The organism is Sulfurospirillum barnesii SES-3 (assembly GCF_000265295.1).
Classification (GTDB): domain Bacteria; phylum Campylobacterota; class Campylobacteria; order Campylobacterales; family Sulfurospirillaceae; genus Sulfurospirillum; species Sulfurospirillum barnesii.
This window is the reverse complement of sequence record NC_018002.1, coordinates 1,901,163-1,958,833: the sequence shown is the minus strand read 5'-3', so window position 1 is coordinate 1,958,833 and position 57,671 is coordinate 1,901,163. Positions and strand designations below refer to the sequence as shown.

Annotated in this window: 49 protein-coding genes, 1 tRNA gene and 1 pseudogene (2 of these 51 cut by a window edge); 23 read left to right on the top strand and 28 right to left on the bottom strand. The window is 39.5% G+C overall.

Annotated elements, in window-relative coordinates:
- The 3 genes in view from SULBA_RS09770 to SULBA_RS09760 are tightly spaced (at most 45 nt apart) and all read left to right on the top strand, a layout consistent with a single transcriptional unit that may run on beyond the window.
- Window positions 1-978: the 3' portion of a putative 2-aminoethylphosphonate ABC transporter substrate-binding protein gene (locus SULBA_RS09770; RefSeq protein WP_014770130.1), read on the top strand. 39 nt of this gene lie to the left of the window's left edge; the window shows 978 of its 1,017 coding nt (coding positions 40-1,017); the start codon falls outside the window, past its left edge; the stop codon is at window positions 976-978.
- 45 nt (window positions 979-1,023) lie between these two features.
- Complete coding sequence (locus SULBA_RS09765; RefSeq protein WP_014770129.1) at window positions 1,024-2,118, top strand: putative 2-aminoethylphosphonate ABC transporter ATP-binding protein; 1,095 nt, start codon at window positions 1,024-1,026, stop codon at window positions 2,116-2,118.
- Window positions 2,111-3,781, top strand: coding sequence for a putative 2-aminoethylphosphonate ABC transporter permease subunit (locus SULBA_RS09760; protein WP_014770128.1), 1,671 nt, complete (start codon window positions 2,111-2,113; stop codon window positions 3,779-3,781). Before SULBA_RS09765 ends, SULBA_RS09760 begins: the two co-directional genes overlap by 8 nt.
- A gap of 14 nt (window positions 3,782-3,795) precedes the next feature.
- Here SULBA_RS09760 and SULBA_RS09755 read toward each other — a convergent pair whose 3' ends face one another.
- Both SULBA_RS09755 and SULBA_RS09750 read right to left on the bottom strand, forming a co-directional pair.
- The gene (locus SULBA_RS09755; protein WP_014770127.1) at window positions 3,796-4,218 is read right to left on the bottom strand and encodes an arsenate reductase ArsC; all 423 of its coding nucleotides are present in this window, start codon (window positions 4,216-4,218) and stop codon (window positions 3,796-3,798) included.
- A gap of 117 nt (window positions 4,219-4,335) precedes the next feature.
- Window positions 4,336-4,914 (bottom strand): DJ-1/PfpI family protein, encoded by a 579-nt coding sequence (locus SULBA_RS09750; protein WP_014770126.1) that lies wholly within the window; start codon window positions 4,912-4,914, stop codon window positions 4,336-4,338.
- Window positions 4,915-5,263: 349 nt separating this feature from the next.
- Between SULBA_RS09750 and SULBA_RS09745 the strand changes: the two genes are divergently transcribed.
- Complete coding sequence (locus tag SULBA_RS09745) at window positions 5,264-6,982, top strand: sensor histidine kinase (RefSeq protein ID WP_014770125.1); 1,719 nt, start codon at window positions 5,264-5,266, stop codon at window positions 6,980-6,982.
- A 57-nt stretch (window positions 6,983-7,039) separates the two neighbouring features.
- On the opposite strand, the gene SULBA_RS09740 is transcribed toward SULBA_RS09745, so the two are convergent.
- From SULBA_RS09740 to SULBA_RS09730, 3 genes are all read right to left on the bottom strand, one after another.
- Complete coding sequence (locus SULBA_RS09740) at window positions 7,040-8,440, bottom strand: sensor histidine kinase (RefSeq protein ID WP_014770124.1); 1,401 nt, start codon at window positions 8,438-8,440, stop codon at window positions 7,040-7,042.
- Complete coding sequence (locus SULBA_RS09735; protein ID WP_014770123.1) at window positions 8,434-9,105, bottom strand: response regulator transcription factor; 672 nt, start codon at window positions 9,103-9,105, stop codon at window positions 8,434-8,436. Before SULBA_RS09735 ends, SULBA_RS09740 begins: the two co-directional genes overlap by 7 nt.
- Window positions 9,106-9,222: 117 nt before the next feature.
- The gene (locus SULBA_RS09730; protein WP_014770122.1) at window positions 9,223-9,891 is read right to left on the bottom strand and encodes a phosphate signaling complex PhoU family protein; all 669 of its coding nucleotides are present in this window, start codon (window positions 9,889-9,891) and stop codon (window positions 9,223-9,225) included.
- 142 nt (window positions 9,892-10,033) lie between these two features.
- Here SULBA_RS09730 and olsF point away from each other — a divergent pair, with 142 nt between their 5' ends.
- Window positions 10,034-11,758 (top strand): bifunctional ornithine lipid synthase OlsF, encoded by a 1,725-nt coding sequence (gene olsF, locus SULBA_RS09725; RefSeq protein ID WP_014770121.1) that lies wholly within the window; start codon window positions 10,034-10,036, stop codon window positions 11,756-11,758.
- 12 nt (window positions 11,759-11,770) lie between these two features.
- Here the strand turns inward: olsF and SULBA_RS09720 are convergent, their stop codons facing one another.
- From SULBA_RS09720 to SULBA_RS09670, 11 genes are all read right to left on the bottom strand, one after another.
- Window positions 11,771-12,217, bottom strand: coding sequence for a hydrogenase 3 maturation endopeptidase HyCI (locus tag SULBA_RS09720; RefSeq protein ID WP_014770120.1), 447 nt, complete (start codon window positions 12,215-12,217; stop codon window positions 11,771-11,773).
- Window positions 12,214-12,561 carry a formate hydrogenlyase maturation HycH family protein gene (locus SULBA_RS09715; protein WP_014770119.1) on the bottom strand — a complete coding sequence of 116 codons (348 nt, stop codon included), beginning with the start codon at window positions 12,559-12,561 and terminating at the stop codon, window positions 12,214-12,216. The genes SULBA_RS09720 and SULBA_RS09715 overlap by 4 nt, the downstream gene beginning before the upstream one ends.
- Window positions 12,558-13,382, bottom strand: coding sequence for an NADH-quinone oxidoreductase subunit B family protein (locus tag SULBA_RS09710; protein WP_014770118.1), 825 nt, complete (start codon window positions 13,380-13,382; stop codon window positions 12,558-12,560). Before SULBA_RS09710 ends, SULBA_RS09715 begins: the two co-directional genes overlap by 4 nt.
- Window positions 13,379-13,918, bottom strand: coding sequence for a formate hydrogenlyase complex iron-sulfur subunit (locus SULBA_RS09705; RefSeq protein WP_014770117.1), 540 nt, complete (start codon window positions 13,916-13,918; stop codon window positions 13,379-13,381). The genes SULBA_RS09710 and SULBA_RS09705 overlap by 4 nt, the downstream gene beginning before the upstream one ends.
- Complete coding sequence (locus SULBA_RS09700; protein ID WP_014770116.1) at window positions 13,915-15,654, bottom strand: hydrogenase large subunit; 1,740 nt, start codon at window positions 15,652-15,654, stop codon at window positions 13,915-13,917. Before SULBA_RS09700 ends, SULBA_RS09705 begins: the two co-directional genes overlap by 4 nt.
- An 8-nt stretch (window positions 15,655-15,662) precedes the next feature.
- Window positions 15,663-17,132, bottom strand: coding sequence for a hydrogenase 4 subunit F (locus SULBA_RS09695; protein ID WP_014770115.1), 1,470 nt, complete (start codon window positions 17,130-17,132; stop codon window positions 15,663-15,665).
- Between the two features lies 1 nt (window position 17,133).
- Window positions 17,134-17,787, bottom strand: a complete 654-nt coding sequence (gene hyfE, locus SULBA_RS09690) for a hydrogenase 4 membrane subunit (protein ID WP_014770114.1) — start codon at window positions 17,785-17,787, stop codon at window positions 17,134-17,136.
- A 2-nt stretch (window positions 17,788-17,789) separates the two neighbouring features.
- A complete protein-coding gene (locus SULBA_RS09685) occupies window positions 17,790-18,713 on the bottom strand; it encodes a respiratory chain complex I subunit 1 family protein (protein ID WP_014770113.1) in 924 nt (307 codons plus the stop codon).
- A 13-nt stretch (window positions 18,714-18,726) separates the two neighbouring features.
- The gene (locus tag SULBA_RS09680) at window positions 18,727-20,667 is read right to left on the bottom strand and encodes a proton-conducting transporter transmembrane domain-containing protein (RefSeq protein ID WP_014770112.1); all 1,941 of its coding nucleotides are present in this window, start codon (window positions 20,665-20,667) and stop codon (window positions 18,727-18,729) included.
- Window positions 20,667-21,317 (bottom strand): 4Fe-4S dicluster domain-containing protein, encoded by a 651-nt coding sequence (locus SULBA_RS09675; protein ID WP_014770111.1) that lies wholly within the window; start codon window positions 21,315-21,317, stop codon window positions 20,667-20,669. The genes SULBA_RS09680 and SULBA_RS09675 overlap by 1 nt, the downstream gene beginning before the upstream one ends.
- 327 nt (window positions 21,318-21,644) lie before the next feature.
- Complete coding sequence (locus SULBA_RS09670) at window positions 21,645-23,246, bottom strand: methyl-accepting chemotaxis protein (RefSeq protein ID WP_014770110.1); 1,602 nt, start codon at window positions 23,244-23,246, stop codon at window positions 21,645-21,647.
- Window positions 23,247-23,454: 208 nt separating this feature from the next.
- On the opposite strand from SULBA_RS09670, the gene SULBA_RS09665 reads away from it, so the two are divergent.
- The 5 genes and pseudogenes from SULBA_RS09665 to pstB all read left to right on the top strand — a co-directional run bounded on the left by SULBA_RS09665 (window position 23,455) and on the right by pstB (window position 27,814).
- On the top strand, window positions 23,455-24,480 hold the full coding sequence (locus SULBA_RS09665; protein ID WP_425353013.1) for a PstS family phosphate ABC transporter substrate-binding protein: 1,026 nt from the start codon (window positions 23,455-23,457) through the stop codon (window positions 24,478-24,480).
- Window positions 24,481-24,601: 121 nt separating this feature from the next.
- Window positions 24,602-24,721, top strand: a pseudogene (locus SULBA_RS13260) (phosphate ABC transporter permease family protein); the annotation flags it as partial.
- 153 nt (window positions 24,722-24,874) lie between these two features.
- Window positions 24,875-25,807, top strand: coding sequence for a phosphate ABC transporter permease subunit PstC (pstC, locus tag SULBA_RS09660; protein WP_280938021.1), 933 nt, complete (start codon window positions 24,875-24,877; stop codon window positions 25,805-25,807).
- A gap of 11 nt (window positions 25,808-25,818) precedes the next feature.
- A complete protein-coding gene (gene pstA, locus SULBA_RS09655) occupies window positions 25,819-26,991 on the top strand; it encodes a phosphate ABC transporter permease PstA (protein WP_014770107.1) in 1,173 nt (390 codons plus the stop codon).
- A 70-nt stretch (window positions 26,992-27,061) separates the two neighbouring features.
- Complete coding sequence (gene pstB, locus SULBA_RS09650; protein ID WP_425353012.1) at window positions 27,062-27,814, top strand: phosphate ABC transporter ATP-binding protein PstB; 753 nt, start codon at window positions 27,062-27,064, stop codon at window positions 27,812-27,814.
- Between the two features lie 70 nt (window positions 27,815-27,884).
- Here pstB and SULBA_RS09645 read toward each other — a convergent pair whose 3' ends face one another.
- Window positions 27,885-29,495 (bottom strand): methyl-accepting chemotaxis protein, encoded by a 1,611-nt coding sequence (locus SULBA_RS09645; RefSeq protein ID WP_014770105.1) that lies wholly within the window; start codon window positions 29,493-29,495, stop codon window positions 27,885-27,887.
- 415 nt (window positions 29,496-29,910) lie between these two features.
- Here SULBA_RS09645 and SULBA_RS09635 point away from each other — a divergent pair, with 415 nt between their 5' ends.
- Window positions 29,911-30,540, top strand: a complete 630-nt coding sequence (locus SULBA_RS09635; RefSeq protein WP_014770103.1) for a YkgJ family cysteine cluster protein — start codon at window positions 29,911-29,913, stop codon at window positions 30,538-30,540.
- A 1-nt stretch (window position 30,541) separates the two neighbouring features.
- On the opposite strand, the gene SULBA_RS09630 is transcribed toward SULBA_RS09635, so the two are convergent.
- The 5 genes from SULBA_RS09630 to SULBA_RS09610 form a co-directional block, all read right to left on the bottom strand.
- A complete protein-coding gene (locus tag SULBA_RS09630) occupies window positions 30,542-30,988 on the bottom strand; it encodes a YaiI/YqxD family protein (RefSeq protein ID WP_014770102.1) in 447 nt (148 codons plus the stop codon).
- Window positions 30,985-32,238, bottom strand: coding sequence for a DEAD/DEAH box helicase (locus SULBA_RS09625; RefSeq protein WP_014770101.1), 1,254 nt, complete (start codon window positions 32,236-32,238; stop codon window positions 30,985-30,987). Before SULBA_RS09625 ends, SULBA_RS09630 begins: the two co-directional genes overlap by 4 nt.
- 128 nt (window positions 32,239-32,366) lie before the next feature.
- Entirely contained in the window at window positions 32,367-33,974 is a 1,608-nt protein-coding gene (locus SULBA_RS09620) for an inorganic phosphate transporter (protein ID WP_014770100.1), read from the bottom strand.
- 78 nt (window positions 33,975-34,052) lie between these two features.
- Window positions 34,053-35,183, bottom strand: a complete 1,131-nt coding sequence (locus SULBA_RS09615) for a hypothetical protein (protein ID WP_014770099.1) — start codon at window positions 35,181-35,183, stop codon at window positions 34,053-34,055.
- 13 nt (window positions 35,184-35,196) lie between these two features.
- The gene (locus SULBA_RS09610; protein WP_014770098.1) at window positions 35,197-36,471 is read right to left on the bottom strand and encodes an O-acetylhomoserine aminocarboxypropyltransferase/cysteine synthase family protein; all 1,275 of its coding nucleotides are present in this window, start codon (window positions 36,469-36,471) and stop codon (window positions 35,197-35,199) included.
- A gap of 78 nt (window positions 36,472-36,549) precedes the next feature.
- Here SULBA_RS09610 and ciaB point away from each other — a divergent pair, with 78 nt between their 5' ends.
- The 7 genes from ciaB to SULBA_RS09575 all read left to right on the top strand — a co-directional run bounded on the left by ciaB (window position 36,550) and on the right by SULBA_RS09575 (window position 46,826).
- Window positions 36,550-38,409 carry an invasion protein CiaB gene (gene ciaB / locus SULBA_RS09605; RefSeq protein ID WP_014770097.1) on the top strand — a complete coding sequence of 620 codons (1,860 nt, stop codon included), beginning with the start codon at window positions 36,550-36,552 and terminating at the stop codon, window positions 38,407-38,409.
- Window positions 38,406-39,095, top strand: coding sequence for an ABC transporter permease (locus SULBA_RS09600; protein ID WP_014770096.1), 690 nt, complete (start codon window positions 38,406-38,408; stop codon window positions 39,093-39,095). Before ciaB ends, SULBA_RS09600 begins: the two co-directional genes overlap by 4 nt.
- 75 nt (window positions 39,096-39,170) lie before the next feature.
- Window positions 39,171-39,767 (top strand): hypothetical protein, encoded by a 597-nt coding sequence (locus SULBA_RS09595; RefSeq protein ID WP_014770095.1) that lies wholly within the window; start codon window positions 39,171-39,173, stop codon window positions 39,765-39,767.
- Between the two features lie 75 nt (window positions 39,768-39,842).
- Window positions 39,843-41,615 (top strand): GGDEF domain-containing protein, encoded by a 1,773-nt coding sequence (locus tag SULBA_RS09590; protein ID WP_014770094.1) that lies wholly within the window; start codon window positions 39,843-39,845, stop codon window positions 41,613-41,615.
- A 45-nt stretch (window positions 41,616-41,660) separates the two neighbouring features.
- Entirely contained in the window at window positions 41,661-44,081 is a 2,421-nt protein-coding gene (locus tag SULBA_RS09585) for an AAA family ATPase (protein WP_014770093.1), read from the top strand.
- Between the two features lie 175 nt (window positions 44,082-44,256).
- Window positions 44,257-45,504: a tyrosine-type recombinase/integrase gene (locus SULBA_RS09580; protein WP_014770092.1), complete on the top strand. Its 1,248-nt coding sequence runs from the start codon at window positions 44,257-44,259 to the stop codon at window positions 45,502-45,504.
- Window positions 45,501-46,826, top strand: a complete 1,326-nt coding sequence (locus tag SULBA_RS09575) for a hypothetical protein (RefSeq protein ID WP_014770091.1) — start codon at window positions 45,501-45,503, stop codon at window positions 46,824-46,826. Before SULBA_RS09580 ends, SULBA_RS09575 begins: the two co-directional genes overlap by 4 nt.
- 54 nt (window positions 46,827-46,880) lie before the next feature.
- Here SULBA_RS09575 and SULBA_RS09570 read toward each other — a convergent pair whose 3' ends face one another.
- The 4 genes from SULBA_RS09570 to mraY all read right to left on the bottom strand — a co-directional run bounded on the left by SULBA_RS09570 (window position 46,881) and on the right by mraY (window position 50,772).
- A complete protein-coding gene (locus tag SULBA_RS09570; RefSeq protein WP_014768976.1) occupies window positions 46,881-48,083 on the bottom strand; it encodes an IS256 family transposase in 1,203 nt (400 codons plus the stop codon).
- Between the two features lie 305 nt (window positions 48,084-48,388).
- Window positions 48,389-48,464 (bottom strand) — tRNA-Phe (locus SULBA_RS09565).
- Between the two features lie 53 nt (window positions 48,465-48,517).
- Window positions 48,518-49,711: a UDP-N-acetylmuramoyl-L-alanine--D-glutamate ligase gene (murD, locus tag SULBA_RS09560; protein WP_014770090.1), complete on the bottom strand. Its 1,194-nt coding sequence runs from the start codon at window positions 49,709-49,711 to the stop codon at window positions 48,518-48,520.
- The gene (gene mraY, locus SULBA_RS09555) at window positions 49,708-50,772 is read right to left on the bottom strand and encodes a phospho-N-acetylmuramoyl-pentapeptide-transferase (RefSeq protein ID WP_014770089.1); all 1,065 of its coding nucleotides are present in this window, start codon (window positions 50,770-50,772) and stop codon (window positions 49,708-49,710) included. The genes murD and mraY overlap by 4 nt, the downstream gene beginning before the upstream one ends.
- Window positions 50,773-50,851: 79 nt before the next feature.
- On the opposite strand from mraY, the gene gpmI reads away from it, so the two are divergent.
- From gpmI to accA, 5 genes are all read left to right on the top strand, one after another.
- Complete coding sequence (gene gpmI / locus SULBA_RS09550) at window positions 50,852-52,351, top strand: 2,3-bisphosphoglycerate-independent phosphoglycerate mutase (RefSeq protein WP_014770088.1); 1,500 nt, start codon at window positions 50,852-50,854, stop codon at window positions 52,349-52,351.
- Window positions 52,352-52,440: 89 nt separating this feature from the next.
- A complete protein-coding gene (gene fabG, locus SULBA_RS09545; RefSeq protein ID WP_014770087.1) occupies window positions 52,441-53,184 on the top strand; it encodes a 3-oxoacyl-ACP reductase FabG in 744 nt (247 codons plus the stop codon).
- A 78-nt stretch (window positions 53,185-53,262) separates the two neighbouring features.
- The gene (gene acpP, locus SULBA_RS09540; RefSeq protein ID WP_014770086.1) at window positions 53,263-53,493 is read left to right on the top strand and encodes an acyl carrier protein; all 231 of its coding nucleotides are present in this window, start codon (window positions 53,263-53,265) and stop codon (window positions 53,491-53,493) included.
- Between the two features lie 75 nt (window positions 53,494-53,568).
- Entirely contained in the window at window positions 53,569-54,777 is a 1,209-nt protein-coding gene (locus SULBA_RS09535; protein WP_014770085.1) for a beta-ketoacyl-ACP synthase II, read from the top strand.
- A 9-nt stretch (window positions 54,778-54,786) separates the two neighbouring features.
- The gene (gene accA / locus SULBA_RS09530; RefSeq protein ID WP_014770084.1) at window positions 54,787-55,725 is read left to right on the top strand and encodes an acetyl-CoA carboxylase carboxyl transferase subunit alpha; all 939 of its coding nucleotides are present in this window, start codon (window positions 54,787-54,789) and stop codon (window positions 55,723-55,725) included.
- A 101-nt stretch (window positions 55,726-55,826) separates the two neighbouring features.
- Here the strand turns inward: accA and SULBA_RS09525 are convergent, their stop codons facing one another.
- Window positions 55,827-56,693 (bottom strand): c-type cytochrome, encoded by an 867-nt coding sequence (locus SULBA_RS09525; protein ID WP_014770083.1) that lies wholly within the window; start codon window positions 56,691-56,693, stop codon window positions 55,827-55,829.
- Window positions 56,690-57,671 carry the 3' portion of a cytochrome b gene (locus tag SULBA_RS09520; RefSeq protein ID WP_014770082.1) on the bottom strand. The gene runs 275 nt beyond the window's last position, so only the last 982 of its 1,257 coding nucleotides appear in the window; its start codon lies beyond the right edge, outside the window; its stop codon occupies window positions 56,690-56,692. The genes SULBA_RS09525 and SULBA_RS09520 overlap by 4 nt, the downstream gene beginning before the upstream one ends.

Below are 57,671 nucleotides of genomic sequence, written 5' to 3'. Positions count from 1 at the left end.
CTTGCTGGAAGTGCGTTAATAGCAAAAGAGAGTTTAACAGTTTATACAGCATTGGAATCTGATCAGGTCAAACCTTATTTGGAGTCTTTTCAAAAAGCACAACCTGACATTGATGTCAAAATTGTACGGGATTCTACAGGGGTTATTACGGCAAAACTTTTAGCTGAAAAAGCCAATCCACAAGCCGATGTGGTTTGGGGAACAGCCGCTACGAGCTTGGTTCTTTTAGAGCAAAACGATATGCTCCATCCTTACGCACCTACTTCTTTGGAAAAAATTGACGCCAAATACCGTGATAGTAAAAACCCTCCTATGTGGGTTGGCAATGATATTTGGGGCAGTGCTATTTGTTTTAACGAAGTAGAAGCTAAAAAACAAAACCTCCCGTTGCCTACCAGTTGGGAAGACCTTACAAAGCCTATTTACAAGGGTAAAATCGTTATGCCAAATCCTGCTAGCTCAGGTACAGGGTTTTTAGATGTCACTGCGTGGTTGAAAATTTTTGGTGAGAAAAAAGGGTGGGAATACATGGACAAGCTCCATGAAAACATTGGTCAGTACACCCATTCTGGCTCAAAGCCGTGCAAAATGGCAGCCGCTGGCGAATTTCTTATCGGGATCAGTTTTGAGTACCGTGCGGCAAAGTCTAAAAAAGAGGGTGCACCCATTGCCATTGTCTATCCTAAAGAGGGACTTGGATGGGATTTGGAAGCGACGGCGATTGTGAAGGGAAGTAAAAATTTAGAAACCGCTAAAAAGTTTGTTAACTGGGCAACGGGTGAAGAAGCAAGTAAATTGTATGCGCAAAATTTTGCGGTGGTTGCGTACAAAGGACTTTCACAAAACATTGAGCACATCCCAGCGAACTATGAGTCCATGCTGGTTGAAAATGATTTTGCATGGTCGGCTAAAAACAGAGAAGCTATTTTAAAAGAGTGGTCAAAGCGCTACGAGTCAAAGTCTGAACCAAAAAAATAAATACGTTAGTGGGGAAATATCCCCACTTCATACAAGGGAATGTTTGTGTCTCACAGTGCTATTACGATTAACAATGTTACCAAACGCTTTGATGATTTTATTGCGTTAAAGAAGATTTGTCTTGAAGTGAAAAAAGGTGAACTTGTCTGTTTTTTGGGCCCATCAGGATGTGGAAAGACGACGTTACTTCGCATTATTGCAGGTTTAGAAGAGTGTGATGACGGAGAGATTATTCAGCATGGAAAGGTCATAACCCATTTGCCACCTTCAAAAAGAGATTATGGCATTGTGTTTCAAAGTTATGCCCTTTTTCCGAATTTAACTGTAGCCAAAAATATTGCGTACGGTCTTAAAAAGAAAGACTTTGAAAAAAAAGAGGCAAAAAAAAGAGTTAAAGAACTGTTAGCACTTGTGGGCTTGAGTGGAAGTGAAGAAAAATACCCTAGTGAGCTCAGCGGTGGACAGCAACAACGTGTAGCATTTGCAAGAGCTATTGCGACAAATCCTGCCTTACTTCTTTTGGATGAACCTCTCTCAGCCCTTGATGCAAGGGTAAGAGAGCGTCTGCGACAAGAGATACGTGAACTTCAAAAAAATCTCGGTATTACAACCATTATGGTTACCCATGATCAAGAAGAGGCGTTAAGTATCGCTGATAAAATTGTGGTGATGAATCAGGGTGTGATTGAACAAGTGGGTACACCTTTGGAAATTTATCATCAGCCAAAGAGTTTATTTGTGGCTGATTTTGTAGGAAAAATAAATCTTTTAAAAGCATTTTATAGTAGAAATGGGTACTTTCAAGTAGGTCAACTGCGCTTTAAAGTAGCACTTCAGGCAAAGAATGAACCTCAAGCAGAAGAAGCTATCAAACTTTTGATTCGCCCTGAGGATATTAAACTTTACGATGATACAAGAAACGATGAGGGGAATATCCTTGAAGGGGATGTTTTAAAAGTCACATTTTTAGGCAGTTTTTGCAGAGTTTTAATGCGTATAAGAGGGCTTTTGGAAGATACATTGCTTTTGGATTTACCGCATAAAGCTTTGGTAAAAGGAGTCATACAAGAGGGGAGTTTCCTTAAACTTTGTATTGCTTCTGGTGATATTTTCTATTTTAGGGATGAGGAAAATGCATAGCCTTTGGCACGACTCTAATAAAATCATTCTGACTGCTTTGAGCCTTTTTTTAGTGCTAAGCCTAGGTATTATCATTTTTTTGCCCTTGGTAGAAATTTTACAACAAAGCTTTTACGATAGGGTGGGAAGTTTTGTTTTTTTAGATAATTTTGTGCACTACATGCAAGAGCCAAAATCGCTTAGATTGCTTCAAAATTCTCTTTTTATTGCGTGTGTAAGTACCCTGATAGTTCTTCCTGTTGCTTTTATATTTGCGTATGCATTGATGCGCTCATCCATGCCACTTAAACCTCTGTTTCGTTATTTAGCCTTGATTCCTCTTTTGGCACCGTCTTTGTTACCTGCTATTTCGTTTGTTTATTTATTTGGCAATCAAGGCTTTTTAAAATCATGGATGGGGGATTCTTCTATTTATGGGGTGTGGGGCATTGTTATGGGTGAGTGTTTTTATGTTTTTCCGCATGTTCTGATGATTCTTCTCAGTGCGCTCTCTTTATGCGATGCAAGGCTTTATGAAGCGGCTCAAAGTATGGGCGCGAATAGTATGAAAAAGTTTATGAGCATTACCTTACCCAGCGCAAAGTATGGGCTTATCTCCGCTGCTTTAGTGAGTTTTACTCTGGTCATCACCGATTTTGGTGTTCCAAAAGTCATTGGTGGGGATTATGCAGTTTTGGCAACAGAGATTTATAAGCAAGTGATTGGTCAACAAAATTTTTCTTTGGGCGCTACTATAGGGGTTTTATTGTTGATACCCTCTGTTATCACATTTGGTGTTGATGCCTTGATGCAAAAGAAACAAACATCTATTTTAAGCGCAAAATTTGTTGTGTATAAACCCAAAAAAGCACTTTTCTTCGATACGACCATGTTTCTCTTTTCGTTAGGTGTGATTGGATTACTGGTTATTATTTTGAGTGTTTCTGTGTGTGCATCGTTTATAAAATTTTGGCCATACGATTTGAGTTTTGTATTGAAACATTATGATTTTAACGCTATGGATGGGGGCGGTTGGGATTCGTATTTTAACAGTTTACGTTTAGCGTTTTGGAGTGCCCTTTTTGGAACCATGCTTGTATTTATGAGTGCTTATGTGGTGGAAAAAAGCAAAGTATATGCTTTGGTACGCATCTTATTAAAGTTTTTAGCACTCCTTCCCATGGCCGTTCCTGGGCTTGTCTTAGGCTTGGGATATATCTTTTTCTTTAACAATTCGCTGAATCCTTTGCACGGTATCTATCAAAGTATGACGATTTTGGTTGTGTGTACCATAGCACATTTTTTTACCACCAGTTATATCACAGCCGTGACAACGTTAAAGCAAATTGATACAGAGTTTGATGATGTTTCAGAATCCATGGGCGTTGCGTTTTACCGTACTTTTTTTAGGGTGACCGTGCCCATTGCGATTCCCTCCATTTTGGAAATTGCACGTTATTTTTTTGTCAATGCCATGACTACCGTTTCTGCCGTTGTCTTCTTATACTCCCCTCAAACGACACTGGCTTCAGTGGCTGTTTTAAATATGGATGATGCAGGTGACATCAGCTCAGCTACTGCGATGGCTTCGCTTATTGTTGCAACATCCATTGGGGTCACACTTTGTTTTAATGGGATTTCGTATTTTTGTGTGAAGAGCTCACAAAAGTGGCGGAGGGGATAAATCCCCCTGCAGCTTTAATGCAGTGTTTCGATTAGTGTTAAAACGGCTGCTTTGATTTCTCGCATAACCTCTTTGGTTTGTACCAATTTTTCCTCATCACTTCCTTCAAAACGGCTAGGGTCTTTAAAACTCCAATGTATTCTTTGTGCTTGTCCAGGGAAGACAGGACAACGCTCTGAACTGCTCTCATCACACACGGTGATTACATAATGAAAAAGGCGACCTTCTTTAAACAGATCAAACACCGATGTGGTTTGATGGGTTGATATATCAAGCCCTTCTTCTTTTAATGCTTTGACTGCCAATGGGTTTAAAACCCCTGGTTCAAAGCCTGCACTGTATGCTTCAAAAGCATCGTGTCCGTATTTACGCAGTAACGCTTCTGCCATTTGACTTCGAGCACTGTTATGAATGCAAACAAATAAAACTTTAATCATTAAATTCTCCTCATAGGTATACAGACAATCATAATGAAAATACGCTACGAATTGGTTACATGTAAACACAGGAGAAAAAAGAGCAAGGAGGAGATTTTCTCCTTGCTATAAGAAGTTTTAGTGCGTAATTTTAGTACCCAAAACACCTAGAAATTTAGCAATCCATTGTGGATGAGCAGGCCATGCAGGTGCGGTTACAAGGTTACCATCAACAGTGGCTTCAGTCACTTCAATAGAGGCATATGTTCCTCCTGCTTTGGTCACTTCAGGGGCGCATGCAGGGTAGGCTGAGCAACTTTTACCTGACAAAACATCCGCAGCTGCTAAGAGTTGTGCTCCGTGACAAATCGCCGCAATAGGTTTATTGGTTTTAGCAAAGTGGCGTACCATCTGCAGTACTTTTTCATTGAGTCTAAGGTATTCAGGTGCACGACCTCCTGGGATGACCAGTGCATCAAACTCTTCGACTTTTATCGCATCAAAACTTCCATTCAGGGTAAAATTGTGACCTGGTTTTTCACTGTAGGTTTGATCTCCCTCAAAATCATGCACGGCGGTACGAATGAACTCACCTGCTTTTTTGTTAGGGCAAACGGCACTTACGGTGTGACCCACTGCGGCTAGGGCTTGAAAAGGAACCATAATTTCGTAATCCTCAACATAATCACCCACGATAAACAAAATTTTCTTTGCCATAAAAGCCTCCTTGGAAATAGAGATAGGTTTTATTATAACGCTTCTAAATAAGAGAAGCAAGATGCTTTTTACTTTTGATTTGTGTTAAAGCGTCCTTTAAACATAGGGGTGTATTGCGCATATGAATCCTTTTGTTCCTTGTTGAAACGTGGTATGGATTTTTATCAGCATACGGGATTTAAGTATAGTATTACGCCATATACGTGTTATAATGTTTACAACATCCCTCTACAGATGCAAAGACAAGGCTTTAGCTTTTTTGCTAGAAAAACTTTAAATAAGAGCCTTCAATCTTTTTACATGTAAAGGTATAGTGAGCCTTTTTTTTGTTCTACAAAGGAGTCGTCTCATGAGTGTTAAATCTTCTTTTTTTCTTCTGGTAATGCTTACTTTTTTTGCTGCGATAGGTTTAGAATTTTTTATGTGGCAAAATGAACGTGATAAAGTCAATCTTATGGCAGAGGCGTATGCTAAGGAACAAAGTGCTGGGTTGAAACAGCTCTTAGCATTGAAGTCTGAGCCCATGAAAAGGCAAACACTTGATTATGCGATATGGAATGATTTGGTGAATTTTATTGAAAACCCTAATGATACATGGATTGAGGATAATCTTGCAGGCAGTACGGTGCAGTTTTCCATTGATGGGTTTTATATTTTAGATGCATCAAAAAAAGTTCTTTTTTCTGAAACAACCAAACCTTTTATGCAAATGCTGAGTGAACTTCTTAATGTGGAGCTTTTAAATCTCAACAAAGAAGAACTGATGCATTTTTTTATTCAAAAAGAGCAACAGGTGGTGGAGGTTTATATTGCACCGATTCGGCGTCTTCATTATGTTGTAAGTGAGAATGCTTTAGCCAGTGGTTTTGTGGTGATTGCTAAACATTGGGATGAGGCTTTTATCAATGAGTTAAGTTCTTATGGGCTTGCAAAGGTTCATCTCAATAAGCTAAAACCTTTGAAAGGTTCTTATACGATTGCCGATGAAATAGCGCTTAGAGATTATAAAGGTATGAAAATTTCTACGCTTTATTTGCATATTCCTAATCGTATGAGCGAGGTGCTTGATACGTATGCGACCAAAGATATGCAACTCAATTTTATACATACTTTTGTGTTGATGCTTATTTTTATGGCGCTTATTGCAAAATACATTAGTTTTCCGTTACGAGATATTACGCTGTCATTAACCCAAAAAAATAAAGACCCTCTTCAAAAATACCTTCCAAAACACAATGAGTACGGAGCCATCGCAAGAGCCTTGTGCGATGCTTTTGATACCAAAGCCGCTTTAGAAGATTTAAATGGGCATTTAAACAAAACCATTCAAGAAGAGGTTGAGAAGAGTCGCATTAAAGACAGAATTTTATTTCAGCAAGCCAAGCTTGTTGCTTTAGGTGAAATGCTCAATAACATTGCGCATCAATGGAGGCAACCTCTTAGTACCATTAGCGTGATTATAAACCGTATTTTTTTAGAGAGCCAAAGCAAAAAACTGACCCCGTTGATACTCGAAGAGGAGATTCGAAAGCTAAGAAGTATTCTTGCACATATGTCTTCTACCATTGATGATTTTAAGGATTTCTTCAAACCCGATAAAGGGAAAGTGCTTTTTTATTTAAACGGGTGTATGGATGAGAGCATTAAAATAAGTGATGGAGGTGTTGCCAACCAAGGCATAGAATTTGAGATTGATTGTCCTGCTGATTTGGCAATGTATGGCTTTAAAAGAGAGCTTTCTCATGTGTTTTTAGTGCTGATTAATAACGCAAAAGATGCTATAAAAGAGCATCATGTAGAGCATGGCTGTATTCGTTTTCGAGCGTACGAGCAAGAGCATTATATTATTATTGAAGTCAGTGATAATGGTGGGGGGATTGAAGATGAAAAATTGCCGTATATTTTTGACCCCTTTTTTACGACAAAAGAGACAAAAAAAGGGAGTGGTACAGGGCTTTATATGGCTAAACAGATTATTGAGCAGAGTATGCAAGGCTCTATTGCTATTGGCAATGAAGAGGATGGTTTGGTGGTCACCATTGTGCTGCCTAAAGATGATATAGACTAGTCTTTTAAAAAGAGTAGAAGAGGCTCTTTTTAAAGCCTCTGAGTTATCTTTTATTTTCTAAAGCGTAGGATTGTCTGAAGGCAATTTAAATGAAAAATCGGAGCCAACACCAAAGCTGCTGTGTATCTCTAGGCTGGTGTTGTGTAGTTTTAGAATGTAATTGACCAGTGCTAAGCCTAATCCCATGGAATTATCCCATGAATGCGAGTTTGAACGGTAAAATTTTTGGGTGACTTTTTCAATGTCATCTTCTTTAATTCCCACGCCATTGTCTTTTACATGTAACGCCTCATTTTCCATGTAAACTTTAATGGTATCATCCGAGTATTTAAGCGCATTGTCGATTAAATTAGAGATAACCAGTTCTATCATGGTGCGATCAGCATTGACCATACAGTATTCAGGCATGTTGCATTCGATGGTTCTTAAGGGGTGTTTTTCTCGAAAGGTTTGTGCAATTTCACGGCTCATTTTAGCAAGATCAAACGTAGAATTTTGGGTCGTAAAGTCGCCATTTTCAAATTTGGTAGTAAGGGCTAAACGGTCTATCATGTGTGAAATTTTTTGTCCATTTTGGACAATTTTACCTAAAAAGCGCTCTTTAATTTGCGTGTTTGCATTAGGGTCTTCCAAAAGCGTTTGCGCGTACCCCATAATGGAAGCAATCGGATTTTTAAACTCATGACTAATGGCGGAGATGACATCGCTTCGTTGTTGTGAGATGAGTTTTATTTTTGCGGTGTATTTACGTTTTTGTTTGGCTCTTTTTTCTAATTTTGTAGCAAGGCGTTTAAGGTAGTTAGCAATTTCTAAAAACTCTAAACAAAAGTGAGAAGAGAGGGTGATTTTGTACTCTTTATCAGCGATTTGTTGAAGGTTGGCAATAATTTTGTCAATTTCATGGCGAATTTGCTTGCTTAAATGATACGCCCCATAGAGTCCTATAAGCAGGGTGAGGCTAAAAATAAGCGCAATTTTCACCCACAGTAGATAAAAATTATGCATGATTGAGCCAATATTCATAGCAAGACGTATAAACAAGGTGCGCTCTTCGTGTTGAAAGCGGTGGGCAACGTAGAGAAAATCGCTCTTTACCGAATCCGAAAAACGAATGGCGTGTGCAAACTCTACTTTGTGTGCTTGAATCACTTCTTCACGTCTAGCATGATTGTCCATGCTTTCACTCTCTTTATCACTATCAACCAAGACCACACCGTTTTCATCAATCAATGTAAAACGGATACCCGCTCCGTCTTTGATGATTTTTGCAAAAGCCTCAAGGTCGGTGGTGGTGGAGAGTTGTTGTTTGATAATACGTATATGCGAAATCAGTTCTCGCTTATATGTCTCAATGTTATCGTTTTTAATAGCAAAGTAACTGACCAAACTAGAGAAGAACAGTGCCCCTAAGAAAAGAGCAAAAAGTGCACGGGTGATGTGTTGGTGAAGCATTAGCATAGGCTGTATCCTACGCCCCAAACCGATTTGATATACTCTTTTTCTTTAGTAGGGTCAATTTTGGCTTTAAGACGGTTAATCGCCACATTGACGGTTTTATCTTGAAAAAAATCATCGCTTTTCCATACATGTTCGAGCAAAAACTCTCGACTTAAGACAGAATTTTTATTTTCAATCAGTGTGCGCAAAAGGTCGAATTCAAGTTTGGTAAGTTCAACGGCTTTGGTGTTTACATGTAAGGTATGCGCTTCCAAATCAAGCACCAAATCCCGATAAGAGAGGGTGCTGTTTTGTTTGGGGGTGGTGCGTGCTAAAATGGCTTTAATACGAAGCAAAAGCTCTTTCATATTGTACGGTTTGGTAAGATAATCATCACACCCTCGTAAAAATCCCTCTTCGATGTTCGCATCACTGTCTTTAGCGGTCACAAAAATGACCGCTTGCATAAATCCTTTTTGGCGGAGTGTTTGAACAAATTCGCTTCCTTCCATGCCTGGAAGATTACGATCGACAATGAGCAAATCAATTGGTTCTTCTTGTAAACATTTTTCGACATTTTTAGTATTGAGAAAGCCTAGCGTTTCGTAACCCTCTTTTTGAAGGTTGTATTCTAAAAGTTCGAGTAAATCTTCTTCATCTTCGATGATTAAAATGGTTTTCTTCATTTTACCCCATAGTGTCAAAAATCAAAACGCCAAAGGCGTATGGGCTTTTCGTAGAGAAAAACCCCGTATACGACATGCATTGTAAGCTTTGCTTCAAACGCATGTTAAAAATTGTCATTAATACGTCTTCATCTCTCCGCCCACACGAGCAAAAATCATTAATTGCACAATGTTTACGCTTCGATCTGCCATACGTTCTAGCTTTCGCATGGTACTTAAAATTTGAATAAAATCAGCACTTTGGTCAATCATTTTAGCAATGTCACTTAAAATATTTTTTTCCAAAATGGAGTACAAATCATCGCTTTTACTCTCTTCAACTTTGACTTTACGGTAGAGATCTTCAAGGGCTTCTTTATCGGAAATGTCAAGGGTGGAAATGGAAAGATTCACCGCTTGAATCGCTGTTTTGCACAGATGTGTGGAGTATTCATGTAAGGAAACAAAAGGAAGACCATTTTGTAAATGCAATGCCATACGTTTACTAAAACTACGGATATTTTCGGCAATTTTGACCATTTCATTGGTGATTTTAAGGTAGGCAACCATTTTACGTAAATCTTTTGCCTCAGGTCCAAAAAGGGCTAAAGCCACAACGATTTCATTATCAATGGCATTGGCTTGATTCTCAACATTTTTTAAAAGGTTTTTTGCAGATTCAAAGCGTGTAGCATCTAAACTTTCCATACCACTGAGTGTTTTTTCGCTCGCCATGGTAATCTCTGAACCTAGGTCTAAGAGCATTTTTTTGATCTCAATCAATCTTTCTTCATAGTTTTGAAGCATACATTTTCCTTATAATAGTTTGCCATCATTGTAGTTGGAAATCATTACAATATGGTAACATAAAAAGCACTTTAGCGTTACCATATTGTAATGCACTCCTCTTATAATCGTCTCATAGATTACATGTAAAAGGAGTATGGATATGGTTGATGTTGAAAAGGCTTTAAGCCTCAAGTATCCTAGCATTCTCTCTTATCCAGCTATCGTGCGTCACAGCCTTGTGTATGTTCTAAAAAAGGTACTTCATCAAGAAGAAATCAATACCTTTTTAAGTCGTGGAGAGGCATACCGTGGGTTTGATTTTGTTGAAGCTGTGTTAGAGTATTTTAATTTTGGGTACACGATTTCCAATAAAGATAAGGCAAATATCCCCGCTTCAGGGAGGGTGATTATTATTGCCAATCATCCCTTAGGTGCATTAGATGCCTTAGCATTGATTTCGCTCATTAAAGAGATAAGAAGCGATATTAAAGTGCTTGCCAATGATGTTTTAATGCAAATAGAGCCTTTAAACGAACTGCTTATTCCTATTGATAACCTCAGTGGTGCAACAACCAAAGAGTCCATTAAGAAAGTGTATGAAGCACTGGCAAAAGATGAAGCGCTCATTGTATTCCCATCAGGTGAAGTCTCAAGAGCATGTCCTACAGGGATTAAAGACAGTAAATGGAAAAAAGGCTTTTTAAAGTTTGCCCAAAAAAGTAATGCTCCTTTGTTACCTGTCTTTATTGACGCAAAAAATTCACCGCTTTTTTATACCTTTTCGATGGTCAATAAAAAACTTTCTACCTTTTTGCTTGCACGAGAAATGTTTAAAAAGCGTTCCAAAGTGATTGGTTTTAAAGTGGGAGAGATGATTCCGTATAAGAGTCTACAAAAGAGTGAGATGAGCGAGGCAATTCTTATTACACTTTTGAAGAAACATCTCTATAAAATCAGTAAGGGAAAACGAGGTATTTTTGCAACACAAAAAGCCATTGCCCATCCAGAAGAGCGTAAAATGATACGCTCAGAGTTGAAACAATCAACCCTTTTAGGGCAAACCAGTGATGGTAAAAAAATCTATTTGTACGAAGCAGAAAATGGCTCAGCCCTTTTAAAAGAGATAGGACGGCTTCGAGAGTTTACGTTTAGAAAAGTGGAAGAGGGCACAGGGGGAAGAAGAGACGTTGACCTTTTTGATAAGCACTATAAGCACATTGTTCTTTGGGATGAAGAAGAGTTGGAAGTGGTCGGGGCGTATCGTATTGGTGAAGCGAATTTTATTCGTGAGTTTTTTGGTGTGGAAGGGTTTTATTCACAAACTCTTTTTGAATTTACACCTGCATTTGAGCCCTATTTGCATAATGCGATTGAGTTAGGACGTAGTTTTGTACAGCCTCGTTATTGGGGAAGTAGAGCGCTTGATTATTTGTGGCAAGGCATTGGTGCGTATTTGTATAAAAATCCACATATTCGTTACATGTACGGACCTGTGAGTTTAAGCGATGTTTATCCTAAGGTGGCAAAAAATCTTATTCTTACGTTTTATACGCTCTATTTTAGTAAAAATGAATCTTTGGTTAAAGCACGCAATGGCTATTTTCTAAGCCATGCTGAGCAAGAAGAAGCACGTTCTTTTTTTACGGGGAAAAATTATAAGGAAGATTTCGTGATATTAAAAGAGCAGCTCTCGTTAATGAATTTATGTGTACCGACCTTGTACAAGCAATACACAGAATTATGCGATGAGGGGGGTATTTATTTTTTAGATTTTAATATTGACAAAGAGTTTGCCAATTGTATTGACAGCTTTATTTTAGTGGATATAACAAAAATTAAAGAAGCAAAAAAAACACGCTACATTAAAGGAGATGAAGCACCATAATGGGTGCTTTTCTCATGTATTTAGGAGCGTATCTAACTCTTTGATTTTTTCAAGCGCTTTTAGCGAAGAGTCTTTGGCACTTTGGCTTAAGCCCTCGCTGAAGTGCAAGACATTCTCAAGTAAAACAGCAATCCCTAAAAAAAACGTTTTGATGCAAATTTCTCGTAGATAACTCATTAAAATAGGGGTTGGAATATTGTGGGTGGAGTAGACATAGGTTCGTTCATCGCTTAGGTCTAAAAACTCTATTTTTCCCTCTTTAAATCCACTCATGGCATCAACCACCACAATGACATCGGGTGCAAATTCCCGTAAAGAGGCAAATTCATTCTCTGGTGTATCGTATCCAAAAAAGACCTTCCATTCAGGTAGATGCTCTTCAACAAGCCTTCCCACCGCAATGGCAACTCCATCGTCTCCTCTGAGCTCATTGCCTACACATAAAAGTGCTTTTTTCACGCAAAATCCTTGCGAAGCACCAAATACCCCTCTTTGAGGTTGACAAATATCTCTTTTAAAGGGCACTCTATCATTTCAGGTAACAGTTTATGTGCATGTTCAGGAAAGACTTCAATTTCAAAATATTTACTCAAATTTCCCAATTTAAATTTTAAATACTCTCCCCCATGCTGTAGTATTTCCTCGTATTCAGCTTCGTTTATTTCTAAAACTTTCTCACTAAAATCAATGGTTCCTACGCCATGTCCAATGCAGGTTGAAAAGATTTTAATCTGATCAAGCATTGCATCGCCCGATTTGGCACCATCAAGGTGCCTTTTCATGAGCTGGTAGACTTCTATCATTTAGGGCCCCATTCAACACGGTGAAGACTGATGTGATCTTCTTCATCACATGGGACATACTGGGTATAAACCTCATTGTGTAAAATTCCCATACACTCGGCATAACGTGGGTCATCTTCTGCTTGCATCGCCTCTGTAATAGAGCGTTTGGTTGCTTTTGGATTTTTTACATCACCGCTTTTAAGGAGGGCATCAAGGTATTTATCAAAGAGTTTACGTCCAAAAACATAACTCATCAACCGCTTCGCATGAACGAGTAAATCTCTCTCAAACAGAGTGTTGCCTATTACGGAGGTTTCTACTAAAGAAGGCATTTCTCCTTCTTCTTCAAAGCTTACTTTTTGAAGTCTTTGATCCATGACGCCAAGGGCTGTTGTTAGTCCATAAATAATGCTTGCAGGATGTGGAGGACATCCTGGAATATAGACATCTACAGGAATAATTTTATCAATACCGCTTAAAACACTGTAGGCATCGTAAAAGATACCTCCTGTGGAGCCACAAGCTCCTAATGCCACTACAATTTTAGGATCAGGTGCTGCTTCATACGCACGAAGCAGTGGGTAGTACATTTGGCGTGTAACAGGACCTGTGCAGAGTAAAATATCCGCATGTCTTGGGTTGGCAACCAGTTTAAAACCAAAACGCTCAGGGTCCCATAACGGGGTAATGGCTGCAAAAATTTCAATCTCACAACCATTACAACTACCACAGTCTATACGGAAAACACTAAAACTTCTGCCAATGTGTTTTAAAAGCTCCAGCTTCTCTTCTAAGTTATTTGCCAGTGCAATCGCACTGGGTACTTCATAGGTTTTCATTCTATCACCATCTCTTTGCCACTGGTAAAGTTTGCTACGGTGGCATTTTTTTTACATGTAGGGCAAACGCCTAAATACTCTTTTGCTTCTTCCAATCTTTTTTCACTGACATTGGCTTTGCTTAAACACTCAAAGCTATATTTAATCAGTCGTTTTGCACTAAAAGGTTTTTGGCACTGCGTGCAGTATTGAACCTCAAGTTCTCCTCTTTGAATCAGAGCCGATTTGTCAAATTTAACAGCAAGTTCAAACTCTTCACTCAAACGAATAGCGCCAGTGGGGCAGACTTCATCGCACCTTCCACAAAAGATACATCGCCCGCAATCAAATTCCCATACCAATTTGCTTTTATCGTTATTAAATTGCACCGTGATGGCATTAGAAGGACACGCAATGCCACACGCCGCACACCCAATACACAAATCAAAGGTGTATGCAGGCTTTCCCCTAAAATTCTTTGCAACATTATACGGTTCAAAGGGATACTTATGGGTTGTATCACCGTATTTTTTACTAATATCAAGAAGTTTCATCATCTTAAATCCTTCATGGGACTATTTTTTTGAGTTTTGGAAAATTCTTTTAGATCTTTATGCGTTAAAATTTTACTCTTTTTACTTTTCACGTCAACAACAGTCACACGCTCTGTACACGAATAACACGGATCTAGGCTACAGACAATCAATGCTGCATCGGCAATAGTGTTTCCACGGAATTGAAAACGAAGGCTTGGCCAGTTATTGTAGGTCGCAGCCCTGCATCTCCATCGAAATACTTTTTGCGCACTACCTTGCATAATCCAATGCACGTTATCACCTCTGGGCGCTTCTACATACGCTAAAGCATAGTTTTCAGGCTTAACATGAAACTTTGGATCGACAATAATTGCCGTTTGTGGCATTAACTCAAAACATTGGCGGATGATGGAAACAGAGCTTTTAAGTTCCATGTAACGTACCATCTCTCTGGCAAAGACATCACCACCCTCAACCACGGCTACATTAAACTCAATTTGTTTGAAAAAATCATACGGATGGTCATAACGCGTATCTCGTTTAATACCACTGCCTCTAATGTTTGGTCCCACAGCAGAGAAGTCACGGGCGACTTGTTTATCAAGGATACCCACACCCTTCCAGCGTTTCATTTGGCGTTGGTCATCCATAACCGCATCCCAGACTTCATCGGCTTGCGTTTCAATGATTTTTAGAATTTTAAGACTTTCTCTTATCTCTTCGCCTGTCATATCTCGTCTAAGACCACCCATCACCACATTGCCATAGGTTTTGCGTCCACCTGTGACTAGCTCTGCTAGTTTCATAGAGTATTCACGAATTCTAAAGATATGCATAAAGGCATTGTAGTTACCTGTGACTTCGCACGCCAAACCAATATTTAAAAGATGGCTATGCAATCTTTCAATTTCAGAACAAATGACACGAATGGCTTGCGCACGAGCAGGAATTTCTAAGTTAATCGCTTTTTCCGCCGCTTCAATACACGCAATAGAGTGCGCATACCCGCAAATTCCACAGACCCTCTCAGCCAAATAACCCATTTGGTCATAGTTCATGCGGTTTTCAGCCAGCTTTTCCATGCCTCTGTGTTGGTAAAAAAGGCGGTAATCCGCATCAATAATGGTATCGCCATCGCAAAAAAGTCGAAAGTGCCCTGGCTCATCAGCAGTAATGTGCAAAGGCCCCAAAGGTACATCAATAATGCCTGAGCCCTCAGGCCTTAAGAACTCATATTCAGGTTCCATATAATGATCTTTCATATCTGGACGGTAGCGGTAATCCATGGCATCTTTTCGAAGCGGAAAAAGCCCCTCTGGCCAGTCATCGCTTAGCGCTAAACGTCGTTTATCGGGTAATCCCTCTGCAACAAGACCAAACATATCGTAGGCTTCTCTCTCATACCACACACAAGCAGGTACCAAAGGTGTTACGGATGGGTAGGTAAGGCTATCGGGTGAAATAAGCACTTTAATGGTGACAAAGCATTTTTCATCTTGGGCTATTTCATCGCCTTCAAACATTTTACCACCCTCCATAGAGAGGGCATAGTAAAGGGCATAATGTTTATTAATACTTCGCTCATCATTAGGAATCATGGTGGAGAGATAGCCACCCATGTCGTAATATAAGAAGCGAACTGCTTCAGGTAAATCATTGAGTTCTACCAACGCAGTTACCTGATCTTCGCATTGTCTGGTAACTTCTAAAACCTTTACTCTAGCACTAAGAGCTTCTATAAATGTATCGCATTTCATGAAAAATCCTATTGTTTTAATATGCTTTTAACGCTCTGATCAAGCAAGAACGTAAAGGACTCAAACTGCCACACACCAAAGGTGACAATCAAAACAGCCAGTGCGATGAGCGGAAGATTTTCACTGAGCTTCATCTCACCATTATGAACGACAGTTCCTTCTACTTTACCAAAGGAAGCAAGAAAGAAGTGTGAAAAATCTGCAATAAAAATAATGGCTAAGGCAAGTGCAAAAATTCCCATTAAAACATACTTTCCATCAAGAGCGGCCGCTTTAAAGATTAAAAATTCACTCACAAAAATAGCAAAGCCAGGAACACCAACCAGTGAACAAATGGCAATACCAAAAAGTACGGTTGTAATAGGTGCAATGCGTATCATGCCCCCCATCTTAGTCATATCTTTGGTTCCATAAATTTTGGCAATATTGCCTGTGGAACAAAAGGCTAAAGCTTTGGTAAATGAGTGTGCTGCACAGTGAAACAAGGCTGCAAAAAGACCAATGGGTCCACCCACGCCTAAGCCAAAAGCGATAACACCCATGTGTGCTACAGAGTGGTAGGCAAACATCCGTTTGACATTGTGTTGACGAATCAAGAAAAAGGCAGAGACAAAGAGTGTTAAGGTAGCACTGACAATCATAACCGATTGAACAAAATCAAGCCCTACACCATTCGCAACGATAGCATAGTAACGAATCAGTCCAAGTAAAGCACATTTTAAAAGGATTCCTGAGAGCAACGCTGAGGTTGGAGCAGGACCTTCGGCATGGACATCAGGCAACCATGTATGTGTTGGCGCAAAACCTGCTTTGGTACCAAAGCCAATTAAAGCAAGGATGAAAATAAGCTTCAATGCCATCGTATCAATTTGTTCAGCATTGGCAAGAAGGTTTGTGTAGAGCATAGCATCACCCTCGATGGTACCATTGGCTGCGGCAAAGAGCAAGATAGTCGCATAAAGGGCAAATGCAAGACCAATGCTACATAAAATAATGTATTTGTAGCCACTTTCTGTGGATTTTTTGTCATTTTTGACCGCAACAAGAAAGACCGATGCTAATGTTGTCGCTTCAATAGCTGCCCACATAAAGGCGATATTGTTACACACAACACTAAGGCTCATCGTCCATGTAAAAATAAAACTAAGCGCAAAATAATTTTTCACTTGTCGTAAGGTGACGTGACCCTCTTCAAGTTCCCACTTCATATAGGTGGTTGCGTAGACATTGACCAACAAACCTGTAATCGCAATCAGCGACAAAAAGATAGCACCCAGCGAATCTAGAAAAAAGAAGTGTTCAAAAGCAAAAAGCTCATTTCCATTTACAACTTTGCCAACGGCCATCAATAAAAGAGATGAGACAGCAAAACTAAAAACAATATGAAGGTTTTGTAAAAGTTTAAAATGCAAAGGCATAAAAAACATGACAATGCCTAAAACAAAAGGCACGATGAGTATTAATATAAGAATGTCCATTTTATCCCCTTAAATTAACCGCTTTGGAAGTATCAAGACTTCCATACGTGGCGTAAAAACGTTTCGCTAAAATTCCCATAATAAGCACTGCAAAAATCGCATCGGTTAAGATTCCAACTTCAACCAGCTCATGGGCATTGTATGCCATAAGTGCAAGGCTTAGGTGAATGCCATTTTCAAAGAGGCAGTAGGAGAGAATTTGTTTAATAAAAGAGTTTCTTAGGATAAATCCAAAAATACCCATCATGAAGATAAAGGAAGCCGCAAAGAGTGGCAAGGTGTCTTGAAAGAGTGAAAAATTGATAAACACTTTGTAAAACATCATAGCCACAGCCAGTGAAAAGCTGAGCGCTACAACAGGCGATATAAAAAAGCCTCCTACAGGTTCATCTTCAACAACAACCCCCAATTTTTTAACAAGTCTGAATAGAAACAGCGGTACCACAACAACTTTCATGACAAAAGCGGTTGCTGACCAGATGAGTAATTCATGTGCACCATACTTTACATATAAAAGTAAAAACACGATGACCAAAAGCAGTGTTTGCAAAGCATACGCTAGAATGCTATGACGGTATTGCCTTAAGCCAAAGACCGCAAAACTTGTTCCCATCATCAAAACAGTGATAATATCGATTAAATTTAAATTTGCCATCGTTAAATTCCCATAATATAAAGTACTAATGCAGTACATGAAACAGCCAGTGCATAAAGCATTGTGCGTTTCATACCTTTATTCATTGTAAATCTCGGTCCAAAGTTATCAATAAATACACCCATGACATAAAGAAAACCTACCTCTGCTAAGAAAATAATGAGCGATAGAATTGGATTTTCAACAATTCCCCATGGGACGAAAATAACAAGAAAAAATCCTAAAACTGCGAATTGTTTGAGTAAGATTGCTATATCAATCAGAGCAAAATCTTTACCACAAAACTCTCCTAAAACACCCTCTTGTAACTCTTGTTCAGCCTCAGCTAAATCATAAGGTTTTCGTCCAGTCTCAACATACATCACCCACAAAAATGCCGTAGCCGCAATAGAAAAAGAGGGAATAGCATATCCATAATGTCCCTCCAATACGGAATGAACAATAAAAGGTAAATTCGTACTGCCAGCACCCATCATAACCACAATCAGACAAATGACTGCCACTTCTTCAGTATAAAACCCCATAGTACCTTCTCTGCTTGCACTGACGCCTGAGAAAGGGTTGGCGGTATCAAAACCCGCCACAATAAACGTAAATCGAAACAATGCCCCTAAATAGAGCAACACAAAGATGTCAGAAAATTGCGACAAAGCAACGGCCTTGGTACCATAGGTAATGGGTAAGGCACAAAACATGGCTGCTGCGCTGATAAACAACACATAGGGAGCTATTTGATAGATATAGCTTGCGCTGTGTGATTTTGTTCTGCCCCGCTTAAGTAATTTATAAATATCATAATAGGTTTGAAAAATACTCGGTCCCATACGGGATTGAAATTTGGCTCGAAGTTTCCTTGAAATTCCATCAAAGAGAGGAGCGACCATTATTGCTGAGATAAGTTGTAATAATAAATAAAAAAAATCCATTTTCATCCTCTCCTTATAGGTAGTAATACCCAAACATGAGTATTAAACAAAGGTAAATCAAAATATAACCCGCATAAAGGTTGGTTCTACCATTTTGAAAAATACCTATTTTATCGGCAACCACCATAATAAAATCAATCACAGGTACATACAATTTTTCCCAAAAAAGATCATGGGTTTTATGCGTATACACAGCCTTTGAAAAGTACCCATCAATTTTCACTTCGCTTTCGTATTTTAAAATAAAGCTCAATGCTTTTTTGATGTCACCTGTAAAGGCATTGGAACCAATTTGCATGTTTTTGTTGTAAAGAAAACCGCATGCCCATGGATCCGTAATACGTGCTTCTTTATGATTCGCCTTTAAAAGATAAAGGAGCACAAAAGGGATAATGGCGCATAAAAGCATTACCATGATAATGATTGGCATAGAGATTAAGCCTTGGATACTTGTAGTGGTTTGAGGTATTAATGTAAAAACAATTTTTGAGAGCATACCAATCACATCATTCATAAACACACCAATTCCTACACACAAGCTTGCCAACAAACCAAGCGGCAAGAGTCGGATAAAAGAGACTTCTTTCGCATCTTCTATTTTTTGGGTATCTCGTGCAACACCTAAAAAGATAGCACCATAAACTTTTGAAAACGCCATGATAGCCATAGCTCCAGTAATGGAAAGAGCAATAATGGCAAGAGTAAAGAAGAAGCGTGAGACAACGCCCTCATGAATACCTCCCATGACCATGGTTTTATAAACAACCCATTCACTGGCAAATCCATTGAGTGGAGGCAATGCACAAATAGCAACCACTGCAACAAAAAAGATTATGGAGGTTATAGGCATTTTTTTGTGCAAACCACCCAGAAGATCCATATTGCGTGTTTGTGTGGCGGTGTAAACATTACCACTGAGCATAAACAGAAGTGATTTGAAAACGGCATGGTTTAAAATATGAAAGAACCCTGCAACAAAACCTAGTAAAGCGATGGTAGGTGAGTTGGTTCCAAGACCATAAAATGCGCCACCTAGTCCTAAAAAGATAATACCCACGTTCTCGCAGGAGCTATAGGCAATAGCGGCTTTGTAGTCATTGGAAACAAGTGCGTAAATAATTCCAAAAACACAGCTAAGAGCACCCACAAACAGTAATATATAACCAAATTGAACCAGTGAAGGCAACAGAAGGGAGAATTTAATAAAGGCAAAAAGAGCGACTTTAATCATAACCCCACTCATCAGTGCTGAAGCATTCGATGGGCATTGGCAGTAGGCAAGCGGCAACCAAACATGAAAGGGAAACATGCCTGCTTTTGAGCCAAGACCAATGAGCAGAAGGACAAACAGTGTTAAGCTCATGCCAAACCCAATTTCCATTTCAGCAAATTTACTAAACTCAAAGCTACCTGCAAAGCTTGCCATAATTAAAAGAGCAACCATTAAACAAAACGCCCCAATTTGAGCAATTCCTAAATAAATCATGACATTTTTTCCAGCATCCTTACCATCATTAATCAAAATTAACAAGGCTGAGATGAGGGTCATAACTTCCCATAAAAGCATAAAGGAAAACACATTGTCACTGGCAATGACCAAAAGCATGGAAAGAATAAATGCGTTAAAGAGTGACGCAAAAACGGCTAAGTTTGCTTTGTTTTCATAAAATTTTGCGTAGTCAAAGCTAAACAGTGAAACCGCAAAAGCGACAAGACTCACTAAAAAACTAAAAAACATGCCTAAGGAATCAAGTCGAAACAAAGGTGCACTAATAAAGCTTCCTGGTAATTTCCATAACAAGGTATCGTGTAGATTGGAAAAGAAAAAAATCGCCGCATAGAGCGAAATGACGCTGGCTAAGCCAAATCCCACTTTTTGTGCAAGAAGAGGCTTTTTATAAAGCAAAAGAGAAAGAAGTGAGGCTAACAAAAATAGCGTGTATATGGTTTGCATTATGATTCCTCTTTAGTGGTTTGGGGTTCTTCAACGGGAGTAGGCGCTGGTTCTTTAGGTTTTTTAAGAACAGGCTCAGGTATGTCTTTAAACTCTACATCTGGAACAATGGTTTTTAAAAAGGGTGCTAAGTCCCCTTTGACTTTTTTACCAAATTTACACTCTCCAGATACAGGATCAACAAAGACCAGTGCACCCGTTGGACAAACACTCACACATGCAGGCCCACTTTCAATGCCATCGCACATGTCACATTTAATGGCAATGCTTTTAAGACCACTGATACAACCAGCTTCTAAATGGGTTTCCACTTCTTCTTGAATGGAAGGAGGAAATTCAGCATCAATCACAATGGCACCGTAGGGACAAGCGATGGTACAGAGTTTACAGCCAATGCAAATCTCCTCACAAAGCTCGACACAGGAATTAGCTATACGAAGTGCACCCGTTGGGCAGACATTGGCACAGGGGGCATCATCGCATTGGCGACATTGGTTGGGCATTTTACCGCTCTCAAGAGTGAGCACATCCAACCTTTTTTTGGAAAGTTTCCCACGTATGTAGGCGTGTTTAACACAGGCTTTAACACAGGCATTACACGCAATACACATCAGCGGGTTTGTAATCACGAATTTATGAACTTTTGACATAGACTATCCTCTATGGTGTGTTTAGTTTTTGAATAAACCAGTACAATCATTGGATAAAAAAACCCACTAAAATGGGATTTATTATCGTATTAACTCTATTCATACTTTGAAAGTATATATAAATTTTGTAGCATGAAAATAGCTTAGTTTTAAAATTTACAGTTTAATTCAATTTATTAAATAGAAATTAAATAATTTTTTGACAAAACCCTTTTACCTAGAGGATAGTTTAGCACGAATCAAAGAGAGTGTAGCGGAAATGGATGCATAAAAAGCAAGTCATCTTCATACACGTATCAAGATGACTCTAGCGTTACATGTAAACGCTTAGGATGTTTTAAAGGTAGAAAGAGCATCGCTAAGGTTTGAAGAGAGTTTAGAGAGATGTTCTGCTGCTGAGGCGATCTCTTCTACGCTTCTTGCATTGGTGGAGGTTAGTTTGTGAATGGCATCAACACGTCCTAACATAGAGCTTGCCTCTTTGCTACCATTTTTGGCTTCTTTTGCCGCACCTTGAGCAATGATTGCTGTTTCGTTCATATTGTTAACGGTTTTTAACATCAGTTGTTGTGTCTTTTCTGCTCGAACGCCTAAGGCTTGAATTTCTTGTGCATTTTTTTTCATTAAATCTGAAGAGGTATTGACCGATTGGGTAATGACAGCTACGGTTGAATTACTCTCCACTAAACTTTTTTGGGTTCGCTCAGCGAGTTTTCGCACTTCATCCGCAACCACAGCAAAACCACGTCCGTGTTCACCTGCCCGTGCAGCTTCAATAGCGGCATTGAGTGCTAGTAAATTGGTTTGTTCTGCAATATCGGAAATTACGGAAAGTACTTGTTGTACTTGTGCAACTTCTTGATCGAGTTGCTCTAAACGGGCGGAAAGATCTGTTTGATTCGCAACCATGGTTTGTAAATCAGCAGACACTGCCAAAACCTCTTGTGAGGCTTCGTTAAGTTCGGCAGAGACGTTTTGCATAACAGTGCCTGCTTTTTCAGCATTTTCTTCACTTGCATGTAAAATAGTGGCAACATTTTTAGTGGTGTGCACGGCTCTGTCCACTTCTTTATCGCTCTCTTCGGTACGTCTTCCAATCTCTAGGGAGGTAGAAGAGAGTTCTTCTGCGACTGCTGCATTTTCCATAGCGGTACGTTTGGCATCATCAATTGCTTGACGTAGTTGTGCGAGGAGGGCATTTACGGTTTGCATCATGCTTGCAATTTCATCTTCACCATGGGTTTTAATAGTATGGGTTAAATCTTTGGTCGCCCCAATGTATTGGCATTCGTTGGTTGCAATTTGTAAAGATTTTTTAATGTGAGAGGCAACATACCAAAAAGCAAGGTTGGTAATGATTAAGGCCATTAGAGCAAGAATAATACCAATTATACGGGCTTTTGCTAAGGATGCTTTTTCTTCCATTTCAATTGCTTTAGAGAGTTCATCCCCTTTTTTTGCAATAATAATAAATGCATCACGTCCCTTATTGGTCAGTTCTGTAAATTTTTTACCATCACTGGTGGCTAAAAATTCAGGGGTATCGGTAGCTTTTTTATATTTGGTAAGCAGATCAAAACGAGGCAGTGTGGATTCTGCAAAGGCATCCACACCTATTTTGATTTCATTAAAGAGTGCAATGTCCCTTTCTGAGCTTAATAAAGGTTGCAATTCAAGAAGGTGTCTTGCTAATGTTCTTTCTGCTTCAATGGATTTTTCCATAAACATAGGCACAAAAGTGATTTGATAACCTCTTGAATGCATCAGAAGCTCTGCGGTATCACGTGTAATTTTTTCAATAATCTGTACTTTTTTAACGGCAATTTCTGCACTGGCCGTGTTTGAAATCAGCAAATAACTCAAAGAACACGTACTCAATAAAATAATCACGAACAAAGCAATAAGTTTTGCGCGAAGTGTTTGCAACATAAAATTCTCCTTAAATTCCAATTTTATATAAATAAAATAATAATAGTGAATTCTAACATAATAGCAGAGGAATCATCGTGAGATAATGTGTGAGATAATGCTTTTTTCTGTAATGGACTCAATCGTTACATGTAATCATCTTGTAACCAAATTTTTTTACAATGACCGTGTTACAAAATCTTAAATGGAGTGTATTATGACGATAAAAATGAGTGCAGTAGCGCTATTAAGCGTCGCAGCATTAAGCGTTAGTGCTAGTGCAAGAGATCAGATTAAAATTGTTGGATCATCGACAGTGTATCCTTTTACAAGCTATGTAGCAGAAGAGTTTAAAGCCGTAACAGGAAACCCAACACCCGTTGTTGAATCAACAGGAACAGGTGGCGGTATGAAGCTTTTTTGTGCAGGTGATGGTCTTGATACCCCAGATTTTACCAATGCGTCACGCCCAATTAAAGCCGATGAATTTGAAATTTGTGTTAAAAATGGTGTAACTGACATTACTGGAATGATGGTTGGTTTTGATGGTATTGCGATTGCTCAATCAAAAATCAATGGTGAAGTTGCCCTAAGCAAAGAGCACCTTTTCTTAGCGCTTGCAGATGAAGTTCCAGGTAAAGATGGCAAATTGATGAAAAACCCGTATAAAACATGGAATGAAATTGATGCAAAATTGCCAAATAGAAAAATTACAGTTTATGGTCCTCCAACCACATCAGGAACCAGAGATTCATTTGATGAAATGGTCATGGAAGCTGCTTCTAAAAAATTTGATGCGTATGGCGATAAAAAAGGTAAATACAAAGCGATTCGTCAAGATGGCGCATTTGTTCCAGCAGGTGAGAATGATAACTTAATCGTTCAAAAATTGACTAAAGATACTGCAGCGTTTGGTATTTTTGGATACAGCTTCTTAGAAGAAAATGGTGATAAAATCAATGGTGCAACGGTTGATGGCGTTGCTCCAACGTCTGAGAATATCTCAAGCGGAAAATACCCTATCTCACGAAGCCTTTATATTTACGCTAAAAACTCTCACAGAGCAAGCGTTAAAGGGATGGATGAGTTCTTTAAACTTTACGTCGATGACAAAATGGTTGGACAAAAAGGTGTTTTAAAAACCATTGGTTTGGTTCCAATGACAGCTGAAGAGCTTAAAAAAGTTCAAGCAGCGGTTTTGGCTAAAACAAAACTAACCGAAGAAATGGTTAAAAAACATACCATTCTTCCTTAATTATCATTACATGTAAAACTAAAAGGAGGGTGTGAGCTCACATCCTCCTCATTTTTCTAAAAGGACTCTGGTGAGCACTCAAACACTTTATCTTATTTTTTTTAGTGGTCTTTTCCCACTCATGTTTATCGGTTATATTATTGGTAAAACACGTGCTGTAGGGTTACGCTCTGAAGGTATTAAAATGCATTCCCAACCCGATCAGTATGGTTGGTTTGTTGCCCTTTATACAGGACTTCCTATTATAACCATTGGTGTTGTGGGAGTATTTTTATATCTTTTTGGCATTCATGCCATTCCCCCTTTTATGTTAGTTTCAGGCGCTCTGAGTGCTGGAGCGGTTGCCCTTTTTTTCTTTTTTAGAAATGTGGCTCCACAAACAAGGGCTCGTGATTTGGTTGAAAATTTTATTAAAGGCATGTTGTTATTTGCTTCGTTAATTTCAGTCATGACGACTTTTGGTATTTTACTTTCCATCATCTTTGAAGCTTTGCATTTTTTTCAAACTCAAAGCCTTAGTTATTTTTTATTTGGTACAGAGTGGGCACCTGATACTGCCTTTTTAGAAGGAGCTGGGCGTTCTGATGTTCATGCCGCTCAAGCCAAATTTGGGGCTGTGCCTATTTTTGCAGGAACGTTTTATATTACCCTTATGGCAATGATTTTAGCCGTTCCAGTGGGATTGCTTTCTGCCATTTATATGTCAGAGTATGCAACATCAAAAGTCAGAAGCCAACTTAAGCCGTTTTTAGAGATTTTAGCAGGTATCCCAACGGTTGTGTACGGATTTTTTGCTGCCCTTACCATTGCACCTGCGGTGGTGAAGTTTTTTGCCATCTTTGGCATTGAAGCCCAGTACCAAAATGCACTCTCAAGCGGTATTATTATGGGGGTTATGATTATTCCATTTATCTCTTCACTTTCCGATGATGTTATCAGTGCTGTCCCTCAAAGTATGCGCAATGGTGCGTATGCACTTGGGATGAATAAGGCGGAGACCATTCGGTTTGTTGTGCTTCCATCTGCAATGCCAGGCATTATTGCTTCGATATTATTAGCTGTTTCACGTGCGCTTGGAGAGACAATGATTGTGGTCATGGCAGCGGGACTTCGCCCAAATTTATCATGGAATCCATTGGAAGACATGACAACGGTGACCGTTAAAATTGTTGAATCGCTCACAGGAGATCAAGAGTTTAACAATCCTCTAACCCTCTCAGCCTTTGCACTTGGTTTTGTGCTTTTTGTTGTAACACTGATTATAAACATTGTCTCTGTAAGCACCATTCGACGTTTCCACAGAAAATACAAAGTTTCCACACTTTAAGGGATTGACAGATGAAAGATACCAACGAAAACTATTTTTATATACCTCAAATTAAAAGACGTAACCAAAAAGCGGCACTTTTTAAATTTGCCACGATGGCTGCCATTGCTTTTTCGATCTCTTTTTTAGTCTTTTTCCTAGTGGATATTGTCCGTGCGGGGTATCCTGCGTTTTCACAAACGTACATTAAAATAGATGTAGCAATTAATGAAGAGGTTGTTGAAAATCCTTACGGGGCAATTAATGCCAAACAGCTTAAAATTATCAGTCGTGCTTGGCTTAGGGATTTACCAAATCTCATTAAAGAAAATCCCTCATGGATGAATAGCACGCAAACCTTTTGGGCACTTGCCAACTCAGAGGTTGATCAATACCTTAAGGGCAAAGAGTCTCGTACCTCTGAACGTGATCGAGCGTATGTGGATGAACTGAAAGAAAAAGGCAATGTTGAGCTTAAGTTTAATACCATTTTTTTAACCACGGGAGATTCTAAAATTCCTGAAAATTCAGGTATTTATGCGGCGGTTATTGGCTCATTACTTACCATGTTTGTGACCATTGTGATAGCTTTTCCTATCGGGGTGATGACAGCTATTTATTTGGAAGAGTTTGCGCCTGAGAACAATTTAACGCATGTGATCGAGGTGAATATCAATAACCTTGCCGCCATTCCCTCCATTCTTTTTGGTTTGTTGGGCTTAGCAATTTTTATTAACTTTTTTGGAGTTCCTAGAAGCTCTCCTTTGGTGGGTGGTATGACCTTGGCACTGATGAGCTTGCCTGTCATTATTGTGAGTGCGAAAGCCTCTTTAAAATCGGTTCCTGCTAGTATTCGTCAAGCGGGTTTTGGTTTGGGACTGACCAAATGGCAAATTGTAAGAGACCATGTTTTGCCTGTGGCAATGCCTGGAATTTTAACAGGCTCTATTATCTCCATCGCTCGTGCTATTGGTGAAACGGCACCGCTGATTATCGTGGGGATGATAGCCTTTGTTCCCGACCCTGCAACGAGTGTTACACAAGCAGCAACTGTGCTTCCTGCACAAATCTTTACGTGGGCTGGCATGCCTGAGAAAGCTTATTTGGAGCGAACAGCCGCTGCGATTGTTGTGCTCTTGGCAGTCTTGCTCTCCTTAAATGCCGTGGCAATCTATTTACGAAAAAAATTTGAAAGAAAGTGGTAACAGTATGGAAAAGAGTTATATTCACACCAGTATGAGTGATCGAGAAATGGGTGCAAGCTCAGAAGAGACCATTAAAGTAGAAGTCAAAAATCTGAATCTATTCTACGGTGAAAAACAAGCCCTAAATTCTATTAACATGGATATTTATACCAAAAAAATTACTGCACTTATAGGACCTAGTGGTTGTGGAAAATCGACCTTTTTGCGTTGTATCAACCGTATGAATGACTTGGTTCAAAATTGTCGGGTTGAGGGATATATTGGGGTAGATGGCCATGATATTTATGATAAATCCATTGACGTTGTAGCCGTGCGAAAACGAGTGGGGATGGTGTTTCAACAGCCCAATCCCTTTCCTAAGAGCATTTATGAAAATATTGCGTATGCTCCTTTAATGCATGATATTGTTAAAAAAGGCAAAGAGTGTGATGAGCTTGTTGAAAAAGCTCTTAAGGGTGCTAACCTTTGGGACGAGGTCAAAGACAAACTCAAAGATCCAGGAACTGCCCTTTCAGGCGGACAACAACAGCGTTTGTGTATTGCACGTGCGATTGCGGTAGAGCCAGATGTCATTTTGATGGATGAGCCAACCTCTGCGCTTGATCCGATTTCAACCGAGAAGATTGAAAACTTGATGTTAGATTTGAAGAAAAATTACACCATCATCATCGTCACACACAACATGCAACAAGCCGCACGTATTGCGGATTATACAGCGTTTTTCCACCTTGGAAATCTCATCGAATATTCTGATGCTAAAACACTGTTTGTCAATCCAAAAGAGAAGAAAACCGAAGACTACATCACAGGTCGCTTTGGTTGATGATAACTTACATGTAAAGCCAAAAAGCTTTACATGTAATCCTTTTTGCACACAATCCTTAGCGTCAAACTTATGCGGTTTGAAATTGAGAGAGGGTTGTGTTTAGATTGCCAGATAAGCGGGCTAGATGTTCTGCGGCTGAGGCAATTTCTTCAACACTTCTTGCATTAGAACTTGAGAGATTATTAATCGTTTCAATTTTTTGAATAATAATGGTTTGAATGCGCTCCATATTTTGCTTTGATTTTATGGAAACACGCTCTGTGGCACTCACGCTTTGGCTTAGCAAAGATACGGCATCTTTTGTTTGGGAATTGACATTGCTCGAAAAGGTGCTGAGTGTTTGAATACGTTTTGTATTTTGATTCATTTCACCGCTAATATCGCCGATGGATTGAACAATCACATTAATGGTTGCATTGGTTTCAATCAGGCTTTTTTGTGTTCGCTCCGCAAGTTTTCGTACTTCATCGGCAACCACCGCAAATCCTCGCCCATGCTCACCTGCCCGTGCTGCTTCAATAGCAGCGTTCAAGGCTAATAGATTGGTTTGATCCGCAATATCGCCAATAACATCTAAAACGCTTTTGACCTGTTCTGCATCTTGGGAGAGTTGATTGAGTTTCTCGTTGATTTGCGCTTCAACGTGTACGGTATCTTCTAGGTGACTTAGGGTTTCTTGCAGAATGGATTGGGCTTTGAGTAAGCTATTTTGTGCGGTGGTGGTCACTTCTTTGACCGTTTGGACATCATCATTAGTTTGAGCAATTTCAGAAGAGATATTTTGCGCTTCACGAGATGTCTCATTGACAATGGACGCTTCCTCTTCTGCCCGCTTACCAATTTGTAAACTGGTACTGGAAAGCTCTTCTGCTACAGAAGCATTTTCATGTGCATTGTGTTTTGCTTCTATCATAGCACCTTTAATATCTTCTAAAAGGAGGTTTTGCATCTGTGCGATGTCATTCATCTCATCTTTAGTCCCTGTTTCTACTTTTACATGTAAAGCTTTCGTGTTACGTATGTGTTCGATACCATCTTTGGTTTTTGAAATAGAGTGATTGATGGAGCGAATAATAATCAAGCAAAGTCCTAAGGCGATGAGTGAAACAAACACTAAAATAATCTCAGCAAAGAGTTTGTTGCTGTCTAAACGGGCAAAATTACTTTCTCGAACAGCGTTTTCAAGTTGTACGATTTGTTTCTCAATAACCTCAAATAAGAGGGCAGACTCTTTGGTTAGTCGCATTAAGTTTTCATACTCTTTTGGATGTTCTTGTGAAAATGTTGAGGTGTTAATCGTGGCACCATAGGTTTTAAGCAGTTCAATACGGGGTGTATTGATGGCATACCATGCACTCATTTTTTCTTTTAAATCTTTTAAGGTCTTTTGATTTTGGGGCGATTGAAGACTGGATTGAAGTAATTCTATATTGACTAATGTCTCATTATAATGGGACTCAATTCCTTGAATATGCTCTTTTTTACCTAAAAGCTGAAAACCACGTAGTTCCATCATACATGCAAACAGGTGTGATTGAACTTTTCCAATTTGTGAAAGTCTCAGGGCTGCCATTTTACCATCATCATTTGACTTGATCAGTGAGTACCCTAATGCCGTAAATCCCATGATTAAAACAACAAGCAATAAAATCAATTTCCTCTTTATGGTTGCAAACATCCTCTTTCCTTTTGTCTGTAAATTTTGCGTTATTTCCTATTTTTTAGAAAATATGTTTTCATTCTATGGCTAAAAGGATAAATATTTGCTTATTTATGTAAAAAAAAGATAAATGGTTGTTAATTTGATTTATAGTTGGTTTTGTGTACATTTTTTCTATGAAACTAACCCAACAAGATATGGCCCGCATACTCGGTATCACCCCAATGACCCTTCGCAATTGGCGCAAGGAAAAACCCAATTTGTATAAAATTATCATGCAAGGTTTTGCCTTCGATGAAGCAATAGAAGAAGCAAAAAAGAACTATGAAAAGCTAGAGACTTTAAGGGAATGCGTGGTTAAAAAGTAGCTTTACATGTCCTGCTCATACGGAACTAAAAATGCTTTTGCCTTTACATGTAAAAAGGGGCAGAGATGCGAAGCACTGGAAATTATGTCAACATTCAGGTAGAAAATTTTTATTTTAACGGATGTTCGAGGTGTGAGGGGGCGTGTTGTAATGGCGCCAAAGGCTTTGTGGCATCGCCACTGATTTTAGAAGATTTTGCACAGGTTTACACCCATTTTCCCATCTTATTTGGCATCGACAATGAGCGTTTAATGGCATACGTGCTTTTAAACGATGGAAAGGGGCATTGCAGGTATTATGAAAACCATCAGTGTAGTATTTACGAGCACCGCACCCCTGCGTGTAAGCTTTATCCCATTACGCCTTATTTTGAGCATATTTTGGTGGATACGGATTGTCCTGGCATTAGCACACATACAGGCAAGAGTCTGTGTTTCAACGGGGTTTTACAGAGCGATTTTTACACGAAGCGTTTGGAACATTTTGCGCAAAAACGAGAGGAGAGTCTTGCGTTTTACGCTAAGCTCTATAAACCTGAGCATTTTCAATTTGTAGGCGATGTCTCAGGCTTGAAGCTTTTTATCTATGCTAAACAAAGTGACTCACCTTACATTAAAATGCATTTAGATTCCCTCAAATACTTCTGGGATTATTTTGGTATTAAACCCATTAAAGAAATTAGAGCCGTTTCGTAAGTTAGACGCATTTTTGCAAAAGAGCGTTTAGGGCATCTGCAAACGCTCTTTTTTCCTTCTCTCCAATGGCACTTGGTCCTCCTGTGATTTCTCCACCGTCACGAAGTTCTTGCATCAAATTTCGCATGGCAAGTAAACCTTTAATGTTCTCAGGTGTGTAGAGTGTGCCACGTGGGTCTAGCCCAATGGCTCCCTTGCTTACAATTCTATCGGCTAAGGGAATATCAGCGGTAATGACAATATCTTTTGCATTACATGTAAAGGCGATGAGGTGGTCGGCTTCGTCCACGCCTTGTGGGGCAATTTCCATGCTAATAAACGCTACATCAGGGATAGAAATCTTTTTGTTGGCGATAAAGCGTGTGCGAATGCCTCGCTTTAGTACAAAGCGAAGCAAAATGTCTTTGAGCACATTGGGAAAGGCATCGGCATCAACAAAGATGGTCATCGCTTTTTTTCTCTTCTTTTTTCAACGTATTCACGAGGTGCATTATCACGGCGTTTGGGTTGTCCCTGAGGTTTAGCGCCTCTTCCTTGCTGAATGGGCACGGCTTTAATGCTAGGGTCTGGCTCAAAGCCTTCAATAATTTCATGCTCAAACGAGCGTTTAATGAGCTTTTCAATCCCTTTTAAATACTCAAATTCATCGACACACACGAGGGAAATGGCTTCACCATTGTTACCAGCCCGTCCTGTTCGTCCAATGCGGTGCACGTAATCTTCAGCAATGTTGGGCAGTTCTAAATTCACAACATGAGGCAATTGGTCAATGTCCAGTCCTCGTGCGGCAATATCGGTTGCGACCAGCACTTTAATGCTGCCACCTTTAAAATCAGCCAAGGCTTTGGTACGAGCACCTTGACTTTTATTGCCATGAATTGCCGATGAGCTAATGCCTATTTTGTTGAGGTATTCAGAGACTTTATTGGCATGGTGTTTGGTGCGAGTAAACACCAGTACTTGTTCCCATTTTTGTTCTTGAATCAGTTTGCCTAAAAGAGCTGTTTTTCGCTTACAATCCACAATGATGACACGCTGATTGACCAGTTCACTTGAGGTGTTACGGCGTGCTACTTCCACCACGGCTGGATTTTTTAAAATGGACTCACAGAGCTTTTTTATCTCATCCGAATAGGTAGCCGAAAAAAGAAGGTTTTGACGTTTAGAGGGAAGCAGGGCAATGACTTTGCGAATGTCTTTGATAAAGCCCATATCAAGCATTCTATCTGCTTCATCCAGTACAAAGGTATCAATCTCTTTGAGGTTAATGGTTCCTTGTGAGACGTGGTCAAGTAAACGACCAGGGGTTGCCACCAAAATATCCACACCATTTTTTAGCGTTTGAATTTGCGGATGAATGCCCACGCCTCCAAAAATAACCGCACTTTTAAACGGTAAATACTTCCCGTACGTTTGCACACTCTCGCCCACTTGTGCGGCCAGTTCTCGTGTAGGGGTTAAGATGAGCACCCGAAGAGCAGGTTTGGCTTTATTACGTGGTTTAGCCGATAGAAGTTCTAAAATTGGCAAGGTAAAACCAGCAGTTTTTCCTGTACCTGTTTGGGCACCTGCTAGCATATCACGCCCCTGTAAAATGAAGGGAATGGCTTTTTCTTGCACAGGTGTTGGGGTCGTGTAGCCTTCTTCTTGCACGGCTTTTAACAAAGAGGCGTTAAGGTTTAAATCTGAAAATAACATAAAATAAGGGTTTCCTTTAAGGGTATTTCGTCACAGAAAAAGAGCAAAAGTGTTTTACATGTAAAAACATTTTGAGTTAAAACTGCAGGGGTAAAAATAAGGCTTAGCACCAAGCTAAGCCTTAAAAACTAGAGTAACATACCTCGAATCATAAAATAAAAAATTGCAGATAACAAAGCAGAAGCAGGAACAGTAATGAGCCATGCGGCCAAAATCATTTTAAGGGCAGAGCGTTTCACCAGTTCGTGTTTACGCACCGCTTTAAGCGCTTTTTTCTCAATTTTACTCAGCTCCAACTCCCCTTCATAAATATTTTTTATAATAGCTTTTTCATCATTAATTTTCCCCATAAGTGTTTTTACCAAAAGAGGGTCGACACTTTTGAGTTTTCCGAGCGATTCTAAAGCATGTTTGTACTCTTCGAGTTTATTCATCTCTTCATCAAGTTTACGTTGTTTAAAATCTTCTTCGGTTTCTCTGACACGGTTTTTCATCAAATATTCACGTAAAAAACCCACCCCAAAAACCGCACCCACTGCAATGTGTGTGGAACTTACAGGTAATCCTAATTGTGAGGCAATAATGACGGTCAGTGCCGCAGAAATGGCAACACAAAAGGCACGAATTTGGTCAAGTTCAGTAATCTCACTGCCCACGGTTTTAATCAGTTTAGGGCCATACAATGATAATCCCACCACGATACCGCCAGCACCTACCAACATGACCCACACGGGAATACCTGCTTTTGTGGAGATTCCTCCTGTAAAGAGCGCATCGTAAATGGCGGCTAAGGGACCAATGGCATTTGCGACATCGTTTGCACCGTGTGCGAAGCTAAGAAGGGCTGCTGAGAAGATAAGCGGAATATTAAAAAATTGATTAATCGACGCACGAGTGTTTTCAAGCGATTCACTACGGTGCAAGGATGCTTTTACGAGGAAATAGGTGGCAATGGCTAAAATAAAGCTAATGCCAGCGGCATTGAGAAAATTCATATGAATAAGCTGTTTAGCCCCTTTAAGAATGATGTATGTTCCAAAAGACCACGTCATAATGGCAATCATCCATGGGATAACTCTTTTGGCAGCTTCTTGCATATCCTCTTGATAAATAACACTTTTTTTAATAAACATCAAAAAACCAGCAGCAACAACGCCTCCTAAAAACGGAGAGAGTACCCAGCTAAAAACGATTTCTCCTAGCTTTGGCCACTGTACCACATCAAAACCAGCCGATGCCATACCCGCCCCTGCAATGCTTCCTACAATGGCATGCGTGGTTGAAACAGGTGCGCCAAAGGCCGTGGCAAGGTTTAGCCAAACCGCCCCTGCCAGCAAGGATGCCATCATCAACCAAATAAACGCATTGGTGTCATTGAGCATTTTGGTATCAATAATGCCATTTTTAATGGTACTGACAACATTCCCGCCTGCAATGAGTGCACCTGCTGCTTCAAAAATTGCCGCAATAATCACCGCCCCAAAAATAGTCACAGCTTGTGCCCCAACCGTAGGTCCTACGTTGTTAGCAACGTCATTTGCGCCAATATTGATTGCCATGTAGCCGCCAAAAATCGCCGCAATAATTAAAATATTTTTATTGGGAATTTCACTAGAGAGGGTTGAGACATACCAAATAACAAGGAGGACAAAAATAACACACCCAACAAGCTTCATAAAGTCATTGATACCAAAGCCCTTAACATTTCTCACATCTTTGATGGATTGAATCTCCATACAATTCCTTTGTTTGTAATCACACTGTAATTCTTTTATTGTAAGGAGAAAATGTAGTATAAGTTCACTTTAAATCTACTAAATAAGGTTCCTTATGTGTTGTTTGAGTTCCACTAAAAGCCTGTTTTGAAGAAGGGTAATGTAGGTTTTTAGCTTGGATTTCATAAAAGAATTGGGTTGGAGAGAGAGCACAATGGTCTCATTCACGATGTTTAAAATGTTTGCTTTTGCGTTAAGCGGTGTTAAAAATCCTTTACTCGTAGGCAGTTGAAAGGCAATTTCAAACTCTTGATCCAGCCATCCTTTTTGGAGGAGTTTTTCAATGTCTGGCATCTTTACATGTAAAACAACTGAACTTTCTGAAATATTAGCAATCACGCCATCAAAACATTTAATTTTTTGGTAAGAGAGAATCGCATTGATATTTTTATGCGGCAAAAGACGAATATCCGTACGATCCAGTGCAGAGTATTCTAAAAGCTCCAAACGGTTTAACACCAACAAGGATTTTTGAGGGTCCACTTTAATGATTTTTGCCTTAATGACATAGGGGATTTTATCGTGTTGGATGATCGTAAAACTCTCTTTTTCATAAAAAGAAATTCGAGGTGATGCCACTTTGAGTTGTGCCACACCTCCTTCAAATTTTGCCATAATTGCTTCTTCTTGAAGGGGCATACCTTTGTAGAGATTGTGCAAGGTGACTTTATTTTCCTTGCGAAAAATGGTGTTGAGCAAAAGCGTGAGATTGGCATTTTCATGCAAGTCAAAATCAATCGTTCCAAAAAAGATTTTTTTACGAAGGCTGAGTCTTGAGAGCGTATAGTAACGCTCCAGACGGTTTAAAAGAACGTGATAGGTGTCGCTAGCATCAAACAGGGTGAGTCCTATGCTTCTAAGCTCGTGTTTAAACTCGAGTCTAATGGTGTGTTCGAGGTTTTTTAGACGTTTTTTGGCTTCGTGCAAGTTGGTATGGCGAAAGAGAATAATGAAGGTATCTTCCTTGTATTGAAGCACAGGGGCAAAATGGATAAGGTTTTGCATAAACGTCATAATATTTTTAAAGAAAAAGCCGTCTTCCAAATCGACTTCAAAGTCAAATTGAGCAAGGCACAAAGGCGTTTGCATCTCTTTTGCTTCTTGCATATACGCTTCAATAATGCCTTTGTTTAAGTACGTATTAATCAATTCGTAGCGACTTTTATGCATGGGCTAACTCTTTTTAAATGGAATTAAGTGCGTGATTAAAATCGGCAATAATATCATCAATATGTTCAATTCCCACACTGACCCGAATTAAATCAGGTGTAACACCTGCTTGACGTTGCTCTTCTTCGCTTAATTGTCGATGGGTCATACTTGCAGGATGCAACACACCTGTGCGTACGTCTGCAACATGTACCACAATCGCAGCCAGTTTGAGGGCATTCATCACTTTTTCACCCTCTGCACGTCCTCCTTTAACACCAAAACTCAGCACACCACTTGCGCCTTTGAGGTATTTGAGCATTAAATTGTAATCTTTATGGGTGCTAAGGGCAGGGTAATTGACCCATGCAACATTGGGATGTGCGCTTAAAAATTGTGCTAAATTGTAGGCATTTTCACAGTGTCTGTCCATTCTTACATGTAAAGTCTCCATGCCCACATTGGTCAAAAACGCATTCATGGGTGTGAGGTACGAGCCAATGTCACGAATCCACTGCACTCTGGCTTTAATGATGTATGCCATGTTACCAAATTTCTCCGTGTAGACAATGCCATGATAGCTCTTATCAGGTTCTGTAAATTCAGGGAATTTGCCATTACTCCAATCAAAATTTCCGCCATCCACAATCACACCACCGACGCTAATGGCATGCCCATCAAGGTATTTGGTCGCAGAGTGAATGACAATGTTGGCACCGTGTTCTAAAGGACGGCATAAGTAAGGTGTTGCAAAGGTGTTATCGACAATAAAAGGAACGCCCATTTCACGAGCCAATGCGCCAAATTTTTCAAAATCTAAAACATCCAGTTTTGGATTGGCAATGGTTTCGCCAAAAAGCGCTTTGGTGTTGGGTTTAAAATAGCGCTTAAGCTCTTCTTTGGAGAGGCTTGCATCCACTAAGCTCACCTCAATGCCCATTTTTTTAAGCGTATTGGTGAACAAAGAGACGGTTCCACCATAAATGGCGCCAATGGCTATAAAATGGTCTCCGCTAGAGCAGATATTGGCAATGGCAATAGTGGAAGCGTTTTGCCCTGAAGAGGTCACCAAAGCTCCCACACCGCCCTCGAGTGCGGCAATTTTAGCTTCCAGTGCTTCACACGTTGGATTGGAGATGCGTGAGTACATATGCCCAGAAGCTTCCAAATCAAAAAGCATCGCAACTTCATTGACATTATCATATTTGTATGTGGTACTTTGATAGATGGGTAAAACACGAGGTTCACCGTTTTTAGGTTCCCATCCGCATTGAATGGTTTTGGTTTCTATTTCCCAAGAGTTTTGCATCATTGTTTCCTTAACGTCTTCATGAGATAAAATCAGATAAAATAAGGGTTTAATTATACTAAAAATATGGAATGAATGATGAAAAAGAGATTTGAAAATGATTTGAAACGTGTGTATGCCCTTTTAGAAGAGCGCCAAAAGCAGTTAGGTGCGTACTTTAGCATTGTGGAGTCTCAAACGTACGATAAAGCGGTTGAAGCCTTTATTGATGCGTTTTTGGAAGAGATTGAGCTCTCTTTGATTCGAGAAAACCGTGTGGCGATTTTAACACGCCTGATTAATTTACGAGACGAGCAGATGGTGCAAGCCTTAGAGAAAGAGGGCAAAGATGCTCTTTTTATTACCGAGGCAAAAGAGAAAGCCTATCTTTGGGTGAGTGATTTTTACCTCAAAGAGCATGAACGTCTTTTAGCACAAATAGAAGTAGAACAACTGCTTTGCCCTTTTTATCGTCGTTTACTTAGAGGCGTGCATGAAGTGGGTGTGGTACTTAGTCTATGGCAAAGTGCGTGGACGGAGCATATTATCAATACCATCAACCCACTTTTAGAGTTAGAGTATGACCACGATGAAGCCAAAATCATGGCGATGTTGCACGAAAAAGGGCTTTTTGATGTGGAGCCCTCAGGCAAAATAGGGGATCGTTCTTACTCAGTTTTAGAGAAGTTGCAAGGAGGCTATGAAGCCAAAGCGTACGCTTTAGCCTTTCCAACACATGTCTTACATGTAAAGAATGTTTTAGAAGCGTTGGTGGAAGATTTGAGTCGTTTGGAAGAGGATAATTTTGGTCAAAAAGAGGCGTATATCGCTTATTTTAATGCTATCAAAGAGGCGTTTGTGGAGGAAGATAGAGCCAAACTCATTGGCAAATGGGCTCAGGTTGATAGGACATGGATGGCGATTACCTCGCCTATTCAAGTGGGACATCCTTTGGAGTATTATGAAGACCACTACAAAAAAGCGGTGGCGCTAGAGTGGGATGTCAGGCTTAGTAATCCTTTGATGAAAGATGCCACGAAAACCCTAGTGCGCATTGAAAAGATGTTTGAGGCGGTGTTTGAAAAGAGTGCTCACACATCCTTACATGTAAAAGAGAATGTGCTCTTAAATCTTAAGCGTGTTCAGCTCTACATCGGGCGTCCTGCACTCTTTTATGCGGCTGAGTTTAACGGGCTTTTTTCCGCTCAAGTCGTACCCAATGATGAAACGGTGACCAAAGAGTGTGGCAAGAAAATTTTTGCCTTTGCCGATAACATTTTAGACTCCTTGCGTGCTAAACCTTTTTTAAAAATTCATCATGAAGTGTTTGGAAAAGCCTTTATGGATGCAGAGCGAGAACTGGTGTTTCACCAACCCTCTTTATGGCATCAGGTTTATGAGGTGAGTACCATTGGGCATGAGTTTGGGCATATTTTATGGATGGATGGCGACACAGAGACCTTTATGAATCAAAGCGGTGTTTTTAAAAACATTGAGGAGTTTAAAGCGACCACAGGTGGATTGGTTGCCTTTTTTATGGACGAAGATGAAGCCTTAAAAGAGCCTTTGTTACGTGATACGCTAAAGCGTGCCGTGGGATTAATTGGGTGGATGAAAACGGGCGAGGTGGAGCCTTATTATTGCGAAGGATTGATTCATTTGCATGGCTTGTTTCAAAGCGGTGTTTTGGACTTTGATGGGAAGAAGCTTAGTATTCATCTGGATGCGTATGACTCTCTTAAAGCATGGTACCTTCAAACTTACAGCGCTTTGGCGGAACAATATCTTTCTAAAAAAGATGCCAAACTCTTCTTAGAGCGCTTTACATGTAAAAAAGAGGGCGTTTATGTGCCAAACGATGCAAGGGTTGCTTCGTTTGTGAATTATTATTGGGCATTGCACCAAAGTATGGGCAGGGAGATTGATGAGAGTGTGAAAAGAGAGGATTGGTTGCTTTGAGTAACATTCCTCTTCTAAATTTACTCTATATGCTCGTACCACTTGGATGTGTGGCACTTCTTTATTTTGTATGGGTAGGGAAGAAGGGTGAGATTCTGTTTGCCACCTTGCGCATGAGTGTGCAACTCATTGCCATAGGCTATGTGTTGGTTTCGTTATTTAGCACAGAATCTACGCTTTATTTGTTTGCTTTAGTCGTGGTGATGGTTGTGAGTGCATCGCTGATTGTCAGGCGTAATATTCGTCATAAAGATTGGAAAACCTATGCAACCATTTTTTTCTCGATTGGCATTGCAGGAAGTTTAAATTTAGCATGGGTGCTGTTTTTGGTGCTTGAGCTTGAAAACCCCCTTGATGCTCGCTTTGTGATTCCTCTAGCGGGGATGATTTATGCCAATGCGATGAATGCCATCTCTTTGTGTGCGGAGCGTTATGAAAAGGAAAAAGAGCATCATGAGATGGAAAAAGCACGTTCTATTGCGCTGAAAGCCTCGATGATGCCACAGATTAATACCTTCTTAGCGGTCGGTTTTGTCTCTTTACCTGGGATGATGACAGGGCAGATTCTCTCTGGCATTGACCCACTCATTGCGGTGCGGTATCAAATTGTGGTGATGGCAATGATGCTTAGTAGTGGGGCGATGAGTAATTTTATCTATATGTATTTTTCAGTGAGAAGGGCATAGTGTGTTGTGGAGCATTTCACGCATGGCTCACAATTTTAGCGTATCATACGACACATAATGCAAGCGGAGGTAGTGATGTTGCGTCTTCTTTTAATGGGGTTGCTTTTGTTTTTAACAGGGTGTGCGCCTCGGTATGTGATTCAAAATGAGTATATCACAAGCGCTTCTGCTTCGTTTGCGCCTTGTGTTGAACGCTGTAGCGTGAGTCAACAAACGTGTCAAACGCAGTGCCAACAACGCTATCAGCTCTGTTTGGATGAGGCATATGCCAAAGCAAAAGCGGTGGAGCAAGAGGAGCTAAAAGCGTATGAGCATGAGTATGGGCGCTACCGTATGGATTTTTCCTTTTTTCAAAGCGATATGTACCGTTGGCGAAGAGATTTTGATGATGTGAGTCGAGATTTTAATTATTTCCAAAAACGATGCACCAAAGATAAAGAGGTCAGTGCCTGTCAAAAACGTGATGAATTGCGTCGTTATCTAAATCGCCTGAACTATGAGAGACCCCGTGAGCCTCGTATGCCAATGCGTCCTAGTTTTGAGCAAATCCTTCTCAATCAACAAACATTTTGTAGCACAGATTGTGGGTGTGAACAAGCGTATGATGGCTGTTTTACGGCGTGTGGTGGTCGTGTTATCCCGCATAAAATTTGCATAGAGTATTGCGACTAAGGTCTTTACATGTAATGATTTAGTAATCGCTTCTAGGTACTATTCTTCTATTTCCCCACCCAGGAGCGTTACGCAATGTTAAATGAAAAATGGCAAAAACTTGTCGATGTGGCAGATTTTGCTTTTCAGCCAATTGTCAACATTTACACAGGTAAACTCTATGCCGTTGAAGCCTTGATTCGCAATTATGAAGGTGCTGGTTTTGTAACGATTGATGCAATTTTTGACACAGCATACAGCGAAAAAGTGCTTTATATGATTGATGTGCTCTTACGTGAAAAAGCCATTCATAAATTTTCTCTTCTTCCTTTTTCAAAACACATTAAACTCTTCTATAATTTGGATAATCGCATTACCATGATGCCCGATTTTAAGCCAGGGTATACGTGTGAATTATTGAACAGTTATGGTATGGACACCTCAAATATCTGTTTTGAGCTCTCTGAAAAACATCAAGTGGGTATGTATGCAGGGGTTGATAAATTGGTACTGAACCTCTACAAACAACAAGGCTATAAAATGGCAATTGATGATTTTGGGGTTGGCTTCTCAGGGCTTCAAATGCTTTTTAATGCTGATCCTAATTTTATTAAAATTGACCGTTTTTTTGTGTGTGATATTCATCTAAGTAAAAAGAAGCGTCTTTTTGTAAGCTCTATTGTTCAAATTGCACAGGTGATGGGTATTTTTACCATTGCTGAGGGAGTGGAGTGTGAAGAGGAGTATTTGGAGTGCAAGAAGCTAGGGTGTAACATGGTTCAGGGTTATTTTGTGCAAAAGCCAACCCAAAATGTGTGTGAAATTTTATCCTCGTATGAGCATCTCAAAACCGTCTCTCTCAACGATAAACGCAAAGGGACAAAAAATTCGGATATTGTGAAATATTTACAAAAGAATCATCCTGTGTTTATTGACTCAAGCATTAATGAGGTGTATGAGATGTTACGTGCGGATAAAACGGTGCATTTTGTGCCTGTTTTGGAGCGTGATTATACCCCCATTGGCGTCATTAAAGATACGGATATTAAGACCTATATTTACTCTAATTATGGAAAAGCCTTGCTGTATAATTTAACAAAAGGGAGTCTTAAAACCATTGTCTCTTCGTGTGGTAGAGCAGACATTAATGACCCCATTGAGAAAATTTTGAAAATTTATGGCTTTGATGATGAAAACGATGCGATTTTGATTACGGAAAATGAAAAATATGTGGGTTATTTGAGTTCCAGAGTACTTTTAGAGATGGTTAATGAGAAAAATATTGTCGATGCAAAAGACCAAAATCCTTTAACAGGGCTCTCTGGCAATCGTATTATCAATGAATTTGTCTCAACCGCCATGGAATCAAAAGATAAAGTCTTGATGGCGTATTTTGATTTTGACAATTTTAAGCCTTTTAATGATTATTACGGTTTTCGTAAGGGAGATCGTGCCATTACGTTGTTTGCGGATATTTTACGCAGTGCTGTGGGTTTAGAAGAGTGCTTAGTGGGGCATGTGGGAGGCGATGATTTTTTCTTAGGCTGGAGTTTAAAAGAAGAGCACAATTTTGAGAGAGTCTATGGCATTGTGCAAGAGATTGTTCTAAAATTTGCAGAAGATATTAAAAGTTTTTATTGTGAAAATGGGCTCTCATCGGGGTATATCTTAGCAAAAAATCGTGATGGAATGCTTCAATCATTCCCCTTAATGACGGTCAGTGCAGCTGTGATTTGTCATGGCTTTGGGTATCAGCATGATTTAGACGATAATGAGCTTAATGAAATTTTTGGGCGCTTAAAAAAGAGTGCAAAACATGCACCCACCCATATTGCGTGTGTGGATTTAGGGGTTATCAAACCAGCGTAAATTTTTTATATGATAGAATAAACTTTTCGCAGCAAGGAGTACCTGATGCAAGAAGAGAAAAACTATCGTGTTTTAAACATAAGCCTTGAAGAGAGACTCAAAGAGGTTTTATTTGACCAAGATTTTGCTATTGAGATGCTCTGTAAAACATTAGGGCATATGCGCCTGTTTCACTCAAAAATCAGAGCCCTTTTGACCTTTATTGGTCCTCCCAACTGTGGGAAGCGTTATTTGGCAGAATTACTTCCTCATGAAGACAGTGCCATAGAACATTTTTACGCTTTTCAGATGGATCAGTACACGGAGGCATACAATCCTGAAGAGGGATTGTCCTTGAGTCTTTTTAATACGATTGTTGATTGTGTTCGTAAATACCCACGTTCGGTTTTATTTTTTGAAGACATCGACAAAGCCGATACACAAGTACAACTTGCGTTATACACGCTTTTTTCAGATGTTAAAGAAGCCCCTGTTGATTTTTCTCACGTAGTGGTTGTCATGAGTACCACTCGTTTAAGTGGTTTACTAAAACGTCAAGATTTGCAAACACTCTTTGTCCATGACCCTTTGCAGGCGCATACCTTTTTAATGGAGCGTTTGGCACAAGAAGAGATAAGTTTTAATGGCAATAAACAGCGGGTTTTTAATGCCAAACTCCTCTCTTTATTGAATGAGGGCTCTTTAATCCCATTTAATCCTTTAAGTTTAACCGCACTGATTAAAATTGGCGCACACAGTTTGCATACCCTCTCATACCAGTTTAACCAAACAAGTGGTGTGCAAATGGAGTATAAAAATATTGATACCTTTATTGCTTTGCTCACACTCTCTTTAGCGCCCTATTTAAACGCACGCTACATTCAAACCAAGCTTCCAGAAACTTTTTTTAATGGGGTTTATGCCCTTTTGAAAGAACACCCAAAGGTAACGTATATTACTTACAATGTCTCTTTAAATGCCAAAACCTTTGTACGGGATGCTTTAAAAAATCAACCTCTTTTGCTCAAAAAAATTGGTAAACAGCATTGGCGTATTAGCCTCGAGTGGTCTTTACATGTAAAAGGAAATAAAGCGAACTACACGCTTAAAAATGCTCATTATACTAAGGAGCAGTTACATGTAAGCACACAAGATGCTTTGTGTGTTTCTGAAGTAACGTTTCATGATATTGCAGGGCAAGAACGGGTTAAAGAGGAGTTGCGTGAGGTGCTTAGCCTTTTAAAAGAGCCTGAGCGCTTAAAACACTTTTCTATGGTGCCCCCTAAGGGAATGATTTTGTACGGTGCTTCGGGTATGGGAAAAAAACTTCTAGCCCGTGCTTTTGCGCATGAAGCCGACATGCCCTACATTGTCTTACGTGATGCGGATTTGTTTGATGGGGTAAAAATTCATAAAGCGTATGCTCAAGCTTACAGTGGTGCACCTGCAATTGTCATTTTAGAAGACATTGATGTGCAAGGCATTACGGGTGGGGTGATTGCTACCATGAATGTTGCGCCTGTTATTGAAGAGCTTGATGCGTTGACACAAAGTTTTGAAACCCCTTTGTTTACCATCGTTACCCTTGCTCAAAAAAATGATATTCCTGATGCGTTAATTAAAACGGGGCGTTTGGATATTTGCATTGAGGTGCCAAAACTTGACATGCAAGCGAGACGCTTTTTTATTGAAGAGATTTTAAAAATGCCCCACGATGAAGCCATTGATGTGGAAAGGGTGGTGCGGTATATTTCAGGTATGGGAGGAGATGCACTCAAACGCATTGGACAAGAAGCAGCACTTTTTGCCGCACGCAAGGGTCTTAAAGAGATTACAGAGGAGATGCTCTTAGAGCAGATAAACGTCATTAAGTATGGCGCAAAATTGGAAAATAAACAGATTCGAGACATCGAAACTTCCATGGCAAAAACAGCCTACCATGAAGCGGGGCATGCGGTACTTTCGTATGTGCTCACACCTACGATTAAAATCGAACAAGTAACCGTGGCACCTCGCAGTGATGCTTTGGGGTTTGTCTCCTATCATCACGATGATTATATTGATGCGATTTCAAAAAAAGAGCTTTTTTCGAATATGTGCATTTTATTAGCAGGGCGTATTGCGAAAATGGAACGCTTTGGACAAGCAGGCATGGAGAGTGGAGCGATGAATGACCTTGAAGTGGCAACCATGCAAGCGTACGCTGCCATTGCGCTTTTTGGCATGGATGAGGAGTTGGGTTACATTAATGTCAGTGGCATTGAATCCGAGTATGATAAAGAGTTGCTTTCGAAAAAAATTGAAGAGCGCCTTTTAGTCTGGATGAAAGCCGCACAAACACAAACCGAAAAAGAGGTCAAACGCTTGTGGCCTGCCATTGAAGCGGTAGCTCTTGCACTACTGCAAAAAGAGATGATTGATGGGATAGAGCTTAAAAATATTATTGAAAGTACGTTGATGGATGAAATAAAAAAGAGGAAAAAATAAGATAAGAAGTTTGGTGGTGGAGACTCTACCGACAAAACAGCTATAAATCCCTAAATTTAGGCATTTAAGCCTTGTTTGTAAAATACAGATGTACCATAAAATGTACCATCAAATCAATCTTTTATACATTGAGTGCTAAAATCGGAGCATAGATTGACTTGAATAAGGAACTTATATGCCCAAGTCTGTAAAGCCTCTAAGTGATACCGAAATAAAAAAGAGCGCAAAGCCTCAAGATAAAGAGTATTCATTAAGCGATGGCGATGGGTTACAGCTACTTATAAAGCCCGATGGAACAAAGCAGTGGATTTTTAGATATACAAGCCCCACGCAAAACAAAAGGCGCAAAACCTCTTTTGGAACATATCCAAGTGTAACTTTAGCTGATGCAAGAGCGAAGCGTGACGAATGGCAAAACCTCATCAAGCAAGGCATTGACCCGATAGATGATAAACGAGAAGTTAAAGCCGAAGTCAAACGAGAAAAAGAGAGTAACTTTGCTAATGTTGTAAAGCTATGGTTAGACGACCAAGAACGAAGATTATCGGGCAATACGCACAAGCGCAAAAAAGCACTCTTTGAAAATACCGCCTTAAAAGCTTTTGGTGAGCGTTCCATTGATGAGATAGACCACACCGAGATAATTACCATCATTGAAGTAAAAGCCATACAAACGCCCGAAACAGCACGCAGATTGTTTACTTACCTAAACGACCTTTGGCAGTTTGCATGTAGCCGTAAGTATTGTAAGTTCAATATCGTGGCAAACATTCACCGTAAAAGCACTCTCCCAACCGTTAAAAAAGTCAATTATCCCAAGATTGTAGAGCCTACGATTTTAAAGGAACTTATAACGACTTTGTATCGTTATCATGGGCATTACTCCACTAAAAACGCTCTCAAATTTGTGTTACATGTACCACTAAGAGCTTCTAACCTTGTGACACTTAAATGGTCGTTTATTGACTTTGAAAAGCAATTACTTACCATTCCAAGAGCTGAAATGAAAAGCAAAGATAAAAACGTGGACGATTTCAAACTCCCTCTCTCAGACGAAGCCATAGCCATTTTAAAAGAGCAGTATCTTTATACATCAAATAAAGAGTATGTGTTTGTAACCGACAATGGCGCACACCTCAATCAAGAAACCCCAAACCGAGCCTTAGAGCGTTTAGGCTTCAACGATGAGCTAAGAGGTCGTAGGCAAAGACTTCATAGCTTTAGAGGCACATTTAGAAGCATTGTAGAAACCAATCAAATGGCGCACCGTTGCAGTTATGAGAGTAGAGAAAAAGTTTTAGACCACGCCATAGGCACACAAACCGAAAGAGCTTATACCAATAAAGCAGACTACACCCAAGAAATGCGCTTACTTTTGAACTGGTGGAGTGGGTATGTTTTGGCAATGATGGAGATAAAATGATGGAACGAACTTTAACTGATGAAATTGCAGAAGAAAACAACTTTACTATTATTTCAAAACTCGATGACTGCACAAAGCAATACTTAAAAACACATATTCAAAATACTATTTTGGAAAAATACAGATACCCACATATTGAATACTTAGAGGAAATGATAAATATTGCTATCGAATGGTTTGAAGATGATTTATATGCAATCAATTATATCAGTGACATAAATTATTCCATTAATGATAAATACTATAAGAAGCTTCAAGAAGAATATTTTGACAGTAATGATGACTCAATTTGTGACTGGGAAGATGAATTTGAAAAAGAAAAAGAAAATATAAGATTAAATAACTATTCTTTAGCAGATTTTATAGAATTAACTTATGTTGATAGTATGGATTGGTTTGTTAAAGAATTTTATGAAGCAGATTATTGGAAAAAACACCCATTTTTAGACAACTATCAAGAAGCTATAAAAGAAAGTTTACAACTATATTACAAGTTTGAAAATATAGAAAGAAAAACTAAAAAGTATAAAAATAAAGATGAAGCAATTAGTAATATTTTAAATCGAGAGCCTTTTGACTATGAAAATATTAAACTCAAAAAAAATCCAAAACCTTTAACCAAAAGAAAAACAACGCTTATAACAGCCCGTACAATTTTAGCGATGAATAAATCGATGAGTATAATTTGTAAGGAAAATATAGCAAAAAATTATAATATCAACAAAAACACCCCACAAACTAATCAAGAGCTTTTAAATAATAGCTATGATGTAATTATTGATAATATTAAAAAATTTCCAAATACTAATGAAATCATAATTTTATTAGAGGGTGAAAAATCAAACAATGATAATTTATTTACAAATAGCAAAAAACTATCAAAGTTAAAAAACAACAATCATTACATGAGCTTTTTATATAAATGTAATTCAGTATATACAGACAATCATTTGATTGTTTTTCAAGAGTTTGTAGAGGCTTTAATAAGTGGTTATATGCAGTATTTAGAGTTTGAGAATAAAGAACAAAAAATCAAAAAGCATACTCAAGATTTAGAAGTTTTAAAGAGATACAATAGTGCAAATGAGAACGATAAAAATATAAAAGAATTAGAAGATAAAATTAGCTTTTTATCAATTCCAAAACCTCATGAAAAGTTCATACCCTTTAAGGAATTATCAAATAGATTAGAGATAGATATAAACCGAATATCGAACTATATAACAAATATTTCAAATAATGGAACTCACCCAAACACTATTAAACAACATTTTGGCTCACTTAAAACAATATCTAAAGAGATTTGTATTAGTAGATTTTAATAAATGGGAGTGTTCAAAAATCTGTGTCAGCACCAAGTAGTTCCTAAAATTGTATCATAAATTTAAAGCCTTGTTGAGTCTACCCTCGAAATAAATTGAGAGTTGTGAGAGGGTTAGACTCCAATTTCGTATAGGCATTGTCCATTTTTTTTCTGCATTTTTAATACCCATAAAAAGAAGTTTGAGTAAGCTATCATCATTTGGAAAAGCCCCTTTAGTCTTTGTCAATGTTCTAAACTGGCGATGAACGGATTCAATAATATTGGTGGTATAAATAACACGTCTAATATCTTCAGGGTACTGAAAATACAGTGAGAGGTTATCCCATTTGTTGCGCCATGATTGAAAAACAATAGGGTATTTTTTACCCCATTTTTCTTCCAGTTTATCCAGTTCATTTTCAGCTTCTTCTTTGGAAAATGCTTGATAGACTGCTTTAAGTTCACTAGCAAATTGCTTTTGATTGATTGAGCCTATAAACCTGAGGGAATTGCGTATTTGATGGACGATACACAGCTGAACTTCTGTATTGGGAAATACTGAGTTAATCGCTTCAGGAAATCCTTTAAGTCCATCGACTGAGGCAATCAATATATCTTTCACTCCACGGTTTTGCAGATCTGTGAGCACTTGTAACCAGAACTTTGCTCCTTCACTTTCACCTAAATAAAGACCTAATATCTCTTTTTTACCATCGGTTTTAACACCAAGCACGGTATAAAATGCTTTGGAAATATATTTGCCTTCATCTTTCACTTTATAGTGAATGGCATCTAAGAATATAAAGGGATACAGCTCTTCCAAGGGGCGAACGCGCCACTCTTGTAACATGGGTAGGATTTTATCGGTTACGGCGCTTATGGTGGCTTTAGAGAAGCCTACACCGTATATTTCTTCAATAAGGTCAACTATTTGGCTATAACTGTTGCCAAGGGCATAGAGTGAGAGTATCTTTTGCTCTATTTGATCCGACATATGGGTTTGATTTTTCTTCACGATTTGAGGCTCGAATCTACCAGTTCGATCTCTTGGAACATCGAGTTCGAAGTTACCTACTTCACTCTTCATTGTTTTAGAGCTAAATCCATTTTTACGATTCTTTTGCAAATCTTGGGTAAGGTGCGATTCTATCTCTGCTTGAAGTGCTGCTTCTGTTAGTTGTTTAATAAGAGGAGCCAGTGCTCCATCTTTCCCTCCAAGGGCTTTGCCCTCACGTATGTGCTGTAATATTGCCTCTGTGTCTATCTGAAATTCCATCGTTCAATCCTTGTGTATTTGAAATACTACCTGATTGACACAGAATTTCTAACGCTCCCTTAAAATACGATACATGGATACTTAGCGTAGATAAGTGAACGCATAAATGGGCAGTAATGATTTACTATTATCTGGTACATTTTTAAGGGGTATTTTTGATGTGTTGGTACATTGTACCAAAATATGTACCAAAAGGCATGAGATACATTGAGAGTGTTTTAAGTTGATTGGTATTAGAATTAGCTTTAAAGTTTCGATTTTATCGTTAGTTTGAGATTATTTAAGATTGATTGATTTTAGTGGAGTGGTGGCTGGAGACGGAATCGAACCGCCGACACGGAGATTTTCAGTCTCCTGCTCTACCGACTGAGCTATCCAGCCACACTTTTGAAGAGTTGAAATTATAGCTTAAAAACTTTAAGAGTAGCTTAGCCCTAGGCTAAAGCCAACTCTTTAAAGCGATCGCCTCTGTGAGCGTAGGATTTGAACTGATCTAGGCTCGCTGCTGCTGGAGAGAGAAGGGCAACACTTTGAGTGGTGTGGAGTGCGTGAATCTGCTTCATTGCCTCTTCAAGTACAAAGCATTTTGAAAGCCAAAGTCCCTCTTTTTGGGCAAATGTGGCAAGACGTTCGGTGTTCGTGCCAATAGCAAATATCTTTACATGTAAAGGTTTCATGAAGTCAAAAAGCTCTTGCAAATCGACTCCTTTATCATCCCCACCTAAAACGAGTAAAATTTCCTCATTTTGATAGCGTTTGAGCGCTTCTATGGTTGCATCGACATTGGTTCCCTTTGAGTCATCGACCCATAGGTGTCCTTGTTTATCGTGGAACTCTTCAATTTTATAGTGGTCAATTTTAAAGCTATTGATGCGCTCATAATCGATGGTATCTAAAAGAATTTTTTGAGCACTCATGGCAAGTACCGCATCAAGCAAGAACGGTGTTTTAAAGTTGATTTTTGAAATATCAATCCCCATCGTTTCAGACAAATCATGTTCATTTTCATACGCAATAACATGTGCAAGCGTTTGGACATTGGCATGTGCTTTTGGCAAAATTGCCACACTTCCCTCACGCATACGAGCCAAAGGAGAAAGTTTGGCATCGGTGTACGCTTCCATGCTTCCATGCCATGTAAGATGGTCAGGCTTAATGGGTAAAAGCAGATAAATATCAGGTGCGGTGACTTTGGTGTAGTGAAAGGTAAACGAGCTGGTCTCTAAAACCCAAATCGGGGCTTTTTCATCTAATTCTGCTAAGGGTGTGCCAATATTTCCACCCGCAACTGCGCCTTGTTTTTCTAAGAGAAATTGGCACATTTGTGTGGTGGTGGTTTTCCCGTTGGTTCCGCTAATCCAGATGCTAAAAGGCATCGCCTCTTTAAAAAAGTCATATTCACTGGTGACATGAAGGGCTTTTTGAATGAGAGGGTGTTCTGCGGGGAAGCCTGGGCTTGGAATCTCTACACTGCTTTTTTCAGGCTCAAAAAAAGAGGGTGGAAGTAAGAGGTTTCCGTGTTCATCTTCACCTTTACATGTAAAGGCATCATCAAAGATTTGGCAGTTTCCTGCATAGCGTTTTGCAATTGCTTTGGTTGTTTTTCCGTGTCCAAAAAGTGTTATCATCGTATTTTCAATGCCGTAAGTGCTAAAAGATTTGACATGAGCGCAATAATCCAAAATCTCACGATAATCTTGTTTTCTGGCCAACCTTTCACCTCAAAATGGTGATGAATTGGCGCCATCAGGAAGATACGTTTTTTACGTGTCTTGTAACTTCCCACCTGTAAAATAACCGAAACGGTTTCTAAAACAAATACAAACCCAATCAAAATCAGCAAAATCTCATTTTTCGAAATAATCGCCATATACCCAATAAACGCACCCACGCTGAGGCTTCCACTATCGCCCATAAACACTTCTGCTGGGTAGCAGTTAAACCATAAAAAGCCCACCAATGAGCCCATAACTGCGGTTGCAACAATGACCACTTCGCCACTGCCTCCTACTTTTGGAAGGAGTAAATAGCTGCTTAAAAAAGCGTTACCGCCCACATAAACAAACACAGCCAAAGAGAGAATAGATAAAATGGAAGGTACGGTTGCTAGCCCATCTAACCCATCGGTAAGATTGACAGCATTACTTGAAGAAATCATCACCAATACCCAAAAACCTAAGGCTAAAAGGTGCATATCAAAAAGAGGGTATTTGTAAAAAGGGATAAAAAACGTGGTATCTAAATCAACATTTTGGTATAAAATCCATGCGACAACAGATGAGGCAAGAATTTGGAATATCAGTTTTGCCCTTGGGGTTAGCCCTGCGGTGTTGCTTTTACCTAAAATTTTAGAGAGGTCATCTTTCATACCAATCAGCCCAAAGAGTAAGATACATGTGAGCGAAGAGATGACAAATATGTTATTCATGCGAGCGCACAAAAGCACAGCAAGGGTCGCCGCACACAAAAAGACAATGCCTCCCATGGTAGGCGTTTTTCCTTTTTGTTGATGCGTTTGTGGGGCAAGGGCATAAATAGGTTGGTTGGCATTGCGTGCTTTTGCCCATTTGATAAACTTTGGCATAAGATAAACGGTGAAAATAAAAGCTAAGAAAAAAGCAATTCCTGCACGAACCGTAATGTACTGAAAGAGATTGATTGAGGTGAGTTTGTAAAGAGCGTACAGCATAAAGGGGACTTCCATATATTTTTATAAAAGCAACATTTTAGTAATATATTGCTTATAAGCTGATAACAAAGGGTACGATTTGAAACCAGAGATTCAAAAAACCTTACTGATTATTACCGATGGTATTGGTCACAATGCCAGTGAAGTGGCAAATGCGTTTGCACAGGCAAAGAAACCTACGTATGAGAGATTGTTTCAGAGTGTCCCTTACGCTTTAATTCAAACCTCAGGGCTGAGTGTAGGCTTACCTGATGGACAGATGGGCAACAGCGAAGTAGGACATATGTGTATCGGCAGTGGACGTATTTTGTACCAAAATTTGGTCAAAATTTCACTGGCGGCACAAGATGGCTCTTTAGCAAAAAATAAAGCGCTTCAAGAGCTTTTACATGTAAAAGGCTCTATTCATATTGTAGGGCTTGTCAGTGATGGGGGAGTACACTCGCATATTGATCATATGATGGCTTTAGCACACATTAGCGAGCTGAGTGGAAAAAAAGTTTTTTTCCATATTATCACCGATGGACGAGATGTCTCTCCTACTTCTGGTATGGGATTTGTGGAGCAGTTAGAGGGTCTGTGCAATGAGAACATTCACATTGCTTCTATTTCAGGGCGTTTTTTTAGCATGGACAGGGATAATCGCTGGGAAAGGGTTGAGCAAGGGTACTGTGCGATAGTCGATGCAGAGCCTAAAACAGCGTTACATGTAAAAGCGTATATGCAAAGCATGTATGATAAAGGTGTCACCGATGAGTTTATTGAGCCTGTAGCATTTGAAGCGTATAGTGGAATGCAAAGCGAAGATGGAGTGATTTTTGCCAATTTTAGAAACGATAGAATGCGTGAACTCTCTCGTGCGATTGGCTTTGAGGAGTTTGGCGAATTTGCTCGTACCCTCAATGGCATTACATGTATTACCATGACAGAGTACGATAGTAGCTATCCTTTTCCTATAATGTTTGAAGCCGATACGCCTCAACATACGCTAAGCGATGTGATTGCCGATGCGGGACTTTCTCAGTTTCATACCGCAGAAACAGAAAAATACGCACATGTTACCTTCTTTTTCAATGGCGGTGTAGAAGAGCCAAAAGTGGGTGAAACAAGGCTTTTAGTACCCAGTCCAAAAGTCAAAACCTATGATTTACAACCCGAAATGAGTGCCCATGCCGTGGGCGATGCGGTTTTAAAAGCGATGGATGAGGCGTATGATTTTATTGTCGTGAATTTTGCCAATGGCGATATGGTTGGGCATACGGGAAGTTTGGAAGCAGGCATTAAAGCGGTGGAAGCCGTGGATGCAGAGCTTGGGCGGCTGTTTGAAAAAGCCAAAGTGGCGAATTATTCTATTGTGCTTACGAGTGACCATGGAAATTGTGAGCAGATGTTTGATCGTGAAGAAAAAACATTGACCAACCATACCACATTTGATGTGTATGGTTTTGTTTGGGATAAGCGTGTGACAAAAGTGGAGAAAGGTGGGCTTAATCATATTGCTCCCACGGTGCTTAAATTGATGGGGCTGCCTATTCCTAAAGAGATGGATGCACCCTTAGTCGAATTCTCTGGCTCGTAAGAGCCAAGCTTTAGTGCATAGCGAAGCGTAGTCAAAAGAGCTTTGCTTTTTTGGCGTGAAAAAATACATTACATGTAAAAAGGAAAACAATGAAATTTAGTGGAAAAAATGTTTTAGTTACAGGTGCGGCAAGTGGTATTGGTAAAGAGATAGCGCTTACATTAGCAGGTTATGGACTTAAAGTGTGGGTGAATTACCGTTCTCGTCCTGAATCAGCTGATGCCATTAAAACGGAGATTGAAGCCAATGGCGGTGTAGCAGCAGTGATTGGATTTGATGTTGCCGATGAAGAAGCGTTTGTTGAGGGCATTAAAACGATTGTGGATAGTGATGGCGAACTCTCTTATTTGGTCAATAATGCAGGCATTACCAATGATAAACTAGCGATTCGTATGAAAAAAGAGGATTTTACTTCTGTGATTGACATTAACCTAACGTCTGCATTTATTGGATGCCGTGAAGCACTCAAAGTGATGAGTAAGAAACGCTTTGGTTCTGTTGTGAATATTGCTTCCATTGTGGGGGAGACAGGCAATGCGGGTCAAGTCAATTACAGCGCAAGTAAAGGTGGTTTGATTGCGATGAGTAAAAGTTTTGCGCTAGAGGGAAGTGCAAGAGATGTGCGCTTCAATACCGTAACTCCTGGTTTTATTGCAACGGAGATGACGGATAAATTAAGTGAGGACATTAAAGAGAGCTACACTTCAAAAATCCCACTTAAGCGTTTTGGAAGTCCCAAAGATATTGCAGAAGCGGTAGCATTTTTACTCAGTGATAGTTCAAGTTATATCACAGGGGAAGTTTTAAAAGTCAATGGTGGCATGTACATGTAAAGGGATGCTTACATGTAAAAAATTCAAATTAAAGGTTTTTTTGATAAAATAGTGAAAATTTTTTAAAGGAGCTAGTAAATGGCACTATTTGATGATGTAAAAGCGGTGGTTGTTGAACAATTAAATGTCAATCCTGAAGAGGTAAAAGAAGATTCTAAATTCGTAGAAGATTTGGGTGCGGATTCTTTAGACGTTGTAGAACTTGTTATGGCACTCGAAGAGAAATTTGACATTGAAATTCCAGACACTGACGCTGAAAAAATCGTCACGGTCAATGATGCTATGTCTTACATTGAAGCACATAAATAATTTTTATATTGCACACACAACCCGCTTTGCGGGTTCTCCCCATTCCCACACAAGATCACAAAAGAGGATAAAAATTTGAGAAGAGTTGTTGTTACTGGCATCGGAATGATTAATTCATTAGGTTTGGATAAAGAGAGTTCTTTTAAAGCTATCGTTGAAGCTCAATGTGGCATTAAAAGCATTAGTTCGTTTGACACAACCGAGCATACCGTTAAAATTGCTGGTGAGATTACGGACTTTGATCCTAATACGGTTATGAATCCTAAAGAGGTCAAAAAAGCCGATCGTTTCATTCAATTAGGACTTAAAGCTGCGCAAGAAGCGATGAGCGATGCTAAAATTGAAAGCTTTGATGCAGAGAGTTTTGGAGTTAGTTCTGCTTCAGGTATCGGTGGCTTGGTGGTGATTGAGAAAAATTCTGTGATTGTAAACAGTGCAGGTCCTCGTAAAGTTTCTCCTTTTTTTATTCCCTCAGCGCTCATTAATATGTTAGGTGGAATGGTTTCGATTGAACATGGTCTTAAAGGTCCAAACCTTTCATCGGTTACGGCATGCGCTGCAGGTACTCATGCGATTAGTGAAGCAACCAAAACAATTATTACGGGTGGAGCCAATAAGATGCTCGTTGTAGGCGCAGAAGCGGCTATTTGTGCAGCAGGTGTAGGCGGTTTTGCTGCTATGAAGGCGCTTTCTACACGTAATGATGAACCCAAGCGTGCATCTCGTCCTTTTGATGCACAGCGTGATGGATTTATTATGGGTGAGGGTGCAGGTGCTCTTGTTTTAGAAATTTATGAAGACGCTGTTGCTAGGGGTGCTCATATCTATGGTGAAGTGGTTGGTTTTGGTGAGAGTGGTGATGCCAATCATATTACTTCTCCAAGCTTAGATGGTCCTCTTCGTGCTATGAAAGCTGCTTATAAAATGGCGGGTTTTCCTAAAATTGATTATATTAATGCGCATGGAACCAGTACTCCAGCCAATGATAAAAATGAAACAGCCGCTATTAAAGAGTTATTCGGTGAAAATGTTCCTCAGATTAGTTCAACCAAGGGTCAAATTGGTCATTGTTTAGGAGCTGCTGGTGCTATTGAAGCGGTTATTTGTTTGATGGCAATGCGTGATGAAATTTTACCTCCAACCATTAATTATGAAAACCCAGACGCTGATTGTGATTTGGACTATATCCCTAATGTGGCTCGAAAATGCAGAGCTGAGTATATTATGAGTAATTCATTTGGCTTTGGTGGAACCAACGGTTCTGTAATTTTTAAACGTCTGTAAGGAAGTTCAGTGGCAACGTATTTGGATTTTGAGAATGGTATTAAACAGATTGATGAGGATATTTCCAATGCCAAAATCAAAGGCGATAGCCATGCTGTTGAAATACTAGAAAAAAATCTTGAAAAAGAGATTTCGAAAACCTATAAAAATTTAAGTGAATACCAAAAATTGCAATTAGCGCGTCATCCTGACCGCCCGTATGCGTTAGATTATATTCGAGCACTTTTGCGAGATAGCTATGAAATTCATGGTGATAGAAATTTTGCAGATGATGCTGCGATTGTCTGTTACATTGGCTACTTAGGCTCACGTAAAGTGGTTGTGATTGGTGAGCAAAAAGGAAGAGGAACCAAAAATAAAATCAAACGTAATTTTGGTATGCCTCATCCTGAAGGGTATCGTAAAGCCCTTCGTATTGCTAAAATGGCAGAAAAGTTTAATCTTCCCATTCTTTTTTTAATTGACACTCCAGGTGCGTATCCAGGAATTGCTGCAGAAGAGAGAGGACAGAGTGAAGCGATTGCTAAAAATCTTTTTGAACTGAGCCGTTTAAATACCAAAAGTGTTGCTGTTGTTATTGGCGAGGGTGGAAGTGGTGGTGCTCTTGCCATTGGAGTGAGTGATAGAGTGGCTATGATGCGTTACTCTGTCTTTTCTGTTATTTCTCCAGAGGGATGTGCTGCTATTTTATGGAACGATCCTAGCAAACAAGAAAATGCCACAAAAGCAATGAAAATTACCTCTGAAGACCTTTTACATCTTAAACTGATTGATGCAATTGTTGATGAGCCTTTAGTCGGTGCGCATCGTGATAAAGAAAATGCAGCAAAAGCATTAGGCAATTATTTTTTAAAATCTTTAGATGAACTAGATAAGCTCACAAACGAAGAACGAATGAATAAACGCTATGAGCGTATTACCTCTATTGGTGCGTACGAAGAGCGATAGAAAATTTTCTTCTATCGTTTTTTGACTTCTTTTTTCTCTTTGATAAAGGGTCGTTTCACTTAGAGAATAAGCGAAATGACCCTTTACATGTAAAGACGTTCTTAGTGAACGTCTCTCCAGATTTTAACTTTCCATAAATAAGCAAGGATTGTAAAGATAACCATAAACCCGATAAGTTTATACCCTAAATCTTCACGTTCAGCTTTTTTACGATCTCCCACTTTTTCCATATAAGCAATGACTTGCTCTTCAGCTTTTTGGGTTAAACCAACACGGGGCATTGATGTCCCTGAGAGTTGTTTTTGAGGATCATTAATAAAGGTATGAAGGTACTCTTTACTTTTAGCCCGAATCATAATGGACAAATCAGGAGGCAATGTTCCCATATACGCCATCAAAGCAGTTTTATCACTAGGACTTGAGAGTTTATCGTATTTCATATCGTGGCATCTTTGGCAGGCATCTGCAAAGACTTGTTTGTCGTCTATCTCTTTGGGTGCAATGCTTTGAAGGTATGCAACAATGTCAGCTATTTCTTGATCAATGTCACCACCTAAGCCATAAAATGCAATCATTGGGTGCGGACGCTCTTCGGTGAATTTATGCTCAACTTTGAGTGCTTTTGTTGGGTTTTTAATTAAGGCTGCTAGATAGTGCTTATCATAAATAGCACCTGCACTACTTAAATCAGGTGGAACCACACCAAAAGAAGCCGATGCACTCTCATTATCCATAGGGGCAGGCATACCTGCAACATTTAAAGAGTGGCATCCTGTACAGCCAGCATTGATAAAGGTTTCAGCCCCTCTTGAGGCATCCCCTACTTTAGAAGAAGGTTCTAAATCTTTAAAACTATAATCTGCAGGGGCAACATGTGGGTGCATTTGTGAATGTGCAAATGGCTCAACACCCCAATAAACAACAGCGGTAAAAAAGATTACCACTGCTAATATTTTTAACTCTTTCATTTACAACCTCCCTGACATTTTGCTTCCATTTTTGTAATGATAGGCAGGGCAACAAAGAGCAAGATAAAGACCAATGCTGCAAAAAATCCCACCCAAGCGTTGGCTCCTGTTGGAGGAAGTTTGCCATAAACGGTGAGCACAATCATATCGACAAGTAAAACCCAAAACCAAATAAAAAACATTGGACGTTTGTGTGCAGGTGCAACATTCTCAGTGTTTCTATCCAAAAATGGAAGAATCATAAAAATAATATTGGCAAACCCAAATGCAGCTAAACCAATATCCATTGCCGCAATACCACCAATATCAAAGAAGAAGCCACGAAGCACTTCATAACTCCACAAGAAATACCACTCAGGATAGATATGTGCAGGTGTTTTCATGGTATTAGCAGGTTCAAAGTTAATGGGATCCATTGCAAAATCGTAGTGGTAACAGACTAAGTAGAAGAAAATAGTCATGGCAACACCGACAACAAAGAAATCTTTAGAGAGGAATACTGGCCAAAATGGAACTACTTTAGACTCTTTGGTTTTCCCTGCAAGGTATTTTTTTGCCTCTTTATCAAAATCTATCTCTTCGGAGTCTTGATTATTGACATGTGGGAAACGTAAAGAGTAGAAGTGAATCGCAATCACTAAAATAATCGCTAAAGGCAATAAGAGCACGTGAAGCATGAAAAAACGTGTTAATGTAGCATCCGCAACTAAGAAGTCACCTCGAATCCACACAACAAGCGCTTCACCAATGAGAGGAATACCACCAAAAAGATTGGTAATAACTTGTGCTGCCCAGTAGCTCATTTGTCCCCATGGGAGCATATAGCCACTAAAGGCTTCGGCTGAAAATAGACCAAAAAGAGCCATACCTGTAAGCCAAATCATCTCACGCCCTTTTTTGTAAGAGCCGTAGTAAATACCTGTAAACATATGAATGTAAATCACAAGGAAAATAGCAGACGCTGCTACACCGTGCATA

What these genes read in the sequence shown, in the direction of transcription:
- SULBA_RS09585 (WP_014770093.1), top strand. Translation starts at nt 41,661, where the DNA reads ATGCAAGAAGAGAAAAACTATCGTGTTTTAAACATAAGCCTTGAAGAG.
- SULBA_RS09610 (WP_014770098.1), bottom strand. Translation starts at nt 36,471, where the DNA reads ATGCAAAACTCTTGGGAAATAGAAACCAAAACCATTCAATGCGGATGG.
- SULBA_RS09670 (WP_014770110.1), bottom strand. Translation starts at nt 23,246, where the DNA reads ATGTTGCAAACACTTCGCGCAAAACTTATTGCTTTGTTCGTGATTATT.
- SULBA_RS09710 (WP_014770118.1), bottom strand. Translation starts at nt 13,382, where the DNA reads ATGAAAACCTATGAAGTACCCAGTGCGATTGCACTGGCAAATAACTTA.
- SULBA_RS09615 (WP_014770099.1), bottom strand. Translation starts at nt 35,183, where the DNA reads ATGCATAAAAGTCGCTACGAATTGATTAATACGTACTTAAACAAAGGC.
- SULBA_RS09735 (WP_014770123.1), bottom strand. Translation starts at nt 9,105, where the DNA reads ATGAAGAAAACCATTTTAATCATCGAAGATGAAGAAGATTTACTCGAA.
- SULBA_RS09755 (WP_014770127.1), bottom strand. Translation starts at nt 4,218, where the DNA reads ATGATTAAAGTTTTATTTGTTTGCATTCATAACAGTGCTCGAAGTCAA.
- SULBA_RS09705 (WP_014770117.1), bottom strand. Translation starts at nt 13,918, where the DNA reads ATGATGAAACTTCTTGATATTAGTAAAAAATACGGTGATACAACCCAT.
- SULBA_RS09680 (WP_014770112.1), bottom strand. Translation starts at nt 20,667, where the DNA reads ATGCAAACCATATACACGCTATTTTTGTTAGCCTCACTTCTTTCTCTT.
- SULBA_RS09575 (WP_014770091.1), top strand. Translation starts at nt 45,501, where the DNA reads ATGATGGAACGAACTTTAACTGATGAAATTGCAGAAGAAAACAACTTT.
- SULBA_RS09570 (WP_014768976.1), bottom strand. Translation starts at nt 48,083, where the DNA reads ATGGAATTTCAGATAGACACAGAGGCAATATTACAGCACATACGTGAG.
- ciaB (WP_014770097.1), top strand. Translation starts at nt 36,550, where the DNA reads ATGAAAAAGAGATTTGAAAATGATTTGAAACGTGTGTATGCCCTTTTA.
- mraY (WP_014770089.1), bottom strand. Translation starts at nt 50,772, where the DNA reads ATGCTGTACGCTCTTTACAAACTCACCTCAATCAATCTCTTTCAGTAC.
- hyfE (WP_014770114.1), bottom strand. Translation starts at nt 17,787, where the DNA reads ATGGCAAATTTAAATTTAATCGATATTATCACTGTTTTGATGATGGGA.
- SULBA_RS09635 (WP_014770103.1), top strand. Translation starts at nt 29,911, where the DNA reads ATGCGAAGCACTGGAAATTATGTCAACATTCAGGTAGAAAATTTTTAT.
- SULBA_RS09645 (WP_014770105.1), bottom strand. Translation starts at nt 29,495, where the DNA reads ATGTTTGCAACCATAAAGAGGAAATTGATTTTATTGCTTGTTGTTTTA.
- acpP (WP_014770086.1), top strand. Translation starts at nt 53,263, where the DNA reads ATGGCACTATTTGATGATGTAAAAGCGGTGGTTGTTGAACAATTAAAT.
- SULBA_RS09695 (WP_014770115.1), bottom strand. Translation starts at nt 17,132, where the DNA reads ATGGACATTCTTATATTAATACTCATCGTGCCTTTTGTTTTAGGCATT.
- SULBA_RS09665 (WP_425353013.1), top strand. Translation starts at nt 23,455, where the DNA reads ATGAGTGCAGTAGCGCTATTAAGCGTCGCAGCATTAAGCGTTAGTGCT.
- SULBA_RS09760 (WP_014770128.1), top strand. Translation starts at nt 2,111, where the DNA reads ATGCATAGCCTTTGGCACGACTCTAATAAAATCATTCTGACTGCTTTG.
- pstA (WP_014770107.1), top strand. Translation starts at nt 25,819, where the DNA reads ATGAAAGATACCAACGAAAACTATTTTTATATACCTCAAATTAAAAGA.
- SULBA_RS09750 (WP_014770126.1), bottom strand. Translation starts at nt 4,914, where the DNA reads ATGGCAAAGAAAATTTTGTTTATCGTGGGTGATTATGTTGAGGATTAC.
- fabG (WP_014770087.1), top strand. Translation starts at nt 52,441, where the DNA reads ATGAAATTTAGTGGAAAAAATGTTTTAGTTACAGGTGCGGCAAGTGGT.
- SULBA_RS09625 (WP_014770101.1), bottom strand. Translation starts at nt 32,238, where the DNA reads ATGTTATTTTCAGATTTAAACCTTAACGCCTCTTTGTTAAAAGCCGTG.
- SULBA_RS09525 (WP_014770083.1), bottom strand. Translation starts at nt 56,693, where the DNA reads ATGAAAGAGTTAAAAATATTAGCAGTGGTAATCTTTTTTACCGCTGTT.
- SULBA_RS09630 (WP_014770102.1), bottom strand. Translation starts at nt 30,988, where the DNA reads ATGACCATCTTTGTTGATGCCGATGCCTTTCCCAATGTGCTCAAAGAC.
- SULBA_RS09745 (WP_014770125.1), top strand. Translation starts at nt 5,264, where the DNA reads ATGAGTGTTAAATCTTCTTTTTTTCTTCTGGTAATGCTTACTTTTTTT.
- SULBA_RS09715 (WP_014770119.1), bottom strand. Translation starts at nt 12,561, where the DNA reads ATGATAGAAGTCTACCAGCTCATGAAAAGGCACCTTGATGGTGCCAAA.
- SULBA_RS09730 (WP_014770122.1), bottom strand. Translation starts at nt 9,891, where the DNA reads ATGCTTCAAAACTATGAAGAAAGATTGATTGAGATCAAAAAAATGCTC.
- murD (WP_014770090.1), bottom strand. Translation starts at nt 49,711, where the DNA reads ATGATAACACTTTTTGGACACGGAAAAACAACCAAAGCAATTGCAAAA.
- SULBA_RS09620 (WP_014770100.1), bottom strand. Translation starts at nt 33,974, where the DNA reads ATGGAGATTCAATCCATCAAAGATGTGAGAAATGTTAAGGGCTTTGGT.
- SULBA_RS09700 (WP_014770116.1), bottom strand. Translation starts at nt 15,654, where the DNA reads ATGAAATGCGATACATTTATAGAAGCTCTTAGTGCTAGAGTAAAGGTT.
- SULBA_RS09675 (WP_014770111.1), bottom strand. Translation starts at nt 21,317, where the DNA reads ATGTCAAAAGTTCATAAATTCGTGATTACAAACCCGCTGATGTGTATT.
- SULBA_RS09685 (WP_014770113.1), bottom strand. Translation starts at nt 18,713, where the DNA reads ATGGATTTTTTTTATTTATTATTACAACTTATCTCAGCAATAATGGTC.
- SULBA_RS09580 (WP_014770092.1), top strand. Translation starts at nt 44,257, where the DNA reads ATGCCCAAGTCTGTAAAGCCTCTAAGTGATACCGAAATAAAAAAGAGC.
- SULBA_RS09595 (WP_014770095.1), top strand. Translation starts at nt 39,171, where the DNA reads ATGTTGCGTCTTCTTTTAATGGGGTTGCTTTTGTTTTTAACAGGGTGT.
- olsF (WP_014770121.1), top strand. Translation starts at nt 10,034, where the DNA reads ATGGTTGATGTTGAAAAGGCTTTAAGCCTCAAGTATCCTAGCATTCTC.
- SULBA_RS09590 (WP_014770094.1), top strand. Translation starts at nt 39,843, where the DNA reads ATGTTAAATGAAAAATGGCAAAAACTTGTCGATGTGGCAGATTTTGCT.
- SULBA_RS09740 (WP_014770124.1), bottom strand. Translation starts at nt 8,440, where the DNA reads ATGCTAATGCTTCACCAACACATCACCCGTGCACTTTTTGCTCTTTTC.